This window comes from Thalassospira lucentensis (assembly GCF_050516545.1).
In the GTDB taxonomy this organism is placed as follows: Bacteria; Pseudomonadota; Alphaproteobacteria; order Rhodospirillales; family Thalassospiraceae; genus Thalassospira; species Thalassospira lucentensis_C.
The window spans coordinates 4,461,817-4,519,487 of sequence record NZ_CP191544.1 but is presented as its reverse complement, the minus strand read 5'-3'; the positions used below and the strand labels follow the sequence as shown (position 1 = coordinate 4,519,487).

Below are 57,671 nucleotides of genomic sequence, written 5' to 3'. Positions count from 1 at the left end.
CAAAGGCCCGCAAGCGCCAACCAAGAAATAATATTTTTCTGCGATAGGTCATTGAACCTTGTAGATACAGATCAAAAAAGCCGCCCTTTTTATAAGGGGCGGCTTTTTTCCTATCCGGGTTGCTTAACCTTGCTTATTCGCTTTGCAAGACGTATTTGGCAAAGCCATCCTGATCTTCGCCAACGAAGCTGATATTATCGGGCGCATTGGCCGCACCGGATGCCTTGGGGCTGGTCACGAAGCTGACATTCGACGCATCCCCGATCGAGGCAAAGGTCCAGTTGCCGTCGGCCTTTGGATCAATTTCCTTTTCGCTCAGGATGTAGTTTCCAAGAACCGTGCGGTTTTCATCGGGTGCCTCGACAATGATGGTTGATCCATCCAGACCCGGGAAGTTACCGCCACCGCCAGCACGATAGTTATTGGTCGCGACAATGAATTGCTGATCGGCTGTTACCGGCTTGCCATCAAATTCCAGATTGAGGATACGGTGACTATCACCGTTTACCACGTCGCCTTCCTTATTATAACGGGCAGCCTTGGTGATATCGATCTGATAGGTCACACCATCAATCACATCATAATTGTAGGTCGGGAAATCCGGATTGATCAGGGCCTGTTCTTCGCCACTGTTCGGGTCAATCTGATTGAACTGCCCGGCGGACATTTCAAGCCATTCACGTACCTGATCACCATCAAGCAACACCGCACGTACCGTGTTGGGATAGATGTAAAGATCGGCGACGTTTTTCAGCGCAATCTTGCCTTCGGGGATATCGGTGAAGTAATCGGGGCCACCGCGGCCACCTGCCTTGAACGGTGCACCCGCGGACAGGATCGGGATGCCGTCATATTCCGAACCGTTCAGGATTCTTTCGAGATACCATTTCTGGGCATTGGTCACAATCTGGATTGAAGGGTCATCGGCCACCAGCGCGAAGAAACTGTTGATCGGTGCAGACGTCGTGCCGACACCTTCACGCATATAGGCAATGGTTGCTTCGTGTTCGTCTTTGACTGCGGCAATGATATCCGGGTCTGCTTCGACCAGCGGAGTGACAGTGCGGCCTTCGCGCTGATAGATCGGACGGGCGTCAGACAGGCTATCGACCACTTTCCAGTCACCGGCATCCGATACATTCAGTGTTAAGTCAATCACGCCAAGATGACTGCCCCAGAAGCCCGGCATAACCGCAGCAACGCCGTTAATCGTGCCTTTGGCAATGTCGACACCTTCGAGATCGGAAAACGCATCAGACGGAAACACGGTGTGGGCATGACCAAACAGGATCGCGTCAATGCCACCCACCTTCGACAGGTGATAAGTGGCGTTTTCTTCCATCCCATCACGTTCCATGGTCGAAAGCCCGGAATGCGGGACAGCGATAACGACATCCGCACCTTTTTCGCGCATTTCCGGGACGTATTTTTCGGCCATCTCAACGATGTCTTTGGAAATCACTTTGCCTTCAAGATTGGCCTTGTCCCATTGCATGATCTGCGGTGGAACAAATCCAATCACGCCGACCTTTGCCTTATGGGTTTTGCCCGCATCATCAACAAATTCACGATCCAGAATCACATAGGGCTGGAAATACGGCTGATCATTTTCTGCATTGCCATCGCCGTCATCGACAAAGACATTGGCACTGACATAGGGAAAATTGGCCCCGGCAATCGAGTTGTCGAGAAATTCCAGACCATAATTGAATTCGTGATTGCCGATATTGGCCGCGTCATAGCCTAAAAGATTCATCGCCTTAAAGACAGGATGGGTTTCGCCTTTTTCCAGTCCACGTTCCTTGGCCATATAATCGCCAAGCGGATTGCCTTGGATAAGATCGCCATTATCAACAAAGACAATGTTTTCTGCTTCGCCGCGTGCTTCTTTGAGCAGTGTGGCAACCTTTGCCAAACCAACCGTGTCAGATGCGCCATCACGATAATAATCGTAATTGACCAGATGCGTGTGAATATCGGTCGTTTCGAGGATCCGAAGCGAAACCGTGCTGTCGGCAAGTGCCGTCCCGCTGGCCAGTGCCAGCGACAGCCCCATAACAGCAGCACCTGTCTTGTTGATAAATGCCATGTGTCTTTTCCTTGTTCGTGTGCTCGGTCGGACAACTGTATTCTTGTTCAGATGGTCAAGTTTTGAAGATTTTGCGAAAAAGACAAGGCAAATACAAATAGAAACGCCTGCGCGTCTGCACAGGCGTTTCTAAACTTGAAGCAATCCGCCAATTTGGCGCGATTAATCAGGCAGGTACAGCTACCGGGGATTTATAGCCCCGAACCACTTCGTTCCCCGGTTCCGGATCATTGGGCACATTAAATGCCAGGATCAGCGACACCGCCGCCATTGCCGCCCCGGCCAGGAACACCGCGCTGGGCGAAATCAGCCAAAGCAGGCCAAAGGCAACAGGGATAAACACCGCTGCGATGTGATTGATGGTGAAGCTAACCCCGGCCGTTGATGAAATATCGGCAGGATCGGCGATCTTTTGGAAATATGTCTTAATCGCAATCGCCATGGCAAAGAACAAATGGTCAATCACGTAAAGACCACCGGCAATAACGTGGTTTTCAACAAAGGCATAAGACACAAAGACACAGAACAACCCGATATATTCAAAGCTGAGCGCACGGCGCTCGCCCCATTTCGCAATCAGCTTGCCGATTTTCGGTGCCAAAAACATATTGATTGCGTGGTTCAACAGATACAGCAGCGTAATCGTTGCCGCATCATAGCCGAACTTTTCGACCATCAGGAAACCGGCAAAAACCGTAAAAATCTGACGGCGCGCGCCGCTCATGAATGTCAGTGCGTAATACAGCCAATAACGTTTGCGCAAGATCAGCTTTTTGGTTTGCGGGTGGGCATCGGAGAATTTTGGAAACGCGCCCCAGATGAACAGGGCCGCAATGACCGTCAGCGCCCCGCCAAACAGATAGACATAGCGATATTCGACAGCAAAAACTTCCAGCATCACCCAGACCACGCCAAACATCACAAGCGATGAAATCGATTTGGCGGAAAGCTGTTTGCCCATCACGATGGCCGTGCGTTCTTTCTTCACCCATTGCAGGGAAAGCGCCTGTTGCATGGTTTCAAAATAATGGAACCCGATCGACATCAGCACCGTGGTGCAATACAGCCCGACCACAGTCGGGAAATATCCCGAAATGGCAACGCCAATCCCCAGCACCAAAAGCGATAACAAAGCAAATGTCTGTTCGCGCAGGATCAGCAGGACGAAAATTGCGGTGAAAGCAAGAAAACCCGGAATTTCGCGCAGGGACTGCAATATCCCGATTTCACGTCCGGTAAAATCGGCCATCTCGACCGAAAAGTTGTTCAAAAGCGCCATCCAGGTCGAAAAGGATAGCGGCATGGCCGCAGCCATAAGGATCAAAAGAACTTCGGGGTTGCGCCAGCCCTTATAGACAGGCGTGGTATTATTGCCATCAGCCACATCGCCGAGTGGGGCGGCGTGATTACTGGCTTCTGGTATCAGGTCCTTGGACATTTTGTCTCCCCAGACAGGGCCGCATTGGTGGCCGTTCCATTGTCACAACTGTGTATGGTTTGGAATACGACCAAATTAAACCTGTCGAGGCCGTCTGTCTTACGTTAATCTGCCAACATATATCGCAATTCAGACAGTTTCAGGGTTGCCTGTCTTATGCCCCATATCATGAATACTTTTGATGCCCGTCCGATCCATCACAATAACCGCCCACGGCCCAAAGAATTACCCCGTGCGGTTTATGTCCGGGTCAGCGACATGCCCGCTGGCTATCATGTTGCCAGCCATAGCCATGACTGGAACCAGCTTCTTTACGCACTAGATGGAACAATGACAGTCGTTACCGAAGCAGGCATGTGGATTGTCCCGCCGCAACGCGCGGTCTGGGTGCCACCCCATACCGAACATGCAGTGACCTGTACCGGTTTCACCCGCGCCCGTCATTTGTATATCGGCCGCGATGTAAAAGTGAATTTGCCCGATCGCTGCATTGTTCTGGAAGTCAGCCCGCTTTTACGCGAACTGATCCGCGCCGCCACTGAAATTCCGATTGAATATGATGAAGACGGAGAAGAAGGACGCTTGATCCGTGTTCTTCTGGATCAGATCAAAGCACCCGATCAAGACAATCTTCACTTACCGGCCACAAAGGATTTGCGGCTTTCGAAAATCTGCGAGCATCTGCAAAGCGATCCGGCAGATAACCGAACCCTTGATGATTGGGCAAAGGTCAGCGGGGCCTCCAGCCGGACCTTGGCCCGGCTGTTTCAGCGCGATACTGGCATGCCATTTCGCGACTGGCGGCAGAAGCTTCGCCTTTTATATGCCTTGGAAAAACTGGCCAATGACCGCCCTGTCACAGAGATTGCCCTTGATCTGGGCTATGAAACACCATCAGCTTTCATAGCCATGTTCAGAAAGGCAACCGGGCGGACACCCGGTGGATATTTCCACTAACGCACGCAAAGATCATCTTGAATCAAAATGACGTTTTATCAATGCGTGTGTGGAAATACGTCTCTAGTCCGTAAAGTGCCGAAGCGGAGGCAGAATATCGTTTTCTGGTTCGGCGTCTTTGCCATACCGGTTAATCGCATTGGAGTGGGCCGGAGCCGACCGGCGATTTTGGGCACAAAGATTGTGAATTTCGACCATCATGTCAGGCGACCAGCACAAAGCGGAATCAGACGGCATTGAAGCTTCTTGTGATTCACGGCTTGTTTTGACTTTGTGATCCTTGCCGTCGCTATGGTGTATTTCACGGTCCCGATCAAACAAAATGCGCTCGATCGTTGGCATGGCTTCTGCTATGGATCTCAAGACCTCAACACTGTCGCCGATCGTCTTGACCATTGCGCGGGCCATTTCTTCGTATGAATCTGCATGATCGGTGTCGCGCGGTGTCGCGTTCGCATCATCGATCAGACTGAAACCCTTCGCCGAATTCACTATAAGCGAGACAGGACTATGCCAAGCTTTGTGGTTTGGTTCGTTTACTCTACGGCCAGGAACGATGTGACTGGCCTTGCCCCAATCGCGACCCGGATCGGAGAAATTCGTCTCCCCGTAGCGGCGTGCTGGGTGTGTGTCGCATGAATGCATTTTCTCCCCCAAAGAGATAAATAAGCATTGCCCCGAAAACTCTGCCCTTCCGATTATTGCGTGCAGAGCCATTTCTTAGAATTTTTGTGCGCCATATGTACCACGGACGCAATTTTCTCAATGCCCATTCCGTCCAAATCAATTTGCAATCAGTCCATAAAATCGCTCTAACCCGCAGTACACTTAGTCTTTCATTAACCAAACGCGCTCTTTGGTGTAGGTAATCTGAAGAATAGCTATACCAATGGGGTTTTGCCCCTATCGCGAATTGAGAACCGAAAAAGAAACGCAGTCCGGATTCGGCCCATGCGCCAAATGCCGCATGAAAATGTAGAAGAACGGGTCGGAAACCTGAATTGGCGGCTAGAAGGTGACGAATCAACTGCCCGGCAGGTCACACAGTTAGTATTTCACTGTCGACACCTTCCCTATACTTGAGAGATCGGATGCTGCTTGTTCCAAGCCAAACCCCTTGGCCCGAATGAACAGGTTATATACGCGATGAGAGCTGGCGGCATGGATTGAGAGTATAGGGTCTAGAACCAACTTCGGTGCCTGATCTCAGTCATAAAAACAACAAGAAACAACGACATATTTCATCGCCGAGTAATTTTTAATGCCTCTTAATGTTTGAAATCATTCAGATAAATGCCATCTCAAACCGTCAAAATTCATTTGATCATTTGTTTGCTTTGCGTCATTCGTAAATTTGATTTATCTTATTTACGTGGATAGGCAAGTAGCCTGACCCAATCCACACGTATTAGCGCAATTTAAGTGCTTGCCACGTAGGCAACTTGGGGTAAATGAAATGCAACCGGAACAGGATTTTGCTGGTACTGCCAGTACTTATTTTACTGTTGATGGCCTTCCTGTAAATGAACGCTATGGCATTTGGAAAGATGCTATTCAGAGTATTTTTAGCGTCGATGCAGAGAAGCAGATTCGAGAAGACGACTTTCGAACAACGATAGAATCCCATTTATTCGGCTCATTAATGCTTATGGAAGTTCATACGCGTGCTCAGCAATGGGGACGGGGCTATGAGCAGATTGCCGGGAACGGCATGGACCATTACGGCATTGGTCTTTACCAAGAAGGTACCGTCTATTGCGAGGGCGCAAAGGGCGGCAAGGTTTTAAAACCCGGCGGGTTGATGATTTATGATCTTACCCAACCTTTTACAGCCGAGACAAGCGACCTTAAGAACCTTAACCTTGTGATTCCGCGTTCGCTGGTTGAAGACTTGCTTCACCAACCAGATGAACATTGCATGCGCTTTCTTGAACCGTCCGATCCGATGGTTCAGATCATTCGCGATATGATCATTTCGCTGCATCGCAATGTGGTTTCTCTCAATTATCAGCAATCATTGGTGTTGGAAAAAACAATTCCGATGTTGCTGGCCAATTGCCTGAATTCGGTATCGGGTCAAACCCGCGAAACCAGCCACGAACGCCAAAACATTTTGAGCATGGTCCGCATGAGACGGTATTTCCGCGAAAACCTTGGTTCCCCGGAACTCAACCCACGTCAGGCAGCTCAGGATCTGGGTGTCTCACGATCCAAGCTTTACACATGCTTTGCGCCATATGGCGGGGTCTATAATTACGTTCGTGATTTACGGTTACGTCGGGCAATTACGTTATTGAACGACCCACTTCGTACCCGTTCATCCATCTATGACATTGCTTTGGAATGTGGATTTTCCAGCGATGCCAGCTTCATCCGCGCGTTTCGGGAGAAATATGACGTGACACCGGGCGAAGTCCGAAATGGTGCCGCGGTCCATGGCCGCAAGTATTTTGGCAATGGCGGCCCTGCCGACAAGCTGTTTGAAAACTGGATACATGGCCTAACCTAGGCTTAAGACCATCCAACCTGATCTGATTAACCAATGCCCCGTAACAGGTATTGGTTAATCGGGATCTTTTTCACCTGTTCTTATCAAGAAAACACCCCGATCACGGTCAAGAGGCGGCAGGCATTGCAGCCCTTGCCACAGGCAATCTATTGCCTCGCCAATCTCCTAAGAAAGGATCACCCAAGTTGCGAGATAGCAAGATTTTGGGGTGCAGCTTCGTCTTGCAAATATGTTCCATGCCCCAGCAACCCTTCGATTGCCAGAATTTCAACATGTTCGGACTTGAACAGATTGATCACGCGCAGACCGATATAGGGATTGGGCACAAGGATAATGTCTGCCAAGCCAAGATAAAGCTCGATCAACTGACTTAGATTGGATTGGTTTTGTTCAATGATGACGACGGGTCGCTGATTGGCAAATCGCGTATAGGGGATTAGCTCATCTGCAAAAAGTTGCATTGCATTCTGTATCATAGCGGCCCGTCCCTACCTGGTTTGCGACCCGTTGCGATGCCCTATGATCACGCCACTCTTGGCTATGGCATCTCTGCTGAGAACACTGAGTGTGCCCCATAAAAAAAACGCCACTATCCCGTGAGTCCAATTTTTTGTGCAAAGCGTCCAGATTTTTGATCAAACATCTTCTGGCCAGAACCGTTTGCAATTTTTGTCAGCCCAGACATGAAAATTTGTCATTCATTCAATCGCCTGAATGTCGGCTATTGATAGCAAGGACAGACTGGCAAAAAGGCTGCAGCGATGAATACAACTTGGTCGGGCATTGGATTGCGACTGGCAGCGACCGCGCTGTTTGCAGTCATGAGCCTTTTTGTCCGCATGGCATCGTTTGAGGCACCCGTCGGTCAGATCGTTTTTTGGCGAAGTTCGGTCGCCTTGCTGCCGATCATTTTATACCTGATGTGGCGTAAAGAATTTCCACGCGCGCTTCGCACCAAACGCCCAGGGGGCCACCTTAAGCGAAGTACTTATGGTTGTGTATCGATGTTTCTGTCGTTCATTTCGCTTGCTTATCTACCGCTTGCGCTTGCCACTGCTCTTGGCTTTTTAGCACCATTGGTCGTCATTCCAGTTGCTATACTTGCCCTTCGGGAAAATCCCGGCTGGCTTGTGATCAGTGCAACTTTCGGCGGGTTTGCAGGTGTATTTCTGATCTTATGGCCGATGATATCGACACCGGGTCTTGATCATGGAACGATAATGGGCATTACAGCAGGCATTGCCTTTGCAATCACCACTGCCTTTGCCAAGGTTCAAATCAAGGCACTTACAACCACCGAACCATCGGGGACGATTGCGTTCTATTTTGCGGTTATCTGTTCTATCGGTGGGTTGCTCAGCCTCCCGTTTGGCTGGGTTCCCGTATCGTCGGAAAATCTCATCTGGCTTATTGGTGCAGGCTTGACCGGCGGACTTGCCCATATCGCAATGACCGAAGCGCTTGCACGTGCACCGGCATCAACGTTATCGGCATTTGAATATACCGCGATGATTTGGGCCATTCTTCTTGATGTATTGGTGTTTGGCATACTCCCCGCCCCGGTAAGCTTGATCGGCGGGGTTGTGATCGTGCTGGCGGCTGCCGTTGTCATGTTTAATGATCAACTGATTGCATTGACACAGAAGCACCTTTGCACGCCAATAAAACCATTATAGCACGATACAATCAAATGAAACACACCATCAAGCAATAACAATTTATACTTGCATAACCTTGAGTTGAAGTGCCATTACTGAAGAATTAAAAAGACATCACACTTGAGGAAACTATCAATGGCATATTCAGGAATGCATAAAGATTTCCAATTGAACCATTTCTCTCAAGAAGAGCAAAATATAATCAAGCGGTTTTCGAAAGAGTGGTACCTCACTAGCGCAACTAGCCCCATCAGAATGAACTCAGGCAGCACTTACAATGCCTTCCTCGGCAAAGCATGCGAACCTTTTGAAGAGATGTTCAATCTTGAACGAGAACTCATCTTTATGTTTAGCGATTACCCAGAGTTCGAGGTCCGTACCCTTGACGGATTTGCCGTCGTCGCCGAACGGTTTCCTACTCTCCGGACAGACCCAATTTGTCGAGTACTTATCAGCCGTGACGTTAAGATATCTGAACGCATACAAGACGTTCTCAAAAACGATCCCGAACTACCGATAATAGTTCCATTCAATTATGATGAATTTTCTAATAAATCGGACAAACACTTTATTGAAAACAGATTTCGGGAAAACTTTTTCTCACGTGACCTTTTTGCATTTGAAAGCCCTCTCAAAAGAGACACATACTTTTTTGGCAGATCATCTCTGATCAATGACTTGATTTCTAGACACAGATCGAATGAAAACTCCGCCTTATTTGGGCTAAGAAGAAGTGGAAAGACGTCGATATTATTTGGACTAGAAAGATCAAGCAGATTAAACTCGAAATCATTCATATCAATTGACTGCCAAAGCCCATCCGTGCACAAAAGAAGATGGAACGAGCTCCTTTACTATATAGTAAATGAAATAGTAAAAAAATACAGCATAAAGAAGAACACAATAGAATTATCAAGCTATTCAGAAAAAAATGCCGCAGATCAATTTCACGATGACATAAAAACAATATACTCCATATTAAATAAGTCACCTATACTTATCGCATTTGATGAAATTGAAAGAATATCCCCCAGAACGGCATCTTCAAGTCACTGGAGAGAAGAGGATGATTTTGTTTTTTTCTGGCAAGCTATCAGGTCGTCGTTCCAGAAGCATACTGGAGTCTTCTCATTTTTACTCATCGGAACCAATCCCCAAGCTGTAGAAACGGCTACTATAAACGGGAATGACAACCCAATTTATAATTCTGTTCCTATAGAATACATTCCTGGATTCGACTTACCACAAACCACAGAAATGGTGCGAAAACTTGGTCGTTACATGGGCCTTGAATTTGAAGATGCAGTTTATTCCTCCATTCACAACGATTTTGGAGGACACCCCTATCTGATACGCCACGTTTGCTCACTCATGCACAAGAAAACCAGCAACCAAAGGCCTGCACGAATAGATAGATCAGTATACAATGAGGCACGTCGCGAGTTTGACGAAGACTACGCCAATTATACCGACATGATACTCGAGGTTCTCACTAAAGACTATCCAGATGAATATGTAATGATAAGCGCTTTAGCCAATGAAAACCGAGAACTTTTTGATAGTTTCAAAGAAGACAACTCACTCACGAGCCATCTCCGTGGTTATGGATTGATTGAGAGGGGAGCAAAGGACTATTTCTTCAAAATTGAGTCAGTAAAGAACCATCTTCAGAAAAAAGAAAGGTTTGATCGACCAGTTAAAAACAATGACGACAGAATTAGAGAAATAGCCACTAGAAGAGCACTATTAGAACCATCACTACGAAAAATAATACTTACAATCTACACAATACACCACGGGCCAAATGCAACCAAAAAAATAGAGCCTAACTTGAAAGGCCAAGCAAAAACAAGGCTTATAGAAGAAGGTTTTCAAAAGACATTCTCCCAAAACTCGATCAGTACCAACTTTAGTGACTTGTCTAGGATTATCGAATCCGAATGGGAAATGTTTAAGAATATTTTTCCCACAATCAAACGCGATGAATTTGCATTTCACATGGAGGCAATTCGGAAAGCACGGACCCTAGAAGCTCACTCCGGTGAAATATCACCCGATGATTTCAACCAAGCACGCATCTCGTTTAAGAAAATTGAGGATAACCTAAGAAAGGCCGGTTTTTTGAACTGATGTGAATTTCTTGACCGCGCAAAGCTTAGTCAATGACGTCAACACGAAATTGGTTGGCGTCGGGATGCCAAATTCCTTACCTTTGCGCACGATATAGCCGTTCAGGAAATCGATCTCACTTGTTTTTCCCCGTGCCAGATCCTGCGCGGTTGAGGAAAATTGTGCTGGCATGGTATCGGCGATCTTTTCAACTGCTGCCCATACATCGCCTTGCACCGTCACACCGCATGCCTTGGCCACGGCAAGACATTCATCGACTGCCGTGCGCATCACATCCCAAACGCCTTCACCCTGAACCAGTTCGCCATAGGGGCGCTGCGTAATAGCAGAGAGTGCGTTATAGGCGCAATTCAGGATCATTTTGGCCCAAAGCGCGCCATCGGCATTTTCCGAAATTTCAACCGGAATAAGGGCCGGGCGTAATGTATCTGCGACCACCTGACTTTGTGGCGACATGCCGATCACAAGCTCACCACGTCCATGATGTTTTACATGGCCCGCCCCGCCCATACTGGTTGCGACATACACCACCACCGGAATCACCGGCTGATCAAGAACCCCAGCCAGACGTTCGGCATTATCAACACCGTTTTGAAGGCTCAGGATAATGGTATCTTTTCCAATAAACGGTTTGATCTGTTGACCGGCATCGACGGTATCGGTGGATTTCACACAAAACAAAATCAGCTCGGCCCCGGCGACAGATGCCACATCAGTACTTGCGGTGACCGCGACATATTTCTGTGATGCCCCAAAATCAAGCAACAAGCCATCACGGTTCACTGCCTCAACATGGGTCGGGCGACCAATAAGCATCACATCATGCCCAGCACGGGCCAACATGGCACCATAATAACAACCAACAGCCCCGGCTCCCATTACCGCAATCTTCATGTGATTTTGCTCCGATCTTTTTGGCATATTGGTTCCCGTCACGGACAGAATCAACCTTCTGGTCAGGCATCTCCCCGCCAGTGCCATCCTCATCATTCTAGGAAAAGATTCAAGCCGTTATGATGAAGCTTTGTTGATCTCGATATGATCGGCTGACCACCCACCCGGCCAGACTTCGGCATCACCATTGCGCAAAGCACGCACAAGCCCGACGGGAACATCTTTGGCAACAAGCATCGCACCATCACCGCCATCATCGAATGTAGGCTCCTCTTGGGCAAAAAGCCCGGTATGACCAAGTTGCGGTTCGCACGGGGTATAGACAGAACAACCCGAATAATTGGTCGGGTTCTGTGTGGTATTGATCGCCGTTCCCGTCGTGCCACAGACCCCGATGACGGTCATAAGTTCAACGGCACGGGCTTTTGCGCAACTAAATACGCGATGATATCCCGACGGGGTCACGGTCATGGACGGGACCAATAACAGATCAAGATCAAGGGGGGCCAAGCGACACGACAAGGCCGGCATTTCGATATCAAGGCAAATCAGCACCGCGATTTTCAAACCACGCCATTCGATCACGGTAAACTGCTTGCCCGGTGTAAGGTTCCAGTTATCGGGTTCCTGTTCACCGGGGGTCAGCGATAACTTGTCCTGAATGACAGCATCACCTTCGGGAGTGAAAATCATCGCGCCATTTGTCTGCCCCTGATCGGGGTTATTGGCATCAAGGTGCCAAGGCATACTGCCCGCAACCAACAACATATCATGGCGTTTTGCCAGTTTGGCCGCGTGGGTACGGGCCGCGATTGCCTGATCAGCCATCCAGGCCATTTCCTGATTGGGTTTCAGACCATCGGGTTTAAATGCCATCCATTGTTCGCTGCAATATTCAGGCATGACAAAAACCTTTGCACCCTGTTTTGCAGCCTCGGCCATTTTGCCATCAACATGGTCCACCCATTCGTCCATGTTGCTGACAGGCTTGCCAAGATTGGTGGCCCAAAGGGCGATGGTAACGCGATCAGGGAACGAAGCCGGGGACGTCATGATGTTGTCTTCCTGTCGAATGAGCATGTGGCAATGGTGGCATCAAGGTTTTGGCATCACACAGACACCCCCTGTGTGATGCCAAAATCCTGACGAAAGGCTTCCTATTCCGGCCCACCGCACAGGGGCAAGGGCCGGAATAGAAAAATTATGCGCAATCTGGATTAGCTTTTGAGCTTGGTCCACACGCGGTTACGCAGATCACGCGCCTTGACCGAGCAATTCTGCCCCGGAATCAGAAGGCCTGCATATTCTTCTGGCGTGTTAACAGCAGGGTCGCTGTTAAGGGATGCATCCATAAACTCGCCAGTCCCTTTGATCGAATTCATGTAACCGGCATAGTTCGATGCCTCGGCGGCATTTTCCGGTTTCATCATCCAGTTGATAAAGGTTTTGGCGTTTTCAAGGTTCGGCGCGCCGGTCGGAACGACGAAGTGATCCGACCAATAGGTCAGGCCTTCTTTTGGATAGACAAAGACCGCCTCTGGAACAGTTTCCTTGGTCCGGTGTGCGGCACCGTTCCACTGCATATGCATGGAAACTTCGCGGGCGGACATACGGTCAATCGTCCCTTCAGAGCTATAAACAGCAATGAATGGCTTTTGTTTCAGCAGAATGTCGAGAACCTTTTGTGCTTCTAGCGGGTCTTCTGTGCATTTTTCAACGCCTGCATAATAAGAAGCCGCATTGTACATTTCGACTTCATCATTCAGCGCACCGATCTTACCCCGGAATTCTTCGCGCGGTTCAAAGAACTCTTTCCAGCTTTGCTCCATATCGGCTTCAGTTAACGATGCGTCATAGGTAAAGCCAGTGGTACCCCAAAGATACGTGACGGAGTATTTACGCTCCGGATCGTATTTCATGGTGTCGTGCGGCTTGGCGACATTACCGAAATTCTCAAGGGCCTTGGCGTCAATCTCGGTTGCCAGACCTTCTTTGATCATGACATCGACCATGTAATCGGATGCAACAGCAATATCATAACCCGATGCCCCGGCCTGCAATTTAGCCAGCATGGTTTCGTTGGAGTCATAAACATCCAGCGTCACCTTGATGCCGGTTTCCTTTTCGAACTTTTCCATCAATTCAGGCGGAAAATAGTTCGACCAGTTATAGAAGAACAGTTCACCATCTGCTTTTGCCGAGCCAACAGACAACAAGGCCAGAGCAGATGCTCCCAGAAGTACGGAACGTAATTTCATCGTAAGTCTCCCTGTTATGGACGGTACATTTGTTATTTTGATGCATTCGGCCCGCCCAGAAACCGAACACCTGAAGACACATAATCAGTAGCGAATGCGATCAATCAGGAACGACACGCTGACAAAGATAATCGACACCAAAAGCATCATTGCCGAAATCGCATTTACTTCGGGCGTAATGCCAATCCGGATCATGCCAAAGATATAAATCGGAAGTGTGGTTGCCCCGGCCCCACCGACAAAGTAGGAAATCACGAAATCATCCAGCGAGATGATGAAGGACAACATTGCACCCGACAAAATACCTGGCCAAAGCAATGGTAAAGTCACCCGTTTGAAAGCCTGCCATTCATTGGCATAAAGATCGTTTGCTGCTTCTGCCAGGGACGGGTCCATGCCTTCTAACCGCGCCCGGATCGGTAAATAGGCAAACGGAATACAAAACACCGTATGAGCAACAATGATTGTCAGAAGCCCAAGCTTGATCCCGATAGCGACAAAGAACAGCAAGGTTGCAATCGCGGTGACGATTTCAGGGACCAGCAAGGGCAAAACCAACATTGCCGAAACACCATTTTCACCGCGAAACCGCCCGCGTGACATCCCCATTGCTGCAAGCGTAGCAGCAATGGTCGCAATCACAGTTGCAGACACCGCAACCACCAACGAATTTTTTGCCGCCCGCAACATGTCATCGTTGGACAAGGCCACGACATACCAATCGGTTGTAAAGCCGGTCCAGATCGTTGCCAGCCTGTTTTCATTAAAGGACAGCGCAATCAGAACCACGATGGGCAAATACAGATAGGCAAAGAAAAACATTGCCGTCGAAGTGATCCCGCGAAAGCGCCATAGCGGGTTGGAGGCATCGACCTTCATATCTTTTCCTCCGGCAATGATTTGAATTTCAGCGAATAAGCCATCATTGAAATCAGAACGATCGCCAACAAGACAAAGCCAAGCCCGGCGCCAAATGGCCAGTTACGCGCAGCACCGAACTGACTGCCAATCAGGTTGGCAATCATCATGAACTTGCCCCCGCCCAGAAGTTCGGGCGTGACATAGGCGCCAAGACACGGAATGAAAACAAGGATACAGCCCGCCGCAATTCCGGGTGTCGCGAGTGGCAGAATGACACGGGTCATAGCACGGCGTTTGTCCGCACCAAGGTCAAAGGCGGCCTCAACCAACCGATGATCAAGTTTCTCAAGGCTGGCGTAAATCGGCAAAACCATGAATGGCAAATATGTATAGGTCAGGCCGATTGAAACGGCATAGGGCGTGTAAAGAATATCCAGCCCGCCGGTTTCCATGCCTGCCCAATTCAGCAAACTGTCAAGCAATCCACCATTGCGCAGCAACAACATCCACGCATAGTTTCGCACCAGAATGTTGGTCCAGAACGGAATCGTCACCAAAAAGATCAGAAGATTGCGACGTCCCTGCGGCTGCATGGAAATATAGAACGCTGTCGGAAAACCCAATAGCAACGCAAACGTCATGGTCATTGCCGACAGACCAAATGATCGAACAAAAATCTGGATATAGTCGGTATTGACGACCAGATTATCCATCAGATCGCGTTCGAAGATGAAATTGACATAGGCGTTAAATGAAAACGCCCCCCAATTCACGCCGCCATAATCGCCGCGTTCCAAAATCGAGACATAAGCCATCTGCACAAGCGGAATGGCCATGAAGAACGCGATATAAACAACAGCTGGCGCAATCAGCCAAAATCGTTTGCTGCGCAATATGTTGCCCATGTTCAATCCACCAGTACCCGGATTGCATCTGATGGCACAACAACGCCGACCCGATCACCTTCTGCAAACTGTGCAGTTGCGCCATCACCATTTTGCATGCGTACCGTCACGGTGGCCTGCCCATCGAGATCAACACGATACGTCGTGTCCGTTCCGAAATAGGTAACGGCCCGTACCGTCCCGGCAAGCTGGTTTGCCACTGCGCTATCAGCACCAACAATATCAAGCCGTTCCGGGCGGATCGAAACGGTTACATCCGTTGATTTGGTGGATGCGACTTCCTGCGTAAAATCGATCATGCGACCTTCGCCAAAGCTGATCGCACGCCCCCCATTGGGGCCATCAACCAGATCACCGATCAAAAAGTTACTATCCCCGATAAAGTCGGCGACAAACCGGTGGGTTGGGTGTTCGTAAATCTCGCGCGGGGCGCCAACCTGCAATATTTTACCCGATTGCATCACTGCAATCCGATCAGACATCGCAAGGGCTTCTTCCTGATCGTGGGTGACAAACACAAAGGTAATGCCGGTTTCGGTCTGCAGGCGTTTAAGTTCGACCTGCATTTCCTTGCGCAGTTTAAGGTCAAGTGCCGATAAAGGTTCATCAAGCAGCAGGACCTTGGGGGCCGGCGCAAGGGCACGCGCAAGGGCAATACGCTGTTGTTGCCCGCCGGAAAGCTGGCTTGGCACGCGATCACCATAGCCGGCCAGTTGCACAAGTTCCAACATTTCATCGGCCCGCGCATTCGCTTCACTGCGCGATACAGACTTCATTTCAAGCCCGAAGGTAATGTTCTGTCGCACGGTCAGATGCGGGAAAAGTGCATAAGACTGAAACACCGTGTTGATCGGGCGCTTGAACGGCGGAAGGTCATTTAACGCCTGCCCTTCGAGCAAGATTTTGCCGAAACTTGCCTGCTCGAACCCACCGATCAGGCGGAGCAACGTTGTCTTGCCGCAGCCTGACGGGCCAAGCATCGTGAAAAACTCGTTCTGGAAGATATCAACCGATACGCCATCAAGGGCCGTGACCTTATCGGCCCCCGCGCCAAAGGTTTTACCAACCGACTGAGCAGAAATTACAACGTCTGACATGCACATCCCCGATTTGTATTTTCTAAAAGGATATAAAATATTCAGATAGTTGCAATTCACCTTGCGCAAAATAACGTGAATTCACAGAAGTTCCGCAGCATCCACGCACGAACCTGATTCAAAATGCTTTTGTTTGCGCTGAACCGGGCCTTGTTAAAATATTGTGCGCCGCAAAAAGACCCTGTTATTCCTTATGCGATCTAGATAGGCCTGTTTGTACGGAGTCCTTTTGATCCCGACAGGCTATCAAATAATGCCTGCAATCCGAAGTTTTTCAATCTGTTCATCACTGAGATCCGCAACTTGGCGCAGGATTTCGTCGCTGTGCTGTCCCAACGTTGGCGGGGCTGTTTCATCCATGATTGGCGTTTTGGAAAACTTGATCGGATTGGCAACCGTTGGCACTTTGCCTGCGGTCGGGTGATCAAGAAAGCGCACCGTGTCACGATGTTTGACCTGCGGGTTATCAAACACCCGATCAAGGGTGTTGATCGGCCCACAGGGCACATTGGCCGTTTCAAGAACCGCAATCCAGTCATCGGTCGATTTCATCACCATGGCCTGACGGATCAGGGGCACCAGTGTTTCACGATGGGCAACCCGTGACCGATTGGTGGCGTAGCGTTCATCTTCTGCCAAATGGCCAATGCCCGCAGTTGCACAGAAACTTTTGAACTGGCTGTCATTGCCAACCGCAAGGATGATGTAACCATCCGCTGTCGGGAAGGCTTCATAAGGTACGATATTGGGATGCGCATTGCCCAGCCGCCCCGGTGCCTTGCCCGTGGTTAAGAAATTCATCGCCTGATTGGCAAGGATTGCTGTCTGAACATCTAACAATGCCAGATCAATATACTGGCCCTCGCCCGTTGCATCGCGGTGGCGCAAGGCGGCTAAAATGCCAACAGTCGCATAAAGCCCGGTGAAGATATCGGCAACCGCCACACCAACTTTCATCGGTTGACCACCGGGTACGTGATCGGGCGCACCGGTCACACTCATCAATCCGCCCATCGCCTGGATCATGAAATCATACCCCGGCCGGTCCTTATATGGGCCATCCTGTCCAAATCCCGTGATCGAACAATAAATGATCTTTGGGTTGATGGATGACAGGGATGCGTAATCCAGACCGTATTTGGCAAGCCCGCCAACCTTGAAGTTTTCAAGCACGATATCGCAATGCGCGACCAGTTGGCGGACGACGTCCTGTCCTTCTGGCTTGGTGATATCAATGGTCAGTGATTTTTTGCCACGGTTGGCCGCCAGATAATAGGCGGCTTCGCTGGTGTCATTGCCAGCCGCGTCGCGCGCATAGGGCGGGCCCCATCCGCGGGTATCGTCACCAGCACCGGGACGCTCAATCTTGATGACCTCGGCCCCCATATCCGCAAGGGTCTGGCTGGCCCATGGCCCCGCCAATACACGTGAAAGGTCAAGAACACGAAGTCCTGATAACGCGCCAGCCATCTGATCATCCTGAAAAATCGACTATGGAAACACTCTAGGGTCTTGACCCTTGAATCAAACCGGGCGGCAACATTTCTGCTACCGCCCGGTGAAAACAATATCAACCTTCTGTGGTGAAGGCCTGAAGACCGGTCTGTGCCCGACCAAGGATCAGGGCGTGAACGTCATGCGTACCTTCGTAAGTATTGACCGCTTCGAGGTTCATCGAATGACGGATGACATGGAATTCGTCGGAAATACCGTTCCCACCATGCATGTCACGCGCGACACGGGCGATATCAAGCGCCTTGCCACAGTTATTGCGTTTCATCAGTGAAATGGATTCCGGCGCGGCCGTGCCAGCGTCAAGCATACGACCAAGCTGCAACGCACCTTGCAGACCCAGTGTAATTTCGGTCTGCATGTTGGCCAGTTTCAACTGAACCAACTGATTGGCAGCAAGCGGTCGACCAAACTGTTTGCGATCAAGGGTGTATTGGCGTGCAGCATGCCAGCAGAATTCTGCAGCGCCCATAGCGCCCCATGCAATACCGTAACGTGCCTTGTTCAAACAACCGAACGGACCACCAAGCCCCTTGGCGTTCGGCAACATGTTCTCAGCCGGAACAAAGACATTGTCCATGACAATTTCGCCGGTGATAGAAGCACGAAGCGAGAACTTACCTTCGATCTTTGGTGCCGACAGGCCCTTCATACCCTTTTCAAGGATGAAACCACGAATGACGCCGTCGTCATCTTTGGCCCAAACGACGAATACGTCTGCAATCGGGCTGTTGGTGATCCACATTTTTGCGCCCGAAACGGTGAAACCACCATCCGTTTTACGTGCACGCGTGATCATGCTGCCCGGATCGGAACCATGATCTGGTTCGGTCAGACCAAAACAGCCAACCCATTCGCCGGTTGCAAGTTTCGGAAGATACTTTTTACGCTGTTCTTCGCTGCCATAGGCAAAGATCGGATGCATAACAAGCGAGCTTTGCACCGACATCGCCGAACGATAACCAGAATCAACGCGTTCAACTTCACGGGCAACCAGGCCATAGGCAACATGGTTAACACCCGGCCCGCCGTATTCCTCGGGGATCGTCGGACCAAGCAAACCCAGTTCACCCATTTCGGTCATGATTTCGCGATGGAAAACCTCATGACGGTTGGCTTCGAGAACACGGGTCTGCAGGTTTTCCTGACAATATGCACGGGCCGCATCGCGGATCATGCGCTCTTCTTCGCTCAACTGATCTTCAAGCAGGAGCGGATCTTCCCAGTGAAACGGTGCGCGGCTGGCCATATGCCTGATCCTTTTATGAATTTTTGTACAGAAAACAGGGGCAGCGCCATAGAAGGGCGAGACGGCACTGCCCCTGAAAGCTTATTTGCTTATGCTGTTAAGCTAGGAATTGGCAGACAAAGTTGCAAATGATAAAAGTGGCATAGTTTATGCGAAAAACTCATAAACTATGCCCCGCATCAACATCAGGACCGCCCATTGAGCCGCCGCATTCCCAGCCTGAAGGCCTTAAGTTGTTTCGAACAGACCGCCCGATTTGGCAGCGCATCACGTGCGGCTGAAGAACTTTATCTTACGCAAAGCGCGGTCAGCCGGCAAATTCAAGGACTTGAAACATGGCTTGGTTGCAAACTGTTTAACCGCGAAAAGCAGCGTCTTGTTCTGACCCTTGAGGGCGAAAGCTATCTGCAATCCATTCGCCCGGCATTGGATCAGCTTGAGAGTGCGACGCTTACATTACTATCTGGCGGCTCAGAAAGTGGCGTTTTAACCGTTGCAGCACCGCCAACCTTCGGGTCGCGGTGTCTTATTCCGTTATTGCCGAATTTCCGCAACAAGCACCCCGAAATTGCGATCAATTTCATCTCGCGGATCGGTATGCCCGATTTCGACCGTGAACAGATTGATATTGCGGTTCTGTTTGGTGAAGGTCATTGGTCGGGTCTGGATGCCCATATCCTGCATGGCGAGGAAATGGTCCCGATATGCGGCCCGCAACTCATCGCCCATATGGACCGCGCACCCACCGCAGATGATTTACGCCATTTCCCGCTTTTGCATATTACCACCCGCCCACGCGGCTGGGCAGATTGGCTTAATGCCAGTGGATTAAGGGATATAGACGGAGAAAACGGGCCAAAATTCGAACATTTCACCATGGCCATACAGGCAGCAGCAGCCGGTCTTGGGGTTGCGCTTCTGCCAACTTTTGCCATTGAAGACGAATTGAAATCAGGGCGGATTAGTGCCCCGTTTGGCCCGCCAAAGGCAAGCCCGTTTCACTATTATGCATGTTGCCCGACAGGCCGCGCACGGCTGCCAAAAATTCGCGCCTTTATGAACTGGCTTGATCAACTCGACACAGCGGCACAGTTGGCCTCAAAAGCACTGATCGACAAAACTTGAGCCATTCGGGGAACCACTGAAGATCGCAAAACACGACACGCCAACCGAAATCAGCGCGCCTTTTGACCTTCAAGCGCACGCAAGGCAGACATCCCGCGGCGGCGCAAGACATCGGCATCTTCTGGACCGTCAACAATCTCAAGCAAGCGCACTGTTGCCATCAGATTGCGCTGGGCATTTGGCACTTCTTCGGGCGTTAGACGCCCCATACCATCAACACCGGTACGGCCAATCTGATTGAGCTTTTTCTTCAACTCGACAACCGCTTTGGCAGCAGAACTTTGTGCGGCAAGCACATCGGAAATGCGGGCTGTTTCGGCAATTGCTTCGGCGGATTTTTCGGCTGCGAGAACTTTTTCGTCGTCAAAATCCTGCGCGAATATCGGTCGCGCCATTCCTTTGGCACCTGATCCGGGGCCTTGAGTAACAACGAGTTTCGGCAAGGCATCAATCACGCGTTCCGGCGTTGCCCCAAACATGGTATCGGCCAAGGCCCTTGATACACGGCGACGGGTTTCGAGAAGCTTTTCACCCCACCGACCGTCTTTGCGGATTTTAAATTCACGGGTGATACGGGTGAATTCAGATGCATACCAACGGGCAAGTGACAGGATATGGGCTTCATCCTTACCGGTTCCGACACCCTGTTCGATCTCGGTGACGGTTTCAGCCAGCAGATCAATGATCAAGTCGCCTGTTTCCGCAAGATTGGTCTTTTCGATCGTCCGATCATCGGCCTTGTTCGACAGGACACGAATGAGTTTAAACAACTCACTCGGTCGAAGAAGACGCGCTAAAACCGCCAGAAGGAACATTGGCTCCAACCCCGGCTTTGCCTCGGAAATCGAGACAAACCGATCACGTAGCCAAGACACGTCATTCGGATCCAGCGCCCGGATCGGGGCCGATGGGAAACGATTGCGGACTTCGGAAATCTCTGCTCCGACATTCAGGATTCGACCAACATCGGCAAATGCCTTGAGATGGACGCGCGACCCCAATCGGGTTGCAAGTCCACGCTCGTCCTTAATCCCGGTTTTGGATTTTTCGATCTCGGACTCAATGATCCGCGCACCAAGTTTCCACAGCACGTTTTCCGCGGCAGAAAGCTTTGAAACATCCCGCGATGCAGCGGCCTTTTCGATGCCTGTCATCGCACTTTGAAATTCAGCACCACCAGCCCCTGTCACGACCTTCCATATCGGGATTAAGGACGCGCGGCTGATTCGCATGCTTTTATCGTTGGGTTCGGCGGACGTCAGAAGATCTTCAAACGGATCACAAAACTGACGCATCGGCGTCGGATAGCGTTCCGGCTTAAGGGATGCCAAACGCGGACGCAGAATCTGAAGAATGGCTTCATGCGGAAGTGGGAGCTTTGGGTCAGCACGGTCACTTTCGATTGCGCGTGTGAATCGTGCAATTTCAGTTCCGCTTAGCGACTCAAACAACTGTCCAAGTTGCGAGGCCCCAAGGTTTCCGGCATCTTCAATCTTCATGCAGATTGTCTCCTGAAGCGTTCGAGACGATCCACCATATCCGCATCAATTTCCCCACTGCCCAACTTACGCAATTCGCCAGCCCAAAGCATCTGGTTCACGCGGATATCAACCCAGAACTGCTGTTCTGTGGTCAAGATTTCTTCGACCGGAAGAACTGGCGCAAAACTTGCGATTTCCTCAATGATCTCACGCTGCTTGGCACGATCTGTGGTTGGTCGTTTTTGCCACAGATCTATCAATTCCTGCCAGCCATCGAGCAACCACCAAAGATATTCAATCTTTTTGGCAATATCCTGTTTGGCGCGTTCCCAGTCGGTCAGAACTTTGCCGAGTTCATCATTCCAACCATCGACCTCTGCAATCCGTTTCATCGCGTGATCGTAAGTTGCTCTGGTTGCGCTGACGATACGCCCGGCCATAAACCGGAAATCAGGTTGCTCGGAAATTGACCATTCTTCGACATCACTGGCAAATTTGCGAAGCCCGTCGGCCAATACGCGTAGTGCTCCCTGACACCCATCAAGCTTTAGTCCAACCGGAGCCGACATTTTGCTCCATTCGCCCAGACTATCGATAATCGTGTCATTGGCAACTTTGTGTTCCGATGCAAAGCGGTTCAGCGCCTTTCTGGCGCGTATCTGGCCTTCCATCGTCAACAATTCTTCGCGCTTCATGTCCTGAACTGCAGCGCCACCAAGTTGACGCAAGGCCTGATGCAAAATAGCCAACTGACCAAGTTCACCTGCGGCTTTTTCATCCTTGCTGCGTTGAAGACCGGTTCGGGCAATTTCGATCCCGCCAACCCCGGTGATCGCAACAGCGCGCGCTTGTTCAAGAACAGTGTTCGGACGAAGAACTTCAAGCTCCAACAAACGGTCAAACAACATCCGGTCATGGACCGAAAGATCAAACACGTCCCGCAATGTATCAAGCGGCAATTCATAGGTTCCAAGCCCCCCGGAAAGACCAGGGAGGGTCACCATTGAACGGTCACTCTTACCGACAGCGACCCTTGCAAAACGCAAACTCTTCGTCGTGAACGGCGTTCTGACACCACGCGACAAAAATGTTTGCGGCAAACATGCCAAAGGGTCCTCTGGCGCCTGGTTCGGCTCAGGAGTTTTGTGACTGACGGCTTTTACGATCTTCTGCTTGGTCATTATGGGCTTTGGTCAACCTGTACCGGCGATATTGTCCTTAAGCCATTTGGTCCCGAAAATGGCACCACAACAGCGTTCTCTTGGAAGATATACTAAATTACCCTGAGTTCTTTAAAGCCAGACTCATTGGCACAACATAAGTTAACCCGACAAGTTGACAATAACATTAACGATCTTGTCCTGAATCGCAATTAACGACCTTTCGGGCAAGATGCCATTCTCTGACCGACCCGATCAAGCCTTTATAAGGTTTCCTGGGCTTTTTCCCACGTTTTGACATACCCCTTCCATTCTGCACCATCTGGAATTGTCTCATCGATGCTTAAAAATGCCCGACTATCGATCATCACCGCGACCTCATCAGTCTCGACCGGCGCCTTGATCATTTTTTCCTGATACGAACTTGGATGGGGTCCATGTGGAAATCCGCTTGGATGGAATGTTGCCATACCGGCCTTGATATCACCACGGCTAAAGAATTCCCCGCGATGATAGAAGATGAATTCGTCGAGATCTTCGTTGGAGTGATAGAATGGTACGCGCAAAATTCCGGATTCACCTTCGCCAACTTTTGGGATGAAAGTACTGACTGAAAACGTATTGGCAACAAAGGTACAATGGGCTGCTGGTGGCACCTTTTCACCTGCCGAACGGCGATGTGCCAAATCCCGCCAATTTAGTTTCACCACGCATAGATCCCCTTCCCAACCCACAGCGTCCAATGGATTATAGGGATAGGTCAATGTCGAAACCTGACCTCTACGTTTGATGTGAATTTCCCAAAATGCATCATCTTGCTGTGCCCGAAAGGCGTCATCAATCTGAGGCAGGGTGAATAACATCGGATCAACTGCCGTGCCCCCCGGAACCGAACCGGGATCCGGAAGACCAAAGGCATCCGCAGTCGCCTCTATCATCATGAATTCGCTGTAACTGGAAGGCTCGACACGCCACGCAGTTCCGCGCGGCAACAGAATGTAATCACCGTCACGATAGGACAAATGCCCATAGTCGCAAAACAGTGCCCCGTCTCCGTGATGAATGAAAAGCAAGGTATCGCCATCGGCATTGCGCGATAACGCATGCATTTTGTCTTCGGTTTTCCAATAACGGACTTCAAGTGAATCGCTATAGAGAACGCGCCGTGCTTGCAGAGGACATGCCGGCCCGGGGGCAAGCTTTGCCAGATCAAAGGCACGTGGCCGAAGCGGTCCTTCAAATGCCGCCCACCCTGCTGGCGGATGGCGATGGTAAATTTGCGCGGAAGGTCCTTTGAAACCCAAACGCCCGACTTCGCGTTGATAGGTTTTTTGACCGTCTCCCGCCTTTGATGGCCCCATACAATTTCCTTCACTATTGGGAAGTCTGATCCAGTTTGTCATTGTATCCTCCCAGCCCTGTTTGATGGCGACCTTAACCCGCACGTTTGCGGCAGTCACACCTACTATGGATATGAGAAGAAACGTCCTGATTTTCAAGCAGTACAGATTGCCTGACACCGGTAACGGACCGTGCTTAGACACACAAATTACCACAGGCTTCGCGCCAGATGGTCCAAAGACAACCAGATTGTATGAAGGATGAAATCGAAAGGAAGGATGGTGCGCCCGACAGGATTCGAACCTGTGGCCCCCAGATTAGGAATCTGGTGCTCTATCCTGCTGAGCTACGGGCGCACTGCTTTGAAAGCAGCCCTCAATTAGCAGCTAATCAGTCAACGATCAATCCGGGAGCTTGATCATATCTCGGATATCTTCCGCACTCTCTTCATCAAAACAACCGGCTACACTTCCAGTTTCAAAGATAAAATCTCTGAAAATATAGCCTTCAAAACGTCAGCCCAATGAGAGAAAAACTCTCATTGGGCTGACGATAAATCCATCCGCAAAGCTTGCTGGATCGAACTTATGTAGTGACCGTTTTCAGTGCCGTTAATCAAAAATACGATCAATCGGGAAGGAATAAGTCAAAGACAGAATTTCGGTTCCCGGGTTTTCATCACCAATGCTTGCATTGGAAATATGCGCGATGCCAAGGCTGATACGTTCGTGGCTATCAAACCGGAATCCGAGTTCAAGACCTGAACGAAATTCGATCCAGTGACCAAGGTCTTCGCCATTGCCCTGATGGTATGCGCCGACAGAAGTATAAACACTTGAAACAAAATGATCGCCCCAAAGTACGTCAACGGCCAAGCCGCCATATCCATGAACCGCACCTTCTGATGTCACCATGACGCCACCAATCGGGCGGGTCACATCAAACATGGCGTGTTGTGCACGGTAATCAATGCGGAATTCAGCAGCTTCTTCATCTTGTGTAATATCGACCATACCGGTCGAGAATTCCAAAAGGCCAGAATCGCTATTATTGCCCAAAATTTCCTGCGCTGCCGCTGTGTTTACAAATCCAAAGAAAACACAAACGCAAAGCAGTTTCCCCATAGCCAATTTCATCAATCTTGTCCCCAATAGATCAATCGGTTCGATATACTACCTATGCAAATCTCAAACTCAACCACACATTGTCCGATGTAGCATAATTTTGTTCAGTCTATTTTACATCCAGCTGATCCATGGCCCGAACCAGTTCACGTACAATCCCGGGTTCGCTGGCGGCATGGCCGGCATCATCAACAATCACCAGCTTTGATCCGGGCCATGTATCATGCAATGCCAATGCCGATACGGGCGGGCAAACCACATCATATCGCCCCTGCACAATGACCAATGGCAAATGCGCGATGTTTTTGACGTTTCCAAGCAACTGATCCGGTTCAAAAAAGCAGCGATGCACAAAATAGTGATGTTCGAGCTTCGCCAAAGCCAGCGCGATTTCATCGCCTTCAAAATCTTCAACCAATCCGTCATCTGGTAAAAGCGTGCAGCAGGTTGCTTCATATGCGGACCAAACCCGCGCCGCTTCAATCGCCGCGTCTTCACCTTCTAAGCCCGCAAAAATCTCGGCATAGCGATCAAGTAATGTTTGCCAGCCAGGGTTCTTGCCAAACCCTGCTGTACCCAGAAACTGGCGTTCGGCTTCCGGGAAGAAACGCCCCATTCCATCCATGAACCAGGCGATTTCGGCTTCGCTGCCCAAGAAGATGCCCCTTAGAACAAAGGCCAAAACACGATCCGGGCAGGACTGACCATAGGCCAAAGCCAATGTTGATCCCCACGAACCGCCAAAAACCACCCAACGATCAATCCCGCGATCTTCGCGCAGGGCTTCGATATCACCAATCAAATGATCCGTCGTATTATTTTCCAAGCTGCCAAATGGCCGCGACCTACCTGCCCCCCGCTGATCCAACAGAATGACGCGATACTTGTCCGGATCAAAGAACCGGCAGCTGTTTGGCGAAATCCCGGCCCCGGGCCCACCATGCAGAAAAACAACAGGGATACCTTCGGGGTTTCCGACTTCTTCCCAGTAAATTTCATGACCATCTTCGCGGGAAAGCCAGCCCATAATACGGGGCATAATTTCCGGATACAGCACGCGGAGACCTCTTTGTTTGTTATCGCACTTATGACAGGCGGCGGCTGTTTTGGTGGCAGCGCCAAGCTAAGCAATCTCACGATTGCAGAACAAAGGACAAGCCCCTAATCCATTTCAATACAAAGCCAATCGGCATTTCGCAATGCGATGTAGGGTCCACCACGGCTTTCGACAACACCGCGTACCTTTATTTTCCGGCCGATCCATTCAACGAAGTCATCTTGCGATATCTCGGCCCCTGCAAACTCCTGACGTGTCGCATTATCAAGTGCAATCGTGAAATCACTCCGCCAGTCGGAGCCGAAATTAAGATAACTGCGCCACTCCTGATGCTCGATGCTTTGAAGCGTTCCTTCAACCACGACAAACCTACCAATTGCATTACTCACACTTGGCAGGCTGTCTGCTTTCTTTTTGCCCTGTGGCGTATCGTTAGCTGAAACGAAATAGGCACCCTTTGCTGTGCGTTCAGACCAAATCCCCAAACCATTTTCAATTGCATCATTCTCCGCACGAAACAAAGAACTTATATCCTGCCCACTTTCAGGCAGCAGGATCGCAAGCCCCTTTGACAGGAGGCGTTCCGCCCATCCGGATCGGGCAGCGATTTCATCGCCGGTTTTGAGGTTTGTAATTTTAACCGATGTTCGCCCAAGATAATCGGCCGCGCTTGAAAGCCTGATGATATCGACAGGCGTCTCACTTAAAGCCTGCAACTCGCGCAAGACATCCGCTTCATATTCAGGTGGAAAATCGATATCTGCTACCCGCAGCTTCTGATCTATGGAACCATCCACAACGATTTCGTCAACCGCAAGGGCACGAACGTGCACGCCCGATGAAATCAGGGCTTCGTCCCCTTCTACTTGCTGGTTTTTTGCAATCCCCGTTGTGTCCAGTCCACATTGCCAGAGACCAGCTTGCGCCTTGGACAAGGGCATTACCCAAACAAACAAACACACCAAGCCAACCACGCACTTGATTGAACATAGCGAAACCTTGGCCGCAAAATGTCCCCAATTCGATGGCCAGATTGGAGTGTGCGAATATGTTGAATGATCTTGGAACACGGGTTACCAATTCCCACTTGGTTTCGCCGGGTGAATGATTTCAGCTTACGCGGCAGAGCGACATGAGGGAAGGCATCTATGAGCTGGCTTAAGTTCCGATCTAAAAAGCATCTTGGCGTAATTTTCTCGGCCATCATGCTGAGCGCATCACTTGCAGGTTGCTCGACCAACCGCGCGACCGGTGAAGACAGCTTCACCGCTTTTATGTCGCCGGATGAGGAAAAGCAGATCGGGTCGCAGGAACACCCCAAAATGGTCAAGGAATTTGGCGGGAATTACACCGAAAAAGACCTGCCAGCTTACGTCACGGAAATCGGGGAAAAATTGGTCGCGGTTTCTGAAGCACCGGATCAGAAATTCACCTTCACCATTCTTGATTCACCCGTCGTCAATGCCTTCGCCCTGCCCGGTGGTTATGTTTATATTACACGCGGGCTTGCAGCCCTTGCCACCAATGAAGCCGAACTTGCTGGGGTGCTTGCTCATGAAATCGGGCATGTCGTTGCCCGCCATTCCGCCCAGCGTTACAGCCGTGGCGTTCTGACCCAAATTCTGGCTGGCGGCCTGTCGGTCGCAATTGGCAACGGTGCCGGGGAGTTGATCGGCACGGGTGCCAGTGCTTATTTGAAATCATTTTCCCGCGAACATGAATTTGAAGCCGATATGCTCGGTGTTCGTTACATCACACGGGCGGGTTATGATCCCGATGCAATGGCAACCTTCCTTGAAAAACTGCGCGCGCATTCGCGCCTGCAAGCCATACTTGCCGGTCGTTCAGCCGATGATGTTGATCAGTTTGACTTCATGGCAACCCACCCACGCACGCTAGATCGTATCGAGCAGGCCCATCAAAGTGCAAATGTCACCGTGGCAACAAACCCTGAACTTGGCACCGTTCGCTATATGACTGCGATTGATGGCATTCTTTATGGTGATGGCCCTGATCAGGGCTATGTCCGTAGACAGGAATTTATCCATGTCCCGCTTGATTTCCGCTTTGAAGTGCCGGACGGCTTCACAATTACCAACCACCCCACAGCTGTGAGCGCATCAGACGACAAAGGTGCCAAGATCATTTTTGAAGGCGCACCTGCTGCAAAAGACATGCGCCTTGATCGCTATCTGGAAAACGGGTTTTCCCAAAAAATTGCCATTCGCAATATAGAAATCATCGACATTGAAGGTCAGGAAGCCGCCACCGGCAGTGCCGACGTTTCCTTAAGCTCGGGACCGGCACGCTTACGTGTAGTTGTCATTCGACATGGCAGTTCAGCCTATCAGTTCTTATTCGTGACACCCTTGGACTTAGCTGATAGCTATAACCTGCCACTGCGTCGCACGACGTACAGCTTCCGCCCACTGAGCAATCAGGAAAAGAAAATCCATACCCCGCTCCGCATCAAAGTCCGGGCTGCGAACCCGGAATATGGCTTGCAAACTTTTATTGATGACATGCAGGTTGACCGCGCACCGGCAGAGGTTTTTGCGACAATTAACGGTCTTAAAGACGGCGAAGCGCCTGCGACCGGATCATTGATTAAAGTGGTTCGCCATTAGGATCTGCACACATATCTGAGCCCGGTTTTACAACGCATTGAGGCAGCATTCCCATGCTGCCTCTTTCTATTCCAATCACAAATCTCGGAGCTATCGTTAGATGGTTAGCTGGTGATCTGGTCGGTGATTTTTCCATTGCCATCAATGCCGAACGCCATCAGGCTCCCGCCGCGCCCTGCACCACCATCGATGGAAAGGGTAAATTCGCGTTCCTGCAACCCAGCTTGCCCCGGCGAAGCTCCGCGAATAATGCGCGCACAATCGTAATATCGCTCTGTAATTGCCTCAAACATCGAGCCACCCCACCAAAACGTATCCGTCTGGCCCGTGAGAGGACGCGATCCATCCAATCCTGCATGGACAAAGATCAACTGACCATCTGTGGAATAGGCGGCATGTTTAAGATCAGAGATAAGGGCCGAATGACCGCTATGCCGACGCAAGGCATCGGCAAAAAGCGACGTCCATTGTGAAATCGCATGCGCCCCCTGACGCATGGTAGATTGCACATGTACGGGATCAAAACCATAAGCACGGGCGGTACCCGCAATCCCGCGTGTCAGCATCCAGTCAAAAACTTCACCCGGATTCGGCGCAAATTGAAGTTGCTGTAATTTTGACAACATTTCTTCGGCAGCCCCACGCAGGAAAATGATATCAGAGATATCAATACCCTCTTGCGCGATGAAATAGCGACGGAACAGCAGAAGCTCATTGATTGTCGCAATGACATCTTCGCCTGTACCATCCCCCCAATAGTTCCCGAGATAGACAAGCCTGTCGCCCGGCTTGATCCGTTCGGCAAGCTTTCGATGGACGGCGCATAACGCGCCATGATCGCCATTGATCGCGCCGACAACCCAGATTCTCTCGGCCGGCTTTATCGGCGCCAGAACTGCACTCATCGCTGTAACCTGCCTAAAACAAAAATAAAACCGGCCCAAGGATACCTTGTGGGCCGGTTTTTATAAATAGTTGTATAGCTGACGTAGTCAATCAGGCAGCTTTGTACAAAAGCTTTTCCAATTTGCCAGATGCTTTGTCCTTGTCGATTTTTTCGATCGCGGCCAATTCGTCAACAAGACGTTCAAAGGCAGCTTCGTAAATCTGACGTTCGGAGAAAGACTGTTCTGGCTGCGTGGCGCTGCGATGAAGATCGCGCACAACTTCTGCAATCGAAACAGGATCGCCGGAATTGATTTTTGCTTCATATTCCTGGGCACGACGCGACCACATGGTGCGTTTGACACGTGCGCGACCTTTAAGGGTGATCAGCGCAGAATCCATCTGCTTTTTCGAGGAGAGTTTCCGCAGACCGGAGTTGCCCACCTTGTTGACCGGCACACGCAAAGTCATGCGGCTGGATTCAAAGGTAATTACATAAAGGCGCAATTCCTGACCCGCGATTTCCTGGGTTTCCAGGCCGTCGACACAGCCAACACCGTGCGCGGGGTAAACAACGTAATCGCCAACAGTAAAGGGCAACTTATCCGACATCAAGCATCCTTCCGGCCCATTCAGACCTGGTCATTCAACTGTAACAATATAGACCCAGTGACGCGAAGAGCTGCACACGACCAAGCTTTTGGCGAAGCCGCGGTTCAGACAGGAATTAAATATAACGGAGATCCGGCAATTCGGAGCGAGCCTGTCGAGCCCTTAACGCGAGTTGTCTACAATAACACAACACGCCACTGGTTCACAGATTTTTTCAATAATCGCGGTTCAATGCAGCCATGCGTTTAACCCGCTGGTGAGCCCCAGCGGGTTAAAAATCATATAAATCTCGGGGGTTAGTCCGACAATTAATCGCCAGCACCCGGTGCTTCACTCAGCATTTCGGTCTTGCCGGTTTTACCATTCCACTCGTCCGCATCGGCTGGCGCATCGCCTTTACGGGTGATATTGGGCCAAGTTTCAGCGAACTTACGATTGATTTCCAACCAATTGTCCAGATTCGGCTCTGTATCGGGAATAATAGCCTCAGCAGGGCATTCCGGTTCGCACACACCGCAATCGATGCATTCATCAGGGTGAATGACCAGGAAGTTTTCACCTTCATAGAAGCAATCGACGGGGCAAACCTCGACGCAGTCCTGATACTTACACTTGATGCAGTTTTCCGTCACCACATAGGTCATGGTGTAACTCCACAGGTTGCTGGGCCAGATTGCGGCTGCACCCGCTTTCGGCCTTGTTCTCTCTCTGGGGATTGGGTTATCACGCACAGCCGTTGTGTGCAACTCCAATAAAACCCCACTTTTTTACGTAGTATATCTTTTTTGATGCGATGCAGCGTCACAGCATTGACATTGCAATCGATAACGCCTCAAAGCAGCGCAGACCATACAGATTTCTTTGTCTTTTTCCAGTTCTGAGACGTCTCGGATAATTGCTTTTAGCGAAACAAAGCCATAGTCTGCTTTAACCAAGTTGGGGATATTGGATTTTTGGGGTTCCGAGTGCCTGATAAAAGCCTTGATCAGCAACGGCTTAAGTGGCGTGACCGCCTGTCTGTAAAACAGGCAAGGATTGCGGTTGCGATCACCTTGTTGATTGGCCTTCTGTTTAGCGCCATTCAGATCGCTTGGGATTTACGCGAAGAACAAACCCAGATTGACCGCACGGTAAAACAGGTTTTGGCAACTTTGCGCGAATCCGCGACGCAGGCTGCTTATGGCCTTGATGAGACTTTGGCCGCCCGTGTGATTTCCGGTCTTTTTGAATATGAACCGGTCTATGAAGCCGTCTTACGGGACAATTTCAACAATATCCTTGCCCGAACGTCACAACAGCCCAGCAGCTCCAACCGTACTTTTCTGACCAAAATCATGTTTGGTGAGAATCAGGAATATGAAATTCCACTGCAAACTGGAAGTTCTAATGACTTGGTGGGGCATCTAAGTGTGAAAGTCGATACCGATCTGATCGCTGTTGGCTTTTTAAACCGCGCAACCCGCATTCTAACATCGGGTATTTTGCGCAACCTTTTGCTTGGATTTGTTCTGGTCGCGTTTTTCTATACGACCCTGACCAAACCCCTTCTCCGTATTTCTACACTTTTGCGTAAAGTCGACCCACAGAACCCCGATCCCAAAGCCATCGACATTCCAAACAAGCATGCCCAAGATGAACTGGGCATGATCCTTCATACCACCCGCGGGTTGATTGACCGTATTTCGACGACACTGGTCAAATTGCGTTCGACCGAACAACAGGTCCGGGACCGCGAAAGCCAACTGAATGCGATTGTTCAAAACGTCGCGGATGGCATTTTGACCATCACTCCAACTGGACGCGTCATTGAATATAATGCTGCGAGCAAACAGCTTTTAGGGTTGATGCGCGATGAAACGCCGCAAGGCCGGACTTTGCACGAGTTCATCATGCCGCGTGCAATCCCCCTTTTTGAGCACAGCCTTGAAGAACTTTTCGCCCACGCATCACAAAACGATGTCGTAGAAAAGCGCATCACCTTACCGCTAATCCGTGCGGATCAGACCGAAATTGATGTGTCGATTGCATTGCGCATGATCCCGGATGCCACGACCCCTTTAATGACCGCAGTGCTAAACGACATCACGGTTCAGAAACGCTACGAAGAACAATTGGTCTATATGGCCAATCATGATGCCCTAACTAACCTGCCCAATCGCAGCATGTTGGAATTAAGCCTTTCAAAAGCACTTCAGTCACATCAGGACAATGCAAGTAAACGCAGCGGTGCGACGGCAGTTCTGTTTATTGATCTTGATCGGTTTAAGGTGATTAACGACAGCCTGGGCCACGATGTTGGCGATCTATTGCTGAAAGCTGTCGGCGGACGTCTGCAAAAAGTAATCGGCCGTCAGGAAGTTGTTGGCCGTCTGGGCGGAGACGAATTTCTGATTATCATCCCGGACCTGAAAGAAACGCAGGATGCTGCAATTCTTTCACAGGCTGTTCTGGACGCACTGGCACCTGCCTTTGACATCAAGGGTCGGGTGCTGTTTGTCACCCCATCGATCGGGATCGCACTTTATCCGTCAGACGGGCAAGATTTCCCGGCATTGATGCGCAATGCTGACACAGCAATGTATAGTGCAAAATCAAGTGGTGGTGGCACTTATCACTACTTTACCAAGACCATGAACGAAAGTGCGATGGCGCGGCTTGTGATCGAAAACGATCTTCGCGAAGCCTTGGCTCACAATCAATTTGAATTGCATTACCAACCCAAGGTCGACCTTCGTACCAATCGGATTTGCGGTCTTGAGGCCCTCATTCGCTGGAAACAGCCTGGACGTGGGTACATATCCCCGATGCAATTCATTCCTGTCGCCGAAGAAACCGGCCTGATCGGTAAGATCGGCGAATGGGTGATCATGGAAGTCTGCCGTCAGATTGCTCTATGGGATGAACAGTCCATTTCCCCTCTGCCAATTGCCATCAACCTGTCACCGCGCCAGCTTATCGAAGGTCGGATCACGGAAACCATTTCAAGAATCCTGAGCGACACGGGAACGCCAGCGGCACGTATAGTGCTTGAAATCACCGAAACAGTGATGATGCAGGATATTAAAAAATCGGCTGCCATTCTCGATGAATTGCGCCATCTGGGTTTGCAGATTGCGGTTGACGACTTTGGTACCGGCTATTCGTCACTTGCCTATTTGAAGCGTTTGCCGATCAATTCCATCAAAATTGACCGTTCTTTTGTCCGTGACGTTACAATTGACAGCGACGATGCTGCAATCACCCGGACCATCATTGCAATGGGTCACAATCTTGGACTTAAAGTCGTCGCCGAAGGTGTCGAAACCACAGAACAGATGGATTTCCTGCGCGAAAGCGACTGTGATGAAGCCCAAGGCTTCCTGATTGCAACGCCCCTGCCGCCTGCCGAAATCGTTCATCATATCCTACGCCTTTCCGCGACGACCGATACTAGGCTATAATTATCGAAACAATTCTTTCGACGCAGCTCCGCGACACCCTAGAACAGATTATCTGAGAAGACATTATGTCCCCACAACGTTCCGTTCTGCTCGTCGATGACAGCAAGTTTGCCCGGCTCTTGGTACGCGCATTCATCTCCAGCAATTTTACCGATTGGCAAATTGATGAGGCTGAAGATGCCACCAAGGCATTGGAAATGGTCGAAGCCAAAACCTATGATTACCTGTTTTTGGACTTCAACATGCCCGGCATGAACGGCCTTGAACTGGGTGAAAAGCTGCGCGGGCATTTTCCCGATGTCGTAATCGCGCTCTTAACAGCCAACATTCAGACAGAAATTCAGAAAAAGGCCGAAAGCCTTGGTCTTGAATTTATAGCCAAACCCCCGACCGAAGAAAAAATTCGTGATTTCATTACCGCCCAGGAAGCCGGGAAATGATCGATCTGACCGAACTTGAGCACGACACAATTAGTGAACTGATCAATATCGGTGTCGGGCGGGCTGCGGCGTCGCTTTCTGAAATGGTCGAACAACCGGTCGAATTAACGGTACCACGCATTACCTTTGTCGAACATTTTTCCGACACCGACCTTGCTAAGGCGCCGACCGAGATCGTATCGGCCGTCAGCCAGAGTTTTGACGGGCCGTTCAAAGGCGAAGCCATGCTGGTCTTCCCCGAAGAACGCAGCCTTGAACTTGTCCGAAGCCTGCTTAAGGTTGATGTCCCGCTTAACACACTGACCGACCTTGAACAGGAAGCCCTGATGGAGGTCGGCAATATCATTTTGAATGCCTGCCTTGGCAGCATCTCCAACGTGCTGGGCGAACCGATCAACTGTTCCATGCCGTCTTTCCGTAAACGCGAAAGCCGATCACTTCTTGATGTCGATGACAGTGCCGCCTCTGATGCCAAGAAACCGCTTCTTATGATCCTGCATGTCCAATTCATGCTGCGTCATAATGATATTGATGGCTATGTCCTGTTTGTCATGGATCTTGATTCCATTCAGTTGCTGCGTGAACTGGTGCGTCGTTTTCTGGCCAATTCGTTTGGCTAATTGGTGAGGTGAATGAACAAATCGTCGCCGACAAACTCCAAGAAAACCAAACCATCATTCGATCTTGATCGTGATGGGAATGCTGCCGAACTGTTTGCAGCGTTACTTGATACTGCCGATACCGGACTGGTTGCACTGGCCCCGGACAGGACAATTTGTCATTGGAACCAATGGATTCAAAGCCGTTCCGGGCTTCCTTCCGATCAGGTATTGGGCAAACCACTTCATGAAGTATTTCCCGAAACCCGCCTTGGCCGCCTTAATCTTGCAATTGAAGATTGCCTGAAATTTGGCATGCCAGCGGTGATATCACCGTCCCTGAATCAAGGGGCTCTTCCCTTACGACCACTCCCACAATTTGCGACAAGCTTTGATCGGATGGAGCAGTCCATTCGCATCAATCCGATCAAAACCAAAAGCAACGAAACTCTTTGTTCCTTGATCATTCGCGATGTGACACTTGCGGTTCAACGTGACCGCTTACTCCGTCAACAGGCCTCCGAACTTGCAGATCTTGTCACCCAATCGAAACGCAGCGAAGATCGAAAAAGGGCGATTTTACAAAACACGATTGATGCCATTCTGGTTGCATCAGACGATGGCCATATCGAACCGCTTAATTCCCGCGCACAGGAGCTTTGCGGTCCTGATGGTGACCCTGAACTGCGCAATATCATCCGGTTTTTATTGCCAGACAGCGCCCACTGCCCGATATCTCCGCCCCTGCCCTCTCGCCTGTTAACCGACCTTGGCACCGGCGTGATCGAAGTTTTGGCCTGTACGTTAAGTGGTCGCAACGTGCCGCTCGAAGTCGCGATCAGTCATTTTTCTGCAGATCAGCGTTATCATTACATCATTACGTTGCGTGATATTTCCCAGCGCAAACGTCACGAGATGGAAATTCAACGCACCATGGCCGAGCTGGAACGCTCCAACAGCGAACTTGAACAGTTTGCCTATGCAGCGTCCCATGACTTGCAAGAACCACTGCGCATGGTTTCAAGCTATACCCAGCTTATTGCACGGCGCTATCAAGGCAAGCTTGACGACACAGCCGATGAATTCATTCATTATGCCGTCGATGGCACACAGCGCATGCAGCGCATGATTGATGATTTGCTGACCTTGTCGCGGGTCGGGCGCCACGGCAAACCGTTTCATCTTGTCTCGCTTGATGATCTGTTTGATGCGATTGTAACAAACTTCAAACGTGCCGGATCAGCGCCCGCGGGCAATATTATCCGCGAAGCATCCCTGCCATCCGTCATGGGCGATGCTAGTCAATTGCTGCTTTTATTCCAGAACCTGGTTTCAAACGGTTTGAAATATAGCGACCCGCAAACAGGACGGGTTCACATATCCGCAACGGAAGCACCCGGCAGCCATAAGATTTTTGTCAGTGATAATGGCATTGGCATTGATCCCCAGTATCACGAGACAATCTTTGAAATTTTCAAACGTCTGCATGGCTATGGCGATTATGCCGGAACAGGCATTGGTCTTGCGATCTGTAAAAAGATCACGGACCGCCACGGCGGGACATTAAATGTCACCAGCGTTCCCGACGAAGGCAGCACTTTCTGCGTTGAACTTCCCAAGGAATTGCCGATTGTGGTGGCGTCTGAAAGCATGTAGCTTTCAGTTTACGTAAGCGTAAAGATGATTGTGCCACCATGAATGACAGCTACTCTATAACCGACCTTGCCCGCGAGTTCGAAGTCACCACCCGAACCATCCGGTTTTACGAAGATCAGGAATTAATTTCCCCTGACCGACAAGGCCAAACCCGCATCTATAGTCAGCGCGACCGGGTGCGTTTGCGCCTGATCATGCGCGGCAAACGTCTGGGCTTTTCATTAAAGGAAATTCACGATCTGCTTGATCTTTATGATGGCGATCGAAGCGAAGTCACCCAGCTGACCACCCTTGTTGATAAGATCAATGAACGCCGCGATACCTTACGCAAACAGCGCGAAGACATTGACGCGACACTTGATGAACTCGATAAGCTGGAAGAAACCTGTCAAAGCGAACTGGGTCGCAAAAAGACCGGGTGACGCACCCAATCCCGAACCGGTTACTGCTTGGAACTTACAGAAGCCGTGACTTTGGGCACGCGGGCAACAGATGGGCGCGACAGGATAAAACAGCTTACCGGGATCGCCACCAGCAGCTGGATCATGACGACCCAACGGTTTTCGACAAAAACCAGTGATGCTGCAATCACAACCAAAAACGCCACCATTGCCAAAATTTTGGCGCGGCGGTTGATCACACCATGGTCATTCCATTGGCGGATGGACGCGCCAAACTGCGGGTGATTGCAAATCCAGTCATGCAGTCTTGGCGATCCTTTGGCAAACAACCAGGCTGCCAGTAACATAAAAGGCGTGGTTGGCAGAAGCGGCAAGAAAATACCGATTACGCCAAGCCCGACTGAAAGCCATCCAAGGACAAGATAAATATGCGAAAAGCGCACCGTTGATTTCCTGTTTACAGCTCGTCCCGCCCCTGACAGGTTAGACGCCTGTAATGTAGGCGCAGACATTTCGAAATTCAATCAATAGCCGACCATTATGCTCAGCTATCTTACCCTGCCCATAACATCCTGAAATTCTTCGCGGTTGCCCATGCTTGAGATCGAAAACGGCCTATATCTGGATGAACGCCATCTGAACTTTCAGTTCGTCCGCGCATCCGGTCCGGGTGGTCAGAACGTAAACAAGGTGTCCAGTGCCGTCCAGATGCGTGTCCGGATTGACGATCTGACGGAGCTGCCTTTACGCGTACGCAACCGGCTTCGGGAACTGTCGGGAAGCCGATTGACCAATGACGGCGAGATCATTTTTGACGCCCAGCGCCACCGCACTCAGGAACGCAATAAACAGGACGCTATCGAACGTCTTATGGCCCTGTTACGTAAGGCGGCAGAGCGTAAGAAATACCGGGTCAAAACCCGCCCCAGCCTGTCGGCCAAACGCAAACGCGTAGATTCCAAGAAAAAGCGCGGCGACACAAAAAAGATGCGTCAAAAACCGATCTAATGGCCGGTCATTTATGCCCCGCCATCAACCCGCTAAAGGCCTAGCCAAGCGGGCATTTTTGCACCCAGTCTTCCATCAAGGCGGCAATTTCAACGGTATCAAGTTGACTGTCTGAAAAACTCTGCCACGTGGAAAATTGTACCGAATGGCGCACCACAGCCTGACATAGCGCATTGTTGCGCCGCGCCGTTGGCAAGGACCGCGTCATATCGTCTTGCATCGCCGTCAAATGCGCATCCGCCAAATCCAGAAACTTATCCAACTCATCAAATTTACCGCGATCCGCCAACAACCCCCGCCAGAGCACGCTTGTTTCACTGTAATAACCATACAGCATGCTGAGTATCGCGATGGGCCAGTTTTCCATGCTGACTTCATCGCGCCAATCATTCGGCCCCGGCATCGGGTTGGCCTCAAACCATTCGGCCAAAGCACCAGCTATAAGATCAGCTTCTTTGGGAAAATGACGATAGACCGTCAACCGCTGTACGGATGCATTTGTTGCAACGGCACTGATCGTGGTCCCTGCCGGTCCAACTGAACCATATAATCCAATGGCCGCATCAATGATCTTTTGATGCGTTTCCTGTTCCTTGGTCGCACGTTTGGTTTTGGTGTATGTTCGCGTTGTCATGATCCCCCATCACTCCGGCTTTTATTCACCCCAAAGTCAGCATGACGATTAGATTAGCACGTCCATCATATTGAACGAACATAATCGATCTATGAATATGTAACGCACCAAGAAGCACCCAAACACAAACGCCGAACCGCAAAGACCGATCAACCCACAAGGCACCCTTATGACCATTGACTGGAACCATATCGCCACAGCAGAACTTCCGACCAATTGCGGTTGGAAGGGAACCTATCGCGTGCGCTATTCAGAGATCGGTGACAATGGGAAGGTCATGCTGCCCGCCCTTGCCGATTATATGCAGGATGCGGCGGGTTGGGGTGCACGCATCCTGAAACTGGCCTATGACGACACAGTTGATCAAGGGATTGCGTGGGTGTTGGCGCGGATGGTCATTCACATTCGGGACTATCCGGGCAATGGTGAAGACATTCTGGTTGAAACTTGGCCATCGGGCGTATCACGCCGGGTCGCCACCCGTGATTTCCGCCTGATCAACAGCAAGGGGGACGTCATTGGTGTAGCGCAAAGCTATTGGGTGATGTTTGATCTGCGTGAACGCCGTGCAGCCCAATGGCCTGACTGGATTTCAAAACGCCTGCCCAACCCACCGGGCCCAAAATTGATCGAGCCACCATTGCGTCCTGCTTTTACCAACGATCCCTTGCCTGCCTGCGACACGATCAAGGCGCGGCCATCCGATCTTGATCTATATGGGCATGTCAATAATGTCCGGCTGATGCAGTGGGTTCTTGGCGTTGCCGGCCCCAACAACCGTCCCGATTTCCATCCCGACAGTCTCGATATCCAGTTCCGCACCGAATGCCGGGTTCATCAACGGGTTGAAATCCGCCATATCAACGGCTATGCAGCGATAAGGCGCGAAGAAGACGGGACTGATTTGGTGCGCGCCCATATCGAACCACGCAACCCGGTTGCACTTGCTTAAGCGAACTAGGCCTGACGCCCATCCATCATCGCGGCAAACAATTCTGCGATTGGCTTAAAGCTTTTACGGTGATGCGGGGTTGGCCCAACGTCGCCAAGACCGGCCATGTGCTTTTTAACCCCATAGCCCACATTACCTTCCCAATCAAAGAAGGGATAGCGTACGGCCAACCGTGTCATGGCACGGTCCCGGACAACCTTGGCAACGATGGAAGCAGCCGCAATTGAAAGCGATTTGCTATCGCCCTTCACCACCGTTTGTACAGCACAGGGCAAACCCGGATCACGATTGCCATCGACCAAGGCCTGATCAGGAACTTGTGCCAATCGATCAACCGCCCGGCGCATGGCAACATAGGTCGCCTGTAAAATGTTGATCTGATCAATTTCACGCACAGATGCCGCACCAATTCCAACCTCGGCACAGCCCATGATCACGTCAAAAAGGCGGTCGCGTTTTTTCGCTGACAGCTTTTTGGAATCATTTAGCTCTGCGAGCAATATCGACGGCAATCGGTCATCGCGCGGCAAAATGACGGCGGCAGCAACCACGGGCCCGGCAAGCGGTCCACGGCCAACCTCGTCGATTCCGGCAATGCGTCCGCGATACTGATCTTCGATGGTGAAATCTGGCATGGATTTAGCTCTTTCTCCCTCTTCCCATCGTCATAGCAAGCGCGCCTGTACCAGACAATGGCGCAATCAATATCACTTTGCGCCGTTCCCCCAAATCCGCTGATAGTCATCGCCGTTCATTTGGTAAAAGGCGTAACCATCGCGGCTTACGCCGCACACCATCCCAAGACGTTCGGCAAGTTTCTTTGACGGTTCATTGCGCGGATCAATCGCAGCAATAATGCAAGGAAGCTCCATTTGGGCAAAGGCATGATCAAGCAGAGAACGGGCGGCTTCAAATGCGAAACCTTTCCCCCAGTGATCAGGATGCAATCGCCAGCCGATTTCAATATCCGGGCCAACGCCGTCTTCCGGGATCAAAAGGATCCAGCCGATGAAATGATCCGGCCTCTGTTTGGCAAAGATCGACCAATAACCTAATCCGACACCGTAATCCTGATTGATCCGCCTTTTGACAAAGGCTTCATGTGCGTTTGGGTCTTGCCACGGGCCTATGATGAAATCAACCACGCCCGGTGCTTTGTCCATAGCCAGACAGGCGTCCAAATCATCCATCGTGCGTGGACGTAAGATCAGGCGTTCTGTTTTAAAATTCATGACCAAACCCGACATAAACTGGCTGATTTCTATCCTAACAAAAACGGCACCGGAAAACCGGTGCCGTTTTGATATCGGAAACCCATCCAAAGGATCAGGATTCCTTTTCCTTATATTCTTCGCTGGGGTCATAGCCCTCAGGCCCGATTGGATCAAAAGTTGCCCAACCTTCATTCTGCTTGCTGGGTGGCAGTTCCGTATTCGGATCGACATTCAGCAGCATATAGGCCTTGGCAATCAGGTTTGCCGTGATCGGCGCTGTCAGGAAGATAAACAGCGTGATCAGCAATTCATGAATGGTGAAATGCCCGCGTTCGATCCAGAAATACAGCATCGATGCAATCAGAATACCGCCAAGCCCGACGGTACTTGCCTTGGTCGGTGCGTGCAGGCGTGGCAAAAGATCTTTGAGTTTGATCATCCCGAATGACCCGATCAGCAAGAATGCTCCGCCAATCACGATCAGAAGCGAAATGATGAGTTCAACAATAAACGGCATCTTATCGCTCCCCTATTCGATGATGTCGCCGCGCAAGATGAACTTGCAATAGGCAACAGTGGAAACAAAACCAAACATGGCAAACAAAAGTGCACCTTCGAAATACATCGCCGTACTCTGCCCGATACCGTAAAGCACCAAAAGTGCGATTGCGTTAATCGCCATGGTATCGACCGCCAAAACACGATCTGCCGTGGTTGGCCCACTGGTGAGACGCCACAGGTTCATAAGCAATGCCAGCCCGACACAGACGAAGCCGAAATTCAGTGCATATTCGATCATTCGAAAATCTCCTTCAGACGGCGTTCGTAGCGATCCTTGATGTCATCGATCACGCCCTGTGGATCTGGCGCGTGCAGGCAATGAACCAGCAGGCTTTTGGCATCGGCACTCAGATCAATCGTCACGGTGCCCGGTGTCATCGTGATTGTACCGGCAAGGGTCGTGATCGCCTCGGGCGAGGTCAGATCAAGCGGCACAACAACACATTTTGACTCCAGACTTTCGGTTTTCCGAAACAGGATCAAACCCGCAACAATCACATTGGCGACCAGAATATCCCAAAGCACCACAAGCCCGTATTCACAGATCGCATAAGCATTGCGAACCTTTGGACGGGCTGGCCAGAAACTGGCCGTAATCAACGGAATGATAACAGCCAAGATAAGACCAAAGACAACCGCACCGGCCGAGATTTCATTGACCAGAAACACCCAGACAATCAACAACGCCAGGGTTAGAAGCGGATGGGGTAGATAACGTTTCATCATCATGATCCTTGTCCTCTCCCCTTACTGGCCAATCTGTGCCAAGGCGTTATCGCCCAGCACGGCTTCGATGTAGCCTGATGTGTCAAATATCTGTGCCGCGACACCGTTAAGGTAATCCGTTACCGGACCACCAAATGCGGTTAACACAACCAGTGCGCCCAACATGCCACATGCGGCAATGATTGGCAGAACCGGCCATTTGGCGCCATCAACCGTGATCTCGCCCTCAACGGATGCGCTTTTCCAGAACAGAACACTGCCCGCCCGGCCAAAGCCGATAATACACATCAAGGACGTCACCAGAATAATCGCCCAAATCCAGACCATCGCATCGCTGTCACGTGCGGCATCAAGGATCAGCAATTTGCCGATAAAGCCACTGAGTGGCGGCATCCCGGCCATACCGATTGCACCGACAAAGAACAGAACGGCAAGGAATCCCGATTGATGGAAGGTTGGTGCGGTATTCAGACTGTCGCCATATTGCCCACGACGTGACACCACCAGATCCGCAATCAGGAACAATGCCGCTGCCGAGAAGGTCGAATGCAACAGGTAATAAAGACCGGCGGTAATGCTTTCGGGTGTGAAAAGCGCAATGGACGTTAACAAAGTCCCCATCGAGCCAACCACTGCAAAGGCAATCAACGTATTAAGACGTTTCGCCGCCAACACCCCGATCATTCCAAGCGCAAGCGTAATCAACGCAGCAGGAAGGAGGTATGGCTGTGCCAGCCACGCCATGTCGCCCGCCATATCACCAAAGGCCAGTGAATAAAGCCGCAGGACGGAATAGGCCCCGACCTTGGTCATAATGGCAAACAATGCCGCAACTGGTGCCGGTGCATTTGCATAAGTCCCCGGAAGCCAGAAATGGATCGGCACAAGGGCTGCTTTTACACAGAACACCAACAGCAGAATCAAGGCACCCGCGCGCAGCAATGCCGCATCGCCCGAGGCGACATTGGCAACCTGAATGGCAAGATCGGCCATGTTCAGCGTGCCGGTCACGGAATAAATCATGCCGACACCGATCAGGAACAATGCAGAACCCGTCAGGTTAATGACGACATATTGCATCCCGGCCTTAAGACGATCAGCACCCGCGCCATGCAGCATTAATCCATAAGATGCGATCAACAGGACTTCGAAGAAGACAAACAGGTTGAAAATGTCACCGGTCAGGAACGCACCATTCACCCCCATCAGCTGGAACTGGAACAGGGCGTGGAAATGCTTGCCGCGCTGATCCCATTCGCTTGATGCAAACAGAACAACACCAAGACCCAGCAACGAGGTCAGAAACACCATCATTGCCGACAAACGGTCAAGAACCAGAACAATACCAAACGGTGCTGGCCAATCGGACAATGCGTACATTTCCGGGCCATTGCCATTGGCAAAGATCACAAGTGACAAGGTCACCGCAACAAGGGCCACCGTCGCCGTGATTGAAAATACGCGCTGCAAGATAATGTCGTGACGCACTGCCAGAACGATCAGGGCGGCCATCACGGCGGGCAGCACTATGGGAACAACAATCCAGTCACCCATCAGTTTTTATCTCCTGCTTCGGATGGCTCGCCAACCGGGCGACCGTCTACATGGTCATTGCCTATTTCAAGGAATGTCCGGAGCGACAACACGACAATCAAAGCCGTCATACCAAATGAAATCACAATCGCCGTCAGGACAAGTGCCTGTGGCAACGGATCGGTATATTCGGTAACGCCCTCGCGCAGGATCGGCGGCATATTGATGGTCAGACGGCCCATGGCGAACAAGAACACGTTCACCGCATAGGACAGCAAGGCCAACCCGATCACCACCGGGAAAGTCCGCCCACGCAGCAGCAAATAAGTACCGCATGTGGTCAGAAGCCCAATACTGCTTGCTACAAGAAATTCCATATCAGGCCTCCTTCTCTGGCGTGGCAACCGCGACAGATGGATCGTGATCCATCGGATCAACGTTGACGTCGACATGTGCTGCCATGCGTTCAACTTGCGAAAGTTTGGCAAGGGCTAACATCACCGCCCCGACCACAGTCAGGAACACGCCAAGGTCAAAGCCCATGGCCGATGCCAATTCAAACTCACCAACGATTGGCAGATGAACATGGACAAAGCCACTGGTCAGGAACGGAAGCCCTGCAACCCATGCAGAAACCCCGGTAATCGCCGCAGCAATCACACCCAGACCAATCATGCCGTGGTAATTCACCGTCATGCGGTTCTGGGTCCAGCCAAAGCCAGATGCCATATATTGCATGACCAGTGCGACCGACACGACCAAACCGGCGATAAAGCCGCCACCCGGTTCGTTATGCCCGCGCAGGAAGATGTAAACACCAACCATCAATGACAGCGGCAACATCACCCGTGTTGCAACCACCATCATCATCGGATGACGGTCCGCAGACCGGCGATTATCAACCACCCAATTGGCAAGACGTTTGGCCGCAGCCCCCTGCGTGACTGTTTCAATCAATGCAAAGATCGAAAGCGCTGCAATGCCAAGAACAATGATCTCGCCGAAGGTGTCAAAGCCACGGAAGTCAACGAGGATGACGTTAACAACGTTGGTCCCGCCACCTTCGGTTTTCGAGTTGGCGAGATGATAAGCCGAAATCGAATTTGGCAGATCACGTGTCATGATCGCCCAGATCGCCCCACCAACACCAAGTCCGGCCGCAATGGAAACGATCCCGTCACGCAACTTGCGTCCCGGCATGCTCTCTTTTGGCGTTTCTTTTGGCAGGATGTTCAAGGCCAGCAACATCAGAATGACGGTAACCACCTCGACCGAGATTTGCGTCAATGCAAGATCCGGTGCCGAGAGATAGATAAAGCCAAGCGAGACAATCAAACCAACCACACCGACCAGAAGAAGGGTCAGCAGACGGTTATGATGCATGAAGACCGACGCAAGACAGGTCACCACCAGCAACAACCATGCAATGGCAGCCGTCGGTGACACATCAAGAAGTTCACGCGTGCCTGCGGTATGATCCGGCTCGGCATAAAAGCCCGACAGCCCGATGGCCAAGGCCGCAACGATCATGATGCACAGATAACGCTGCAATGATCCATTATGCAGGTTGTTTGAAACAAACCGGCTGAGTGTGACCAGCTTGGCAATCCCGCAATCAAACATTGCCTTGGCATCTGGCCGCGACAGGTTTGCCGTGGCTGACATAAGCCCACCATGGCGCATCAAAAGAAGCGCGCCAGCAATCAGGGCAATGACACTCATGCCAAGGGCGGGTGTCAGGCCATGCCAAAGTGCCAGATGATATTCCGGCAATGCGCCACCAATGACCGCACCCGACGTCGCAGCAACCAGCGGACCGGCGATAACGGACGGGAACAGACCAATCAGAACGACCAGAACCGTCAGGAATGCAGGCGGTCCCCACATGCCAAATGGCGGATCATGCGGATGATGCGGCAAATCGGCATCGCGCGGTTTGCCGAACCAGACATGGAAGATAAAGCGCAGGGAATAGGCAACCGAGAAGACCGCACCAATGGTCGCCAGAAGCGGTACAATCCAGTTCTGATCCATCCAGACGGTGTGCCATGCTTCTTCCAGCATCATTTCCTTGGACAGGAAACCATTCAGCGGAATGATACCGGCCATAGACGCCGCCGAGATAACCCCGATGGTCCCGGCAATCGGCATCAGGTTCAGCAACCCGCCAAAACGGCGAATATCGCGTGTTCCAGTTTCATGGTCGATGATGCCTGCGGTCATGAACAATGCGGCCTTAAAGGTCGCATGGTTGATGATGTGAAAGACCCCGGCAACAGCCGCCATTGGCGTACCAAAACCAAACAACATGGTCACAAGACCAAGATGACTGACAGTGGAATAGGCCAGAAGACCTTTAAGGTCGTGCTTGAATATCGCAATCCATGCGCCCAGAACCATGGTCACAAGACCGGCCGTCGCAACGATATAGAACCATTCCGGCGTGCCCGACAAAACCGGCCACATCCGCGCCATCAAAAAGATACCGGCTTTGACCATGGTTGCGGAATGCAAATAGGCCGAAACCGGGGTCGGTGCGGCCATTGCGTGCGGTAGCCAGAAATGGAACGGGAATTGTGCCGATTTGGTAAAGCAGCCCAACAAGATCAAGATCAATGCTGGCAGATACATCGGGGATGCCTGAATAAGATCCGCATTCTGCAAGATCACAGACAAATCATAAGATCCGACGATATCACCCAGGATCAACATCCCGGCAATCATTGCAAGTCCACCAGCCCCGGTCACGGCCAGCGCCATACGCGCGCCCTGACGGCCTTCTGGCAGATGCTTCCAATACCCGATCAACAGGAACGATGACAGCGATGTCAGTTCCCAGAAAACCAGAAGCAGCAGGATGTTATCAGACAGAACGATCCCGACCATGGCCCCCTGAAACAGAAGCAGGAACACATAGAAGCGCCCCATCGGATCGTCCTTGGAAAGATAGAACCGCGCATAGATGATAATCAGCAAACCAATGCCAAGGATCAGCATTGCGAACAGCAACCCAAGCCCGTCCAGGAAGAAGGTTACATTCAAACCCAATTCCGGCAGCCAGCTGTAACTGACCTGAAATACCTCGCCCGCAAGGACCGCAGGGGCCTTTGCCATCAGCAAGATCAGCGCAAACAGCGTGACTGAACCCGTCGCCGTGGCGCATGCATTACGCCCGGCCCGGATCATTATGGCGGGCAATACCGCCCCAATGAAGGGAAGCAAAACAATGAGGGTGAGACTCATGAAGGACCCTTATTTTTGGATAGTCGCCGCATCGCCCCCGCGCGAGACAGCAAGAAAATTCCGGCAGAAGGTAGTATTTGTACAGAAAATGGTCAAGAAAACCCAAACGGCGCTGCTTTTCGCCTTGCTGTTGTCAAGTGAAGACGATCACCTGCATTTTCAACCCTAATATGGCGGTCGCCGATGTAGAAAACCCTAATATATCGTGACACTAACGTTTGCCACCTGAAAGCTGTATCGATTCTGGCATCAGGCGCAAACGCACCATTGCGATGGTCCCGAACAATGGTCCAACCGCCAACATGGCGAATGCGCCCCACCAACCGGCGTAATCCGCAATCACGGGTACAAGATGGATGGATACCAACGCAATCAAAAAGCCAATCGCATTTTGCAGGGTAAGCGCTGTCCCGACCTGATGGGGATCGGCCAACTCGATCACACAGGATGAAAACTGTGCGGAATCGGCAACAACCGAAATGCCCCAGACAACACAAATCACAATCAGAAACATAATTGGCGCATCGCCAAAAGCACCGGCGATCAGGGCACAGGTCCCACTGACCACCATGGCAGCAATCGTGACCGTGGTTCGGCCAATCCGGTCTGCATAGTAGCCTCCCGCAAGCGATCCAAACGCACCAACCCCGACAATGGCAAAGGTCGACAAAGCCGACCAGATACCCGGATTTTCAATCAAACGCCCCGAAAAGCTTCCATACAGGAACAACCCGATCCAGCCCCACATGGCATAAAGCTCCCACATATGCCCGAAATAGCCATAACAGGCATGGCGCAGGGGTTTGTTCGCCCAGATTTTACCAACCATGCTTGGATCGAAACGCGGCGATTTTCCAAGCACCCCACCCAATTGCACAAACAGAATGGCAAAACCGGCGACATAGGCCGACACACTGGCCGCAACAATCACCCAGCGCCAATCAAGCGGCACAGCAACCGAAAACAGATGCGGCAAGGCCGATCCCATGGTCAAAGCACCGACCAAAAGCCCGACTAAGAACCCGGTATCCCCGCGGGACCATGTGGCGACCATTTTCATGCCTATGGGATAAATTCCAGCCATACAAACGCCGGTAATCACACGCAGAACAATCACCAAGGCACCATCGACAGGAACCGTCAGGATCAGGATATTGGCGGTTGCGGCAATGATGGCTGATACCGCCCAAAACCGGCGTGGCTCAATCCTGTCTGCTAAGCCCAAAAACGCGCTGACCACTGTTCCCAGAACAAATCCAAGCAGGACCGAACTGGTAAACAACGATGATTGCAAGGCACCAATATCAAATTCAGAACGGAGTTGCGGCAACACCGCAGTTGCCGAAAACCACAGGGCAAGCGCCATCAACTGGCAAACCGTAATCATGGAAACGGCAAAGGTTTTACCTGTACGTGGCATTTTCCCCCACGGTGTTTTTTGAAGTTTGGCACATCATACACAGATGTTGACGAAAGCCTATCTTGGAACTCTTCGACCTTTCAGCCGTTTAGTGGTTATCCCGACATCTGAAGTTGCAGGAAGGTACAGGATGGACTTCCTTGACCAATATTCGAACGGCGTCATCACAGCTCTTGGGTTTTTCTGGAATGCGCTTTGGGCATTTGTCCTTGGATACGCGATCAGTGCGGCCATTCAGGTGTTCGTGCCCAAGTCTCGTCTGACAGCACATATGGGCCAAGGTGGCTTTCGCAGCATCTCACTTGCCGGGCTGTTTGGCGCGATATCAAGCTCGTGCTCTTTTGCAGCCCTTTCAGCGGCGCGATCCCTGTTTCAAAAAGGCGCACATTTCATTGCCACCGTTGCGTTCATGTTTGCTTCAACCAACCTAGTGATTGAACTGGGTGTTCTAATCTTCCTGTTTCTTGGCTGGCAATTTCTGGCCGCTGAAATCATCGGCGGCATCCTCATGATTGGCATATCCGCCATCCTGATCCGGCTAACCTATCCCAAGAACATGATCAAGTCGGCCAAACGACATGCTGATGATGAAACCGGCAGTGAAGAGGACGATTTTGACTGGAAGCAGCGCATAAAATCCAAAGCAGGCTGGCAGCAGGTCGGGAACCGTTTTGTCATGGAATGGCAAATGGTCTGGCGTGAAATTCTCATTGGCTTCACGATTGCCGGATTTATCGCAGTCTTTGTTCCTGCAGAATTCTGGCAGACATTATTCCTTGCCGGGGACGGCACAGGTAGTGCATCCGATCTGCCCTTCCTGATCGTTTTGGAAAATGCCCTTATCGCGCCATTTGTGGCTGCCGCAACTTTACTTTTATCGGATCGATGGGCAACATCCCGCTGGCAACAGTTTTAAGTGCCGGGGGTGTTAGTTTTGCCGGGATCATGGGTTTTATCTATTCCGACCTGATGGTCCCACCGCTGGTTAAAGTAAATGCGTGATATTATGGCTGGAAAACCGCTCTTTATATAGCTGGCATCATGTATGCCAGCATCGTTGCAACAGCTCTGATCCTGCATTACGCCTTTGTGGCACTTGGCGCAATGCCCGAAAGCAGCCGTAACATTGCCGAGGTCAGCGCATTTGCTATCAACTACACACTATTTCTCAACATCGCGGCCTTTGTGATGACGGGCGGGTTGCTTTGGCTTCGCCGTGAAGGGCGGAAGTCCACGCGCCAAGATCACGACGACGAGCATGACCATCATCACGGCGACGGCTCTGCTCTATCGGCCAAGAACATCATCGTCGCCAGCGCCGGAATGCTGCTGGCTGGTGGACTTGCCCTTCAAGTTGCTAGTTTGTTGTAAAAAAAGTGCCGCCGGTCGAAACCAAGCGGCACGAGTTTCCCGAGCGGGAATAAAACGTTAGACTAGCTGGCCTAATCAAGAATGGTCGCGACGATCATCTATAACCTTGCCGTCATTTGGCAGGGTGCCAGCGGGGTTAAACGCCACCACGCCCCGCAGCTTGCTAACACTGGCCATGGTTTCAGCAATCGCATTGATATCAGCAGAGGCTTGATTGCCTTCGCACAGCAAAGTCATCACGTCATTATCGCTTTCACGTGTGACAACAAGGCGGGCCTTGGCAATTGCCGGATGGCGTTTGATAATTTCGGCAACCTGTTGCGGATGAACAAACATGCCTTTGACCTTGGTGGTCTGATCCGCACGCCCCATCCAACCTTTGATCCGATCATTGGTTCGGCCGCAGGGACTTGGTCCTTGGGCAATCGCAGACAAATCGCCGGTCGCAAACCGGATCAGCGGATAATCCATGTTCAGCGTGGTCACGACGACTTCGCCAACTTCACCATCAGCAACCGGTTCCCCGGTACCGGGGCGAACGATTTCAAGAATGATATCTTCGGCAACGATCATGCCGCCCTTGGCATCGCTTTCATAGGCAATCAGACCAAGATCCGCACTGGCATAGCATTGCAGCATTTCAATATCGCGCTCGGCAAACCAATCGCGCAAGGCTGGCGGCAATGCTTCGCCAGATATCAAGGCGCGTTTGATCGACGAGATATCCGAGCCAAGTTCTTCGGCCTTTTCGATCAGGATCTTCAGGAATGATGGTGTTCCGCTGTAACCGGCTGGTTTCAGGTCGCTGATGGCTTTGACCTGTGCTTCGCTTTGTCCAACACCTGCGGGAATAACAACGCAGCCACAGGCACGTGCGCCACTGTCAAAGATAAAGCCACCCGGCGTCAGGTGATAGGACAGGCAGTTATGAACAATATCGCCAGGGCGGAAACCAGCGGCAAAGAACGCGCGGCCCATGCGCCACCAATCATCGCCCTTACCCTGTGGGTCGTAAATCGGGCCGGGACTTTGGAACAGACGGGCCATTGCCGGAACCGGCGTCGCGTTCAGGCCAGCCAATGGTGGTTCGTTGGCCTGCGCATCAATCAGATCGGATTTGCGCGTGACCGGCAATTTTGCCAATGCGTCACGTGAGTTGACGGTTTGCGGGTCAATGTCGGCAAGAACACGCCCGTAACCGGCTGATTTGGATTTTGCATGATGCAGAATGCGCGGCAATGCTGCCATCAAACCTGCTTCGCGGTCTGCGGGTTTACGCGTTTCACGGCCGTCATAATACGTCTTAAGCATCTTGCCCGTCTTTCATCCAAACTCGCCAAACACACTAAGGTCTCTACGTTCAAGCACAGACCTTAACATGGTTGTTACAGCCAACGTTTGCGGCGTTTATATGATTTAATGTTCTTAAAGCTTTTGCGATCTTCCGACCCACCGCCAAGATAGAACTCCTTGACGTCTTCATTGTTCAGAAGCTCGTCCGCCGTGCCATCAAGAACAACCTTACCGCTTTCCATGATGTAGCCATAGTCCGCAACCTTAAGCGCAAAGTTGGCGTTCTGTTCAACGATCAACATGGTGATGCCCTGTTCGCGATTGATCTTTTCGATAATCCCGAACACTTCCTTGACCAAAAGCGGCGACAATCCCATTGACGGTTCATCAAGCAAGATCATTTTCGGACGCGCCATCAAAGAACGGCCAATCGCCAGCATCTGCTGTTCCCCACCCGAAAGATACCCGGCAAGACCGGTCCGTTCTTTCAAACGCGGGAAATATTCAAATACCATCTCGATATCGTCTTTGACGCCCTTGTCCTTGCGGGTATAGGCCCCAAGACGCAGGTTTTCGATACAAGTCATATCTTCGATGATGCGGCGGCCTTCCATCACCTGAAACAGGCCGGACCGGACGATATCTTCTGGATTGCCGTTGGCAATCTGCTTGCCCATGAAACTGATATCGCCACGGGTCACTTCGCCGTCTTCGGTTTTCAGCAACCCGGAAATGGCTTTGAGTGTTGTTGATTTACCAGCACCGTTCGGACCAAGAAGGGTCACGATTTTGCCTTGTGGGACCTCCAACGATACCCCGCGCAGGACAAGGATCACCTCGTCATAAACGACTTCGATGTTATTGACCGACAGCATCGGTTCAGCAGTCTCTATTTTGCCGGCGGGTTCTGACATGGTGTCCCCTTCGATTTATCGCTTGGTGATCTCCCGCTGCCGGAGACAAGGCATCTTGCACTTTATGCCTTGCCTCCGAACAGTCAGGGAGACATTCGTCTGTCTTGACTTAGGTCTTAATAACCAAGCCAGTCGTCACGACGCGGCAGGGTAACAGTCGTTACTTTTTCGACCGTTGCTTCGCCGCCTTTTGCCGTACCTTTATAGATATTGACGGTGTTGATGCCGCGATGATCTTCGGCAGTCCAGGTTGCTTCCATACAAACACCTTCAAGACCTTTTGGTACCCACATCTCGCGGGCATACATGCCAGCCTTGATGTTTTCACCCGTGATCCCGCCATTTGCCTTTGCCCATTCCATGGCTTCTTTCATGTAATAGGCCGAGCAAATGCCACGGATATAGTGATGGGTGCGGAATTCTTCGCCCGAGCTGTCAGACATTTTCGAGATTTCGCGCACCAGATCCATGCCCGGGACGCCTTCGTCAGTCCAGAAGCTGGTCATCGCCGGGAAGATGTAGTTATCAACATCGCCGATGGTTTTGAGCGTCTCATAGTCGCCTGCCCAGATGTTCGCCAACCATTTCGGGGTTGCGCCAACCGTGTCACAGGATTTCACCAGCGACACAACCGACGGACCAAGATTGCCAAGGTAACCATAATTGGTCCCGGCTTCTTTCATGGTCAGGCACTGTGCTTTGAAATCGCCCGGCTTCATCGAAACAACAACAGGTGCTGTTACTTCAAAACCAAGTTCGGTTGCGTATTCAGCACACGCTTCTTTCGGGGCATTCGGATATGGATGGTTATCCCCGATATGCGAGAAGATCGGCTTGCCTGTACCGCCCGACTGTTTCCAGTCTTCTGCAGCCCATTGTGCCATTGCACGACACGCATCAGAATAGGAAGCACCATAGAAGAAGTTATAAGGTGCCGGTTTGGCGGTTTTTGGATTTTTGGCCGTCGGATCGGTCAGGTGACCGGAATAGGATGCGGAATAGACCGGCACTTTGTCTTTGGCGACAAAGCTGATCAAAGCTTCGGTATCACCCGTGCCCCAACCTTGCATCGCAACCATGTCGTTGCGCGAACGCCACTTCTTGTAGTTGGCAATCGCCTGCGGAACTTTATAGGCATAATCAACCGATTCTGAATCCAGAACCGTGCCATCAATCCCGCCATGCGTGTTGATGTAGGACAGTGCATCGCGCACACCATCGGCATAGAACTTGCCGATGAAGCCGGTTGCACCCGTGATATCCATCAAGTGACCGACAAATACCATATCGTCATCAGCTTTGGCTGCCGAGAACGACAAGCCGGTCGCAACCATCGCGGTTGCAGCAATCAGTCTTTTCATAACGACGTCTCCCTTGAACGTTTTCATCAAAGATAGCCTCCCGGTCTCCCCGTTTTTTGGTCCCGGCCCTTTGATTTTTAAAGCGGGCCGGGTTCGGGGATCTGTATCAGTACGAGAAGGGATAAAGCTTCCAGTACGCCCTGATCTGTTGCCAACGATGGGCCAGCCCATCGGGTTCAAAGATCAGGAACAGGATGATGGCCAGACCAATTGCCATCTCCTTGATATAAGCCAGCCCGTCGGTTACAGCCGTCGAACTTGCCCATTCAAAAACGCTTAATGCGCTAACACCGCTTTCCATGACTTCCGGGAGCAACACCATAAACACTGTGCCCATCAACGTTCCTTTGACCGAACCAAGACCACCGATAATGATCATGCCGAGGAACTGGATAGACAGAAGGATGGTGAACCCCTCGGCCGAGACAAAACCAAGATAGTGACCATAGATCGCCCCGCCGATACCGGCATAGAAGGACGATATGGCAAAGCTCATCAGACGATATTTCGTCAGATTGATGCCCATGATTTCAGCCGACAGGTAATGATCACGTACCGCTACAAACGCACGACCATCACGGGTCCGCATCAGGTTGGTGCCCAAAAGATACATCACCACCAGAAAGAACAAGCAGACATAGAAGAAGCTGATATCGTCGTAGACCTCATAGCCAAACACGTTGATCGGATTGGCTGCCGCGCCTGATGATCCACCGGTAAACCAGTTCGCCCGGGCAAAGAAGTCTTCAAGAATGAACTGGGCGGCCAATGTGGCAATCGCCAGATACAACCCCTTGATCCGGGCCGCAGGCAGACCGAACAGCATGCCAACCGCAGCGGTCAGCAAGCCTGCAAGCGGGATCGACAACAAGACCGGGATACCGGTTGTATTGTTAATCCAAGCAGACGCAAACGCACCAAACCCAAAGAAGGCCGCATGCCCGAGTGAAATCTGGCCGGTGAAGCCAACCAGAATGTTCAAACCCAGGGCCGCAATCGCAAAATAGGAAATCTGGATGAACAGATTGACGTAATAGCCATCCAGAACAAACGGGATCAGCGCGACAGCAAAAATGCCAAGGATCGCCGCATTGCGAATATAGGTCGTATCGAAAATGCGGGTATCCTGCCGATAAGTCGTTCGAAAATCACCGCAGGGACGTATCGAAAATCCAGCCATAGTATATTTCCTCGTCCCTTAGATACGTTCGATGTCTTTGGTGCCAAACAGGCCATATGGCTTGATGCACAGAATAATGATCAGCACATAGAACGGTGCGATCGAGAACAGGTTGCCCCAATGCAGATACTGGCCATCGACAAACTCGGCTGTGTTTTCAAGCAGCCCAATGATCACGCCGCCAACGATGGCACCGACAATCGAATCAAGCCCACCCAAAATCACGGCCGGGAAAACTTTGATCCCGATGACTGAAAGGGCGGAAGACACCCCGTTGACCATGCCGATCACGATCCCCGCAATTGCCGACACCAAGGCCGAAATGGCCCAAGACATGGCAAATACGGTTTTGACCGAAATACCCAGACTTTGTGCGACCTGTTGATCAAAGGCAGTTGCGCGCATCGCAAGGCCAAGCTTGGAGTATTTAAAGAACCAGTAGAACCCGGCCATGATGAACAATGAGATGACAAAGCTCATGATATAGGCCGTCTCGATCTGCATCCCTAAAATGTTGACCGATCGGGTTTCAAACACCTGCGGATAGCTTGCCGTAGTTGCCCCGAAAATCCATTTGGTCGCTGCCTGGAAAAAGATCGAAAGCCCGATGGTCACCATGATCACGGAAATGATCGGCTCCCCAATCATCGGGCGCAGCACCACCATTTGCAGAACAACGCCAAACACCATCATAAAGATCAGTGTGAACAGGAAGCCCATCCAGAAGGGCATATGCATTTCGACAAGAAACGCATAGCAAACCCACGCCCCGATCAGAAGGAACTCGCCCTGGGCAAAGTTAACGATCTGGGTCGATTTATAAATCAGAACGAAACACATGGCGACGACGCCATAGAGTGTCCCGACAATCAACCCGTTCAGCAGAAGCTGGAACAGAAGTTCGAAATTCATGTTGCCATCCCTGTAATGGCGGTCCGCGGCCTTAGGCCGGGACCACAGTTTTCCTGCGACCTTATTCGGCGGCTTTCGGGGTCGTCTGTGCGACCTTGCTGTCATCGAGATCGACAACTTTCACACTTGTCTGGATGCGGGTTTTCGACCCGTCCTGGAACGTGATCATTGTGTCGATATCAACCTTTTCATTCCCGGCATAAACAGCATCAATGATGTCGGCATATTTTTCAGCAACCACCCCACGGCGCACTTTGCGCGTCCGGGTCAGTTCGCCGTCATCGGCATCGAGTTCCTTGTAAAGCAGAAGGAACCGTTTGATGCGCTGGGCTTCCGGCAAGGTTTTGTTCACCTCGCGGATTTCCTCGACAATCATGTCATAGACCTGCGGCTGGGCAGAAAGGTTGGTATAGTTGGTAAAGGCGATCCCGCGCTGCTCGGCCCATTTAGCCATGATCGAATACCGGATACAGATCATGGTCGACAGGAACGGCAGATCCTTGCCAAGGATCACGGCCTCGGCAATGAATGGCGAGAATTTCAGTTTGTTTTCAATAAACTGCGGCGAATAGCGCACCCCGGTCGAGGTTTCCGCCAGATCCTTCATGCGGTCAATCACCACAAGGTGCTGGTTGTCCTGCTTGAAGTAGCCTGCATCGCCCGTGTGCATCCAGCCATCCTTGACATCTTCGTCATAGGCCGACTGGTTTTTATAGTAACTGGTGAACATGCCCGATGTCCGGGCAACGATTTCGCCAACACCGTTTTCATCGGTATTGATGACTTTGATTTCGGAATTATCAAAGGCAATACCGACCGTATCAAAATCAATGTCTTCAGGCTGATGGATGGTATAGGCACCGCAAAGTTCGGTCTGGCCATAAAGCTGACGCAGCGGAACTCCCATCGCATGGAAGAATTTGAACGTTTCCGGGCCAATCGCCGCACCACCGGTTGCAGCGGACCGCAAATTGGAAAACCCAAGCCGGTCCTTAAGCGCATTCATCAAAATGAAATCGGCAGCCTTGGAATGACTGCCTTTGTCCAAGGCGGTCCGGGCCAGTGACATGCCAAAATCAAACATCTTTTGTTTGAACGGTGTTGAATCCATCATCCGTGCGCGCACATCAGCCGCAATGGTTTCCCAAACGCGCGGGGCCAACAGAACGAAGTTCGGGCCAATTTCACGCAGGTCAGCCATCATGGTTTCCTGCTCTTCGACGAAATTGACGATCTGACGGCTGATCAGGGACTGACCGACCACATAGACCTGTTCCATGATCCATGGCAGCGGCAGAACCGATACATAATCGTCGCCCGGATATTTCGGATCGGCACGCAGATATGCGGCACAATGATCAAGAAAATCACCGGAATTAAGCATCGCCATTTTTGGCTTGGACGTAGTACCCGACGTGGTGCACAGGATTGCACATTCATCACCGCGGGTATCTGCGACCATCTGGTCATAAATACCGGGGTTCTTTTCTTCGAGCGCACGCCCCATTTCATAGAGCTTTTCCACATCCAGAAGACGCGGATCGTCATATTTGCGCAAACCGCGCGGGTCGCAATAAACGATATGTTCGACAGTCGGGATATCTTCGCCAAGTTCGATCAGCTTGTCGCACTGTTCTTCATCTTCGGCGATCAGGATACGTGCGCCTGAATACGTGATCAGATAGGCGACTTCTTCGTGCAAGCTGTCCTGATAAAGGCCAACCGACATGCCGCGCAACGCGTGTGCAGCAACTTCGGCCCAAACCCATTCAGGGCGGTTTTCACCGATGATGCCGACAACATCGCCCTGACCAACGCCAAGCGAACGCATGCCCAGCGTCATC

General features: G+C 51.1%; 55 protein-coding genes and 1 tRNA gene (2 of these 56 only partly in view). 17 read left to right on the top strand and 39 right to left on the bottom strand.

Annotated features, from left to right (window positions below):
• On the top strand, positions 1-31 hold the final stretch of the coding sequence (locus tag ACQ0MK_RS20640) for a GcrA family cell cycle regulator (protein WP_430474220.1). It extends 410 nt beyond the left edge of the window; 31 of the gene's 441 nt are visible here — the last part of the coding sequence; its start codon lies off the left edge, out of view; its stop codon occupies positions 29-31.
• Positions 32-133: 102 nt separating this feature from the next.
• Here the strand turns inward: ACQ0MK_RS20640 and ACQ0MK_RS20635 are convergent, their stop codons facing one another.
• Both ACQ0MK_RS20635 and ACQ0MK_RS20630 read right to left on the bottom strand, forming a co-directional pair.
• Entirely contained in the window at positions 134-2,089 is a 1,956-nt protein-coding gene (locus tag ACQ0MK_RS20635; protein ID WP_430474219.1) for a bifunctional 2',3'-cyclic-nucleotide 2'-phosphodiesterase/3'-nucleotidase, read from the bottom strand.
• Positions 2,090-2,255: 166 nt separating this feature from the next.
• Positions 2,256-3,527 carry an MFS transporter gene (locus tag ACQ0MK_RS20630; RefSeq protein WP_430474218.1) on the bottom strand — a complete coding sequence of 424 codons (1,272 nt, stop codon included), beginning with the start codon at positions 3,525-3,527 and terminating at the stop codon, positions 2,256-2,258.
• A gap of 168 nt (positions 3,528-3,695) precedes the next feature.
• Between ACQ0MK_RS20630 and ACQ0MK_RS20625 the strand changes: the two genes are divergently transcribed.
• Entirely contained in the window at positions 3,696-4,484 is a 789-nt protein-coding gene (locus ACQ0MK_RS20625) for an AraC family transcriptional regulator (protein WP_430474217.1), read from the top strand.
• Between the two features lie 63 nt (positions 4,485-4,547).
• Here ACQ0MK_RS20625 and ACQ0MK_RS20620 read toward each other — a convergent pair whose 3' ends face one another.
• Positions 4,548-5,201, bottom strand: coding sequence for a hypothetical protein (locus ACQ0MK_RS20620; protein ID WP_430474216.1), 654 nt, complete (start codon positions 5,199-5,201; stop codon positions 4,548-4,550).
• A gap of 739 nt (positions 5,202-5,940) precedes the next feature.
• Here ACQ0MK_RS20620 and ACQ0MK_RS20615 point away from each other — a divergent pair.
• A complete protein-coding gene (locus ACQ0MK_RS20615) occupies positions 5,941-6,993 on the top strand; it encodes a helix-turn-helix domain-containing protein (protein ID WP_430474215.1) in 1,053 nt (350 codons plus the stop codon).
• A gap of 176 nt (positions 6,994-7,169) precedes the next feature.
• Here ACQ0MK_RS20615 and ACQ0MK_RS20610 read toward each other — a convergent pair whose 3' ends face one another.
• Positions 7,170-7,454, bottom strand: coding sequence for a hypothetical protein (locus ACQ0MK_RS20610; RefSeq protein ID WP_430474214.1), 285 nt, complete (start codon positions 7,452-7,454; stop codon positions 7,170-7,172).
• A 300-nt stretch (positions 7,455-7,754) separates the two neighbouring features.
• On the opposite strand from ACQ0MK_RS20610, the gene ACQ0MK_RS20605 reads away from it, so the two are divergent.
• Entirely contained in the window at positions 7,755-8,669 is a 915-nt protein-coding gene (locus ACQ0MK_RS20605; protein WP_430474213.1) for a DMT family transporter, read from the top strand.
• A 117-nt stretch (positions 8,670-8,786) separates the two neighbouring features.
• Positions 8,787-10,781, top strand: a complete 1,995-nt coding sequence (locus ACQ0MK_RS20600; RefSeq protein WP_430474212.1) for a hypothetical protein — start codon at positions 8,787-8,789, stop codon at positions 10,779-10,781.
• Here ACQ0MK_RS20600 and ACQ0MK_RS20595 read toward each other — a convergent pair.
• From ACQ0MK_RS20595 to ACQ0MK_RS20560, 8 genes are all read right to left on the bottom strand, one after another.
• Positions 10,755-11,675 carry a ketopantoate reductase family protein gene (locus ACQ0MK_RS20595; RefSeq protein ID WP_430474211.1) on the bottom strand — a complete coding sequence of 307 codons (921 nt, stop codon included), beginning with the start codon at positions 11,673-11,675 and terminating at the stop codon, positions 10,755-10,757. The genes ACQ0MK_RS20600 and ACQ0MK_RS20595 overlap by 27 nt on opposite strands.
• 117 nt (positions 11,676-11,792) lie before the next feature.
• Positions 11,793-12,728 (bottom strand): nitrilase-related carbon-nitrogen hydrolase, encoded by a 936-nt coding sequence (locus ACQ0MK_RS20590; RefSeq protein WP_430474210.1) that lies wholly within the window; start codon positions 12,726-12,728, stop codon positions 11,793-11,795.
• A 164-nt stretch (positions 12,729-12,892) separates the two neighbouring features.
• On the bottom strand, positions 12,893-13,933 hold the full coding sequence (locus tag ACQ0MK_RS20585; protein WP_430474209.1) for an extracellular solute-binding protein: 1,041 nt from the start codon (positions 13,931-13,933) through the stop codon (positions 12,893-12,895).
• A gap of 84 nt (positions 13,934-14,017) precedes the next feature.
• Entirely contained in the window at positions 14,018-14,812 is a 795-nt protein-coding gene (locus tag ACQ0MK_RS20580) for an ABC transporter permease (protein ID WP_350044307.1), read from the bottom strand.
• Entirely contained in the window at positions 14,809-15,699 is an 891-nt protein-coding gene (locus tag ACQ0MK_RS20575) for an ABC transporter permease (RefSeq protein ID WP_430474208.1), read from the bottom strand. Before ACQ0MK_RS20575 ends, ACQ0MK_RS20580 begins: the two co-directional genes overlap by 4 nt.
• A gap of 2 nt (positions 15,700-15,701) precedes the next feature.
• A complete protein-coding gene (locus ACQ0MK_RS20570) occupies positions 15,702-16,796 on the bottom strand; it encodes an ABC transporter ATP-binding protein (protein WP_430474207.1) in 1,095 nt (364 codons plus the stop codon).
• A 246-nt stretch (positions 16,797-17,042) separates the two neighbouring features.
• Positions 17,043-18,266 (bottom strand): CaiB/BaiF CoA transferase family protein, encoded by a 1,224-nt coding sequence (locus ACQ0MK_RS20565; protein ID WP_430474206.1) that lies wholly within the window; start codon positions 18,264-18,266, stop codon positions 17,043-17,045.
• 100 nt (positions 18,267-18,366) lie between these two features.
• Positions 18,367-19,557 carry an acyl-CoA dehydrogenase gene (locus tag ACQ0MK_RS20560; protein WP_430474205.1) on the bottom strand — a complete coding sequence of 397 codons (1,191 nt, stop codon included), beginning with the start codon at positions 19,555-19,557 and terminating at the stop codon, positions 18,367-18,369.
• A 198-nt stretch (positions 19,558-19,755) separates the two neighbouring features.
• On the opposite strand from ACQ0MK_RS20560, the gene gcvA reads away from it, so the two are divergent.
• On the top strand, positions 19,756-20,682 hold the full coding sequence (gcvA, locus tag ACQ0MK_RS20555; protein WP_430474204.1) for a transcriptional regulator GcvA: 927 nt from the start codon (positions 19,756-19,758) through the stop codon (positions 20,680-20,682).
• Between the two features lie 50 nt (positions 20,683-20,732).
• Here gcvA and ACQ0MK_RS20550 read toward each other — a convergent pair whose 3' ends face one another.
• From ACQ0MK_RS20550 to ACQ0MK_RS20520, 7 genes are all read right to left on the bottom strand, one after another.
• Positions 20,733-22,181, bottom strand: coding sequence for a hypothetical protein (locus ACQ0MK_RS20550; protein ID WP_430474203.1), 1,449 nt, complete (start codon positions 22,179-22,181; stop codon positions 20,733-20,735).
• The gene (locus ACQ0MK_RS20545; RefSeq protein WP_430474202.1) at positions 22,178-23,167 is read right to left on the bottom strand and encodes a hypothetical protein; all 990 of its coding nucleotides are present in this window, start codon (positions 23,165-23,167) and stop codon (positions 22,178-22,180) included. Before ACQ0MK_RS20545 ends, ACQ0MK_RS20550 begins: the two co-directional genes overlap by 4 nt.
• A gap of 419 nt (positions 23,168-23,586) precedes the next feature.
• Complete coding sequence (locus tag ACQ0MK_RS20540; RefSeq protein ID WP_430474201.1) at positions 23,587-24,726, bottom strand: homogentisate 1,2-dioxygenase; 1,140 nt, start codon at positions 24,724-24,726, stop codon at positions 23,587-23,589.
• 217 nt (positions 24,727-24,943) lie between these two features.
• Positions 24,944-25,020 (bottom strand) — tRNA-Arg (locus ACQ0MK_RS20535).
• Positions 25,021-25,275: 255 nt separating this feature from the next.
• Positions 25,276-25,800: an acyloxyacyl hydrolase gene (locus ACQ0MK_RS20530; RefSeq protein ID WP_350044298.1), complete on the bottom strand. Its 525-nt coding sequence runs from the start codon at positions 25,798-25,800 to the stop codon at positions 25,276-25,278.
• Positions 25,801-25,897: 97 nt separating this feature from the next.
• Positions 25,898-26,827 (bottom strand): prolyl aminopeptidase, encoded by a 930-nt coding sequence (gene pip, locus ACQ0MK_RS20525; RefSeq protein WP_430474200.1) that lies wholly within the window; start codon positions 26,825-26,827, stop codon positions 25,898-25,900.
• A 122-nt stretch (positions 26,828-26,949) separates the two neighbouring features.
• On the bottom strand, positions 26,950-27,780 hold the full coding sequence (locus ACQ0MK_RS20520; protein WP_430474199.1) for a hypothetical protein: 831 nt from the start codon (positions 27,778-27,780) through the stop codon (positions 26,950-26,952).
• A 213-nt stretch (positions 27,781-27,993) separates the two neighbouring features.
• On the opposite strand from ACQ0MK_RS20520, the gene ACQ0MK_RS20515 reads away from it, so the two are divergent.
• Entirely contained in the window at positions 27,994-29,472 is a 1,479-nt protein-coding gene (locus ACQ0MK_RS20515; protein ID WP_430474198.1) for a M48 family metalloprotease, read from the top strand.
• A gap of 104 nt (positions 29,473-29,576) precedes the next feature.
• Here the strand turns inward: ACQ0MK_RS20515 and ACQ0MK_RS20510 are convergent, their stop codons facing one another.
• The 3 genes from ACQ0MK_RS20510 to fdxA all read right to left on the bottom strand — a co-directional run bounded on the left by ACQ0MK_RS20510 (position 29,577) and on the right by fdxA (position 31,613).
• The gene (locus ACQ0MK_RS20510) at positions 29,577-30,377 is read right to left on the bottom strand and encodes a hypothetical protein (RefSeq protein WP_430474197.1); all 801 of its coding nucleotides are present in this window, start codon (positions 30,375-30,377) and stop codon (positions 29,577-29,579) included.
• A gap of 91 nt (positions 30,378-30,468) precedes the next feature.
• A complete protein-coding gene (locus tag ACQ0MK_RS20505; RefSeq protein WP_022731066.1) occupies positions 30,469-30,969 on the bottom strand; it encodes a CarD family transcriptional regulator in 501 nt (166 codons plus the stop codon).
• A 308-nt stretch (positions 30,970-31,277) separates the two neighbouring features.
• Positions 31,278-31,613, bottom strand: coding sequence for a ferredoxin FdxA (gene fdxA, locus ACQ0MK_RS20500; protein WP_350044293.1), 336 nt, complete (start codon positions 31,611-31,613; stop codon positions 31,278-31,280).
• A 321-nt stretch (positions 31,614-31,934) separates the two neighbouring features.
• Here fdxA and ACQ0MK_RS20495 point away from each other — a divergent pair, with 321 nt between their 5' ends.
• The 5 genes from ACQ0MK_RS20495 (at position 31,935) to ACQ0MK_RS20475 (ending at position 37,526) form a co-directional block, all read left to right on the top strand.
• Positions 31,935-34,409, top strand: a complete 2,475-nt coding sequence (locus ACQ0MK_RS20495; RefSeq protein ID WP_430474196.1) for an EAL domain-containing protein — start codon at positions 31,935-31,937, stop codon at positions 34,407-34,409.
• A gap of 65 nt (positions 34,410-34,474) precedes the next feature.
• Entirely contained in the window at positions 34,475-34,849 is a 375-nt protein-coding gene (locus ACQ0MK_RS20490; protein WP_430474195.1) for a response regulator transcription factor, read from the top strand.
• A complete protein-coding gene (locus ACQ0MK_RS20485) occupies positions 34,846-35,469 on the top strand; it encodes a chemotaxis protein CheC (RefSeq protein ID WP_430474194.1) in 624 nt (207 codons plus the stop codon). Before ACQ0MK_RS20490 ends, ACQ0MK_RS20485 begins: the two co-directional genes overlap by 4 nt.
• Positions 35,470-35,481: 12 nt before the next feature.
• Entirely contained in the window at positions 35,482-37,104 is a 1,623-nt protein-coding gene (locus ACQ0MK_RS20480) for an ATP-binding protein (protein WP_430474193.1), read from the top strand.
• Between the two features lie 38 nt (positions 37,105-37,142).
• Complete coding sequence (locus tag ACQ0MK_RS20475) at positions 37,143-37,526, top strand: MerR family transcriptional regulator (RefSeq protein WP_430474192.1); 384 nt, start codon at positions 37,143-37,145, stop codon at positions 37,524-37,526.
• A 20-nt stretch (positions 37,527-37,546) separates the two neighbouring features.
• Here the strand turns inward: ACQ0MK_RS20475 and ACQ0MK_RS20470 are convergent, their stop codons facing one another.
• Complete coding sequence (locus ACQ0MK_RS20470) at positions 37,547-37,948, bottom strand: YbaN family protein (protein ID WP_430474191.1); 402 nt, start codon at positions 37,946-37,948, stop codon at positions 37,547-37,549.
• 151 nt (positions 37,949-38,099) lie between these two features.
• On the opposite strand from ACQ0MK_RS20470, the gene arfB reads away from it, so the two are divergent.
• On the top strand, positions 38,100-38,513 hold the full coding sequence (gene arfB / locus ACQ0MK_RS20465) for an alternative ribosome rescue aminoacyl-tRNA hydrolase ArfB (RefSeq protein WP_430474190.1): 414 nt from the start codon (positions 38,100-38,102) through the stop codon (positions 38,511-38,513).
• Between the two features lie 40 nt (positions 38,514-38,553).
• On the opposite strand, the gene ACQ0MK_RS20460 is transcribed toward arfB, so the two are convergent.
• On the bottom strand, positions 38,554-39,147 hold the full coding sequence (locus tag ACQ0MK_RS20460; RefSeq protein ID WP_430474189.1) for a TetR/AcrR family transcriptional regulator: 594 nt from the start codon (positions 39,145-39,147) through the stop codon (positions 38,554-38,556).
• 169 nt (positions 39,148-39,316) lie between these two features.
• Here ACQ0MK_RS20460 and ACQ0MK_RS20455 point away from each other — a divergent pair, with 169 nt between their 5' ends.
• Positions 39,317-40,099 (top strand): acyl-[acyl-carrier-protein] thioesterase, encoded by a 783-nt coding sequence (locus ACQ0MK_RS20455; protein WP_430474188.1) that lies wholly within the window; start codon positions 39,317-39,319, stop codon positions 40,097-40,099.
• A gap of 5 nt (positions 40,100-40,104) precedes the next feature.
• On the opposite strand, the gene ACQ0MK_RS20450 is transcribed toward ACQ0MK_RS20455, so the two are convergent.
• The 8 genes from ACQ0MK_RS20450 to ACQ0MK_RS20415 all read right to left on the bottom strand — a co-directional run bounded on the left by ACQ0MK_RS20450 (position 40,105) and on the right by ACQ0MK_RS20415 (position 47,376).
• Positions 40,105-40,734: a ribonuclease HII gene (locus ACQ0MK_RS20450; protein ID WP_430474187.1), complete on the bottom strand. Its 630-nt coding sequence runs from the start codon at positions 40,732-40,734 to the stop codon at positions 40,105-40,107.
• 72 nt (positions 40,735-40,806) lie between these two features.
• A complete protein-coding gene (locus tag ACQ0MK_RS20445) occupies positions 40,807-41,331 on the bottom strand; it encodes a GNAT family N-acetyltransferase (protein WP_430474186.1) in 525 nt (174 codons plus the stop codon).
• A 94-nt stretch (positions 41,332-41,425) separates the two neighbouring features.
• A complete protein-coding gene (locus ACQ0MK_RS20440; RefSeq protein ID WP_350041654.1) occupies positions 41,426-41,830 on the bottom strand; it encodes a Na+/H+ antiporter subunit G in 405 nt (134 codons plus the stop codon).
• 12 nt (positions 41,831-41,842) lie between these two features.
• The gene (locus ACQ0MK_RS20435) at positions 41,843-42,112 is read right to left on the bottom strand and encodes a K+/H+ antiporter subunit F (RefSeq protein ID WP_350041653.1); all 270 of its coding nucleotides are present in this window, start codon (positions 42,110-42,112) and stop codon (positions 41,843-41,845) included.
• The gene (locus ACQ0MK_RS20430; protein WP_430474185.1) at positions 42,109-42,603 is read right to left on the bottom strand and encodes a Na+/H+ antiporter subunit E; all 495 of its coding nucleotides are present in this window, start codon (positions 42,601-42,603) and stop codon (positions 42,109-42,111) included. The genes ACQ0MK_RS20435 and ACQ0MK_RS20430 overlap by 4 nt, the downstream gene beginning before the upstream one ends.
• Before the next feature lie 18 nt (positions 42,604-42,621).
• The gene (locus tag ACQ0MK_RS20425) at positions 42,622-44,154 is read right to left on the bottom strand and encodes a monovalent cation/H+ antiporter subunit D (RefSeq protein WP_430474184.1); all 1,533 of its coding nucleotides are present in this window, start codon (positions 44,152-44,154) and stop codon (positions 42,622-42,624) included.
• A complete protein-coding gene (locus ACQ0MK_RS20420; protein WP_430474183.1) occupies positions 44,154-44,510 on the bottom strand; it encodes a Na+/H+ antiporter subunit C in 357 nt (118 codons plus the stop codon). Before ACQ0MK_RS20420 ends, ACQ0MK_RS20425 begins: the two co-directional genes overlap by 1 nt.
• 1 nt (position 44,511) lies before the next feature.
• Positions 44,512-47,376 carry a monovalent cation/H+ antiporter subunit A gene (locus tag ACQ0MK_RS20415; protein WP_430474182.1) on the bottom strand — a complete coding sequence of 955 codons (2,865 nt, stop codon included), beginning with the start codon at positions 47,374-47,376 and terminating at the stop codon, positions 44,512-44,514.
• On the opposite strand from ACQ0MK_RS20415, the gene ACQ0MK_RS20410 reads away from it, so the two are divergent.
• A complete protein-coding gene (locus tag ACQ0MK_RS20410; protein WP_430474181.1) occupies positions 47,375-47,545 on the top strand; it encodes a hypothetical protein in 171 nt (56 codons plus the stop codon). The genes ACQ0MK_RS20415 and ACQ0MK_RS20410 overlap by 2 nt on opposite strands.
• Positions 47,546-47,587: 42 nt before the next feature.
• Here the strand turns inward: ACQ0MK_RS20410 and ACQ0MK_RS20405 are convergent, their stop codons facing one another.
• Positions 47,588-48,796 (bottom strand): MFS transporter, encoded by a 1,209-nt coding sequence (locus tag ACQ0MK_RS20405; protein WP_430474180.1) that lies wholly within the window; start codon positions 48,794-48,796, stop codon positions 47,588-47,590.
• 130 nt (positions 48,797-48,926) lie between these two features.
• Between ACQ0MK_RS20405 and ACQ0MK_RS20400 the strand changes: the two genes are divergently transcribed.
• The gene (locus tag ACQ0MK_RS20400; protein ID WP_430474179.1) at positions 48,927-49,712 is read left to right on the top strand and encodes a permease; all 786 of its coding nucleotides are present in this window, start codon (positions 48,927-48,929) and stop codon (positions 49,710-49,712) included.
• Positions 49,713-49,837: 125 nt separating this feature from the next.
• Complete coding sequence (locus tag ACQ0MK_RS20395) at positions 49,838-50,167, top strand: hypothetical protein (protein WP_430474178.1); 330 nt, start codon at positions 49,838-49,840, stop codon at positions 50,165-50,167.
• Positions 50,168-50,242: 75 nt separating this feature from the next.
• Here ACQ0MK_RS20395 and ACQ0MK_RS20390 read toward each other — a convergent pair whose 3' ends face one another.
• From ACQ0MK_RS20390 to ACQ0MK_RS20365, 6 genes are all read right to left on the bottom strand, one after another.
• On the bottom strand, positions 50,243-51,478 hold the full coding sequence (locus ACQ0MK_RS20390) for a phenylacetate--CoA ligase family protein (RefSeq protein ID WP_430474177.1): 1,236 nt from the start codon (positions 51,476-51,478) through the stop codon (positions 50,243-50,245).
• Between the two features lie 74 nt (positions 51,479-51,552).
• Complete coding sequence (locus ACQ0MK_RS20385) at positions 51,553-52,335, bottom strand: ABC transporter ATP-binding protein (RefSeq protein WP_350041663.1); 783 nt, start codon at positions 52,333-52,335, stop codon at positions 51,553-51,555.
• Positions 52,336-52,490: 155 nt separating this feature from the next.
• Positions 52,491-53,735: an ABC transporter substrate-binding protein gene (locus tag ACQ0MK_RS20380; protein ID WP_430474176.1), complete on the bottom strand. Its 1,245-nt coding sequence runs from the start codon at positions 53,733-53,735 to the stop codon at positions 52,491-52,493.
• 106 nt (positions 53,736-53,841) lie between these two features.
• Complete coding sequence (locus ACQ0MK_RS20375) at positions 53,842-54,915, bottom strand: branched-chain amino acid ABC transporter permease (RefSeq protein ID WP_430474175.1); 1,074 nt, start codon at positions 54,913-54,915, stop codon at positions 53,842-53,844.
• A gap of 18 nt (positions 54,916-54,933) precedes the next feature.
• On the bottom strand, positions 54,934-55,827 hold the full coding sequence (locus ACQ0MK_RS20370; RefSeq protein ID WP_430474174.1) for a branched-chain amino acid ABC transporter permease: 894 nt from the start codon (positions 55,825-55,827) through the stop codon (positions 54,934-54,936).
• A gap of 61 nt (positions 55,828-55,888) precedes the next feature.
• A protein-coding gene (locus ACQ0MK_RS20365) for a long-chain fatty acid--CoA ligase (protein ID WP_430474173.1) crosses the window boundary here: on the bottom strand, positions 55,889-57,671 show its 3' portion. The gene runs 167 nt beyond the window's last position; 1,783 of the gene's 1,950 nt are visible here — the last part of the coding sequence; its start codon lies off the right edge, out of view; the stop codon is at positions 55,889-55,891.

What these genes read in the sequence shown, in the direction of transcription:
- ACQ0MK_RS20635 (WP_430474219.1), bottom strand. Translation starts at nt 2,089, where the DNA reads ATGGCATTTATCAACAAGACAGGTGCTGCTGTTATGGGGCTGTCGCTG.
- ACQ0MK_RS20630 (WP_430474218.1), bottom strand. Translation starts at nt 3,527, where the DNA reads ATGTCCAAGGACCTGATACCAGAAGCCAGTAATCACGCCGCCCCACTC.
- ACQ0MK_RS20625 (WP_430474217.1), top strand. Translation starts at nt 3,696, where the DNA reads ATGAATACTTTTGATGCCCGTCCGATCCATCACAATAACCGCCCACGG.
- ACQ0MK_RS20620 (WP_430474216.1), bottom strand. Translation starts at nt 5,201, where the DNA reads ATGGCTCTGCACGCAATAATCGGAAGGGCAGAGTTTTCGGGGCAATGC.
- ACQ0MK_RS20615 (WP_430474215.1), top strand. Translation starts at nt 5,941, where the DNA reads ATGCAACCGGAACAGGATTTTGCTGGTACTGCCAGTACTTATTTTACT.
- ACQ0MK_RS20610 (WP_430474214.1), bottom strand. Translation starts at nt 7,454, where the DNA reads ATGCAACTTTTTGCAGATGAGCTAATCCCCTATACGCGATTTGCCAAT.
- ACQ0MK_RS20605 (WP_430474213.1), top strand. Translation starts at nt 7,755, where the DNA reads ATGAATACAACTTGGTCGGGCATTGGATTGCGACTGGCAGCGACCGCG.
- ACQ0MK_RS20600 (WP_430474212.1), top strand. Translation starts at nt 8,787, where the DNA reads ATGGCATATTCAGGAATGCATAAAGATTTCCAATTGAACCATTTCTCT.
- ACQ0MK_RS20595 (WP_430474211.1), bottom strand. Translation starts at nt 11,675, where the DNA reads ATGAAGATTGCGGTAATGGGAGCCGGGGCTGTTGGTTGTTATTATGGT.
- ACQ0MK_RS20590 (WP_430474210.1), bottom strand. Translation starts at nt 12,728, where the DNA reads ATGACGTCCCCGGCTTCGTTCCCTGATCGCGTTACCATCGCCCTTTGG.
- ACQ0MK_RS20585 (WP_430474209.1), bottom strand. Translation starts at nt 13,933, where the DNA reads ATGAAATTACGTTCCGTACTTCTGGGAGCATCTGCTCTGGCCTTGTTG.
- ACQ0MK_RS20580 (WP_350044307.1), bottom strand. Translation starts at nt 14,812, where the DNA reads ATGAAGGTCGATGCCTCCAACCCGCTATGGCGCTTTCGCGGGATCACT.
- ACQ0MK_RS20575 (WP_430474208.1), bottom strand. Translation starts at nt 15,699, where the DNA reads ATGGGCAACATATTGCGCAGCAAACGATTTTGGCTGATTGCGCCAGCT.
- ACQ0MK_RS20570 (WP_430474207.1), bottom strand. Translation starts at nt 16,796, where the DNA reads ATGTCAGACGTTGTAATTTCTGCTCAGTCGGTTGGTAAAACCTTTGGC.
- ACQ0MK_RS20565 (WP_430474206.1), bottom strand. Translation starts at nt 18,266, where the DNA reads ATGGCTGGCGCGTTATCAGGACTTCGTGTTCTTGACCTTTCACGTGTA.
- ACQ0MK_RS20560 (WP_430474205.1), bottom strand. Translation starts at nt 19,557, where the DNA reads ATGGCCAGCCGCGCACCGTTTCACTGGGAAGATCCGCTCCTGCTTGAA.
- ACQ0MK_RS20550 (WP_430474203.1), bottom strand. Translation starts at nt 22,181, where the DNA reads ATGAAGATTGAAGATGCCGGAAACCTTGGGGCCTCGCAACTTGGACAG.
- ACQ0MK_RS20545 (WP_430474202.1), bottom strand. Translation starts at nt 23,167, where the DNA reads ATGGTGACCCTCCCTGGTCTTTCCGGGGGGCTTGGAACCTATGAATTG.
- ACQ0MK_RS20540 (WP_430474201.1), bottom strand. Translation starts at nt 24,726, where the DNA reads ATGACAAACTGGATCAGACTTCCCAATAGTGAAGGAAATTGTATGGGG.
- ACQ0MK_RS20530 (WP_350044298.1), bottom strand. Translation starts at nt 25,800, where the DNA reads ATGAAATTGGCTATGGGGAAACTGCTTTGCGTTTGTGTTTTCTTTGGA.
- pip (WP_430474200.1), bottom strand. Translation starts at nt 26,827, where the DNA reads ATGCCCCGTATTATGGGCTGGCTTTCCCGCGAAGATGGTCATGAAATT.
- ACQ0MK_RS20515 (WP_430474198.1), top strand. Translation starts at nt 27,994, where the DNA reads ATGAGCTGGCTTAAGTTCCGATCTAAAAAGCATCTTGGCGTAATTTTC.
- ACQ0MK_RS20510 (WP_430474197.1), bottom strand. Translation starts at nt 30,377, where the DNA reads ATGAGTGCAGTTCTGGCGCCGATAAAGCCGGCCGAGAGAATCTGGGTT.
- ACQ0MK_RS20505 (WP_022731066.1), bottom strand. Translation starts at nt 30,969, where the DNA reads ATGTCGGATAAGTTGCCCTTTACTGTTGGCGATTACGTTGTTTACCCC.
- fdxA (WP_350044293.1), bottom strand. Translation starts at nt 31,613, where the DNA reads ATGACCTATGTGGTGACGGAAAACTGCATCAAGTGTAAGTATCAGGAC.
- ACQ0MK_RS20490 (WP_430474195.1), top strand. Translation starts at nt 34,475, where the DNA reads ATGTCCCCACAACGTTCCGTTCTGCTCGTCGATGACAGCAAGTTTGCC.
- ACQ0MK_RS20485 (WP_430474194.1), top strand. Translation starts at nt 34,846, where the DNA reads ATGATCGATCTGACCGAACTTGAGCACGACACAATTAGTGAACTGATC.
- ACQ0MK_RS20480 (WP_430474193.1), top strand. Translation starts at nt 35,482, where the DNA reads ATGAACAAATCGTCGCCGACAAACTCCAAGAAAACCAAACCATCATTC.
- ACQ0MK_RS20475 (WP_430474192.1), top strand. Translation starts at nt 37,143, where the DNA reads ATGAATGACAGCTACTCTATAACCGACCTTGCCCGCGAGTTCGAAGTC.
- arfB (WP_430474190.1), top strand. Translation starts at nt 38,100, where the DNA reads ATGCTTGAGATCGAAAACGGCCTATATCTGGATGAACGCCATCTGAAC.
- ACQ0MK_RS20460 (WP_430474189.1), bottom strand. Translation starts at nt 39,147, where the DNA reads ATGACAACGCGAACATACACCAAAACCAAACGTGCGACCAAGGAACAG.
- ACQ0MK_RS20455 (WP_430474188.1), top strand. Translation starts at nt 39,317, where the DNA reads ATGACCATTGACTGGAACCATATCGCCACAGCAGAACTTCCGACCAAT.
- ACQ0MK_RS20450 (WP_430474187.1), bottom strand. Translation starts at nt 40,734, where the DNA reads ATGCCAGATTTCACCATCGAAGATCAGTATCGCGGACGCATTGCCGGA.
- ACQ0MK_RS20445 (WP_430474186.1), bottom strand. Translation starts at nt 41,331, where the DNA reads ATGAATTTTAAAACAGAACGCCTGATCTTACGTCCACGCACGATGGAT.
- ACQ0MK_RS20440 (WP_350041654.1), bottom strand. Translation starts at nt 41,830, where the DNA reads ATGCCGTTTATTGTTGAACTCATCATTTCGCTTCTGATCGTGATTGGC.
- ACQ0MK_RS20435 (WP_350041653.1), bottom strand. Translation starts at nt 42,112, where the DNA reads ATGATCGAATATGCACTGAATTTCGGCTTCGTCTGTGTCGGGCTGGCA.
- ACQ0MK_RS20430 (WP_430474185.1), bottom strand. Translation starts at nt 42,603, where the DNA reads ATGATGATGAAACGTTATCTACCCCATCCGCTTCTAACCCTGGCGTTG.
- ACQ0MK_RS20425 (WP_430474184.1), bottom strand. Translation starts at nt 44,154, where the DNA reads ATGGGTGACTGGATTGTTGTTCCCATAGTGCTGCCCGCCGTGATGGCC.
- ACQ0MK_RS20420 (WP_430474183.1), bottom strand. Translation starts at nt 44,510, where the DNA reads ATGGAATTTCTTGTAGCAAGCAGTATTGGGCTTCTGACCACATGCGGT.
- ACQ0MK_RS20410 (WP_430474181.1), top strand. Translation starts at nt 47,375, where the DNA reads ATGAAGGACCCTTATTTTTGGATAGTCGCCGCATCGCCCCCGCGCGAG.
- ACQ0MK_RS20415 (WP_430474182.1), bottom strand. Translation starts at nt 47,376, where the DNA reads ATGAGTCTCACCCTCATTGTTTTGCTTCCCTTCATTGGGGCGGTATTG.
- ACQ0MK_RS20405 (WP_430474180.1), bottom strand. Translation starts at nt 48,796, where the DNA reads ATGCCACGTACAGGTAAAACCTTTGCCGTTTCCATGATTACGGTTTGC.
- ACQ0MK_RS20400 (WP_430474179.1), top strand. Translation starts at nt 48,927, where the DNA reads ATGGACTTCCTTGACCAATATTCGAACGGCGTCATCACAGCTCTTGGG.
- ACQ0MK_RS20395 (WP_430474178.1), top strand. Translation starts at nt 49,838, where the DNA reads ATGTATGCCAGCATCGTTGCAACAGCTCTGATCCTGCATTACGCCTTT.
- ACQ0MK_RS20390 (WP_430474177.1), bottom strand. Translation starts at nt 51,478, where the DNA reads ATGCTTAAGACGTATTATGACGGCCGTGAAACGCGTAAACCCGCAGAC.
- ACQ0MK_RS20385 (WP_350041663.1), bottom strand. Translation starts at nt 52,335, where the DNA reads ATGCTGTCGGTCAATAACATCGAAGTCGTTTATGACGAGGTGATCCTT.
- ACQ0MK_RS20380 (WP_430474176.1), bottom strand. Translation starts at nt 53,735, where the DNA reads ATGAAAAGACTGATTGCTGCAACCGCGATGGTTGCGACCGGCTTGTCG.
- ACQ0MK_RS20375 (WP_430474175.1), bottom strand. Translation starts at nt 54,915, where the DNA reads ATGGCTGGATTTTCGATACGTCCCTGCGGTGATTTTCGAACGACTTAT.
- ACQ0MK_RS20370 (WP_430474174.1), bottom strand. Translation starts at nt 55,827, where the DNA reads ATGAATTTCGAACTTCTGTTCCAGCTTCTGCTGAACGGGTTGATTGTC.